The sequence below is a fragment of the Brevibacillus panacihumi genome (genome assembly GCF_003710985.1).
GTDB lineage: Bacteria > Bacillota > Bacilli > Brevibacillales > Brevibacillaceae > Brevibacillus > Brevibacillus panacihumi.
The window spans coordinates 1-57671 of record NZ_RHHT01000010.1 but is presented as its reverse complement, the minus strand read 5'-3'; the positions used below and the strand labels follow the sequence as shown (position 1 = coordinate 57671).

Genomic DNA, 57671 nt, shown 5'->3' with positions numbered 1-57671 from the left:
CGAAGGGACATCTCGGAGATGTTATCTGCTTTCAATTGCACTCGGAAATCCTGATATGTAAGTTTCCCAACCTTATCAGTACCGGAGAGGATGAAATTTACGATCCCGACCGTGACAAGAAAAATCAGTAGGTAGAACCCGGTATTTCGAAAAAAGCGATTCATTCCTTACCTCCTCTCACGAACAGACACTTTTGCCATTTTACCATAATAAGCAGGGTCTTCACAACAAAGCTACTTGCTGTAAACCTCTCGCTTCAACACGCCAATGTACGGCAGATTGCGGTACTTCTCGGCGTAATCCAAGCCATAACCCACTACGAACTCGTCGGGAATATCGTATCCGCTGTAATCCGGCGAGATATCCACCTTGCGCCGCTCCGGCTTGTTCAAGAGGGTCACAACCTTGACAGAAGCCGCTTCCCGATGGCGCAAAAGCTCCACCAGTCGGCTGAGAGTCTGCCCGCTGTCCATAATATCCTCTACCACCAGCACATGCCGGTTCTGCACAGAGGTATCGAGATCCTTCAAGATCTTCACCATGCCGCTGGACTCGGTGCCGCTTCCGTAGCTGGATACGGCCATAAAATCCATTTCGCAGGGAATATCCATGTGGCGGATCAGATCGGCCATAAACACAACCGCACCTTTCAGCACACAGATAACCAAAGGGTTCTTATCCCTGTACGCTTCTGCGAGAGAGGCGCCCAATTCCTGCACCTTCTGCGCAATCTGCTCTTCTGATAGCAAAATCTTCTCGATGTCTTGATTCATTTGAAAACCTCCCGCCATTCTTCTCCAAACTCTACCCGCACGTGTAAAATACGCCTGGTCTGTCCCCGTATCGGCGCTGCGGCGGAACGGCGCACACCTGGTACCCAAATTACCTGATCGCCTGCTGTCAAAAGTGGAAGTCTTTCCCGCCAAGCACGAGGGAACTTGGCGTCGATCAACAACTCTTTCAGTTTTTTCTCCGATCCCAAGCCAAACGTGACGAGACGATCGCCCGGTTTGCGGTTGCGGACGACAAGCTCTCCAGGCAGACAATCCGCGTCGAAAACCGCTTCATTGTCCGAAAGCAATTTCCAGTCTACAGGACCATCCAGGTAAGACGTATGTACGGCAGCCTTTCCTTCCGCGATCCAGGTCACCCCCGGAACAGCGAGCTTATAACAATAAGTATGTATGTATTCGTCCTGTCCATTACACCGAAAATGGATTTGCCCATAAACCCGGCTTGCGACCAGTTTATTCGGCAAATGCAGCTCCGAAGAAGGACGCGTCCCCCTCGACATGTGCAAAACGGTCTCCACATGCTGCGAAGACCATTCGGTTTGCTTTGAGAGATAACTTAATATTAGAGTAATCATTCTCCTTTGTAAAGCAACGTCACAACTTTGAAACTTGTCGTTGTCAATTCCGATCCAGTCATTTTTCTGCCCGATAATCAACGTTTTTAGCTGCTCTCGGGCTAGCCGGTCCAAAAGGGATTCGTCCTGTCGAATGGCCTCGGCCGCTTCAAGGATGTGCTCACGGTAACGACTGTTGACCTCCTGCAAAAGCGGCATTACCCCCAGACGCAGCAAATTGCGCTTGTACTTGCGCGATTGGTTGCTGCTGTCTTCTCTTGGCTGCAAGTCGTGTTCCCGACAATATCGTTCCAGTTCCTCCCTGGTTTTATGCAGCAGCGGCCGTACCAGCTCGATGCCGGCCGCCTCATCCAGAAAGCGCCGTCTGGGCATCCCGGACAAGCCTTGCAGCCTCGTTCCGCGAATCATCCGAAACAGGATCGTCTCCACCTGATCGTCCGCATGGTGCGCCAAAGCCACTTTGCTTGCTCCGTGCTCGATTGCAACCTCGCGATACAAGCTGTAGCGGATCTCCCTGCTCGCCTCCTGCCCGCCCATTCCGGTCTCTTCCATATAGGCGGGAACATCTCTCTCGAACAGGTGAAAGGCGACGCCGAGCCGCTGGCAAAGCGCTTCTGCATACAGGGCGTCCTGACGCGCTTCTTCGCCGCGAAACCCGTGGTTCAGGTGGACAGCATGCAGGCTCCAGCCGTATTGATAGTGTTGATTGAGACTGACCAGGATATGCAAAAGAGCTGTCGAATCATTCCCTCCGGACAAACCGACTACAATCGTTTCATGAGGGGCGAACAATTCCTCCCGCTCAATTTCGCTGTGTACGCTTTCCAGCATGACGTGCTCCCCTCCAGATCGTGAAGACAGAGATGCCCAAGATCAGACCCGAAGCAATTGCGCCGGCCACCATCATGGTCTGGGTCGCGAGTGTGATTCCCCCCATATAATCATTGTTCACAAAAGCAAGCATTGATTTGTAGGCCAACGAGCCTGGGACAAGCGGAATGATTCCGGCTACGCTAAAATTCGTAGAAGGAACTCGCAAAAAGATAGAAAGAATCTGGCTGAGCAACGACACCACCGCGGCTGAGACCAGGGTGGACAACAGCACTTGAGCACCCAACATCGGGAGGATGGAGTAGACCAGCCATCCAATCATCCCTGCCATGCCGCCCGCCAGAATCGTCCGCACCGGGACATTGAATAAAATGCACCAGGCCGTAGAAGAGACCAGGCTTAATGCCAATCCTTTCAGCAACATCTGCATTCACCCCCTAAACCATAGCGTAATCGCTGTAGCCACCGCTACGGATACAGCGGTCAACATGGCTTCTACACCGCGTGAAACGCCGGCAACCAAATCGCCCGCCATCAGATCGCGAAGAGAGTTGGTGATCGCGATACCCGGGAACAGCGGGAGCATGGCACCGATAATCAAGATGCTCATGTGCAGCTGAGGAAACAACGTCACAAATAATAAAGAAATCAGGCCGCCAAAAAGAGCCGCGGAAAACTCGGTAAAAAACTTCATCCGCACAAACTTTTCAAAATATTCCATGCTCAGATTCACGGTCAATCCGGCCAGGGCAGAAGGACCCAGGTCGAGCCAGCTGCCGCCTGCAAGCATGGAAAAGGCGCCGCTGGTCAGAGCGGCAGCCATATGCTGCATCCACTTCGGATAGATCGGTTTCATTTGATCAATCTCCCGAAGCCTGCCATATGCTTCGGACAAGGTAATGCCTCCGCTGACAAAACGGCGGGAGACATCATTGACCAAGGTGATTTTGTTCAGGTTGGTTGTTCGTTTCGGGGTGCGCACCATACGCGTATGATCCTGACCCTGGCATCGGAACGAAAGAATAACACTAGTCGGCGTGGCCGAGCTGTTCACATCATCCATCCCTGCCGCTTCCGCGATCCACGTCATCGTCTCTTCCGTGCGGTACGTCTCTCCCCCGCTTTTCAATATGATGGTCCCTGCCAACAGACATGTATCCATGACCAAATCCGCGGACACTCATCGTCACACCCTTCATAAAAACCAAGCGTAATAAAGTGTGCCTGCCAACAACAGCATCGAAGCGACAAACAGACTGCTGATCCACATCCCGCCAGCCCCGGCAAAAGACTGTTTTTGTGCAGGTACAGCAGGAGCAGATGACGTCGATTCTCGCAGAATGGCAAGCATCTCTGCCCGCATCTGGCGAGCAGTGGCATACTTCCCGTGAAATGCCTTCAGCAAAGGCACTCGATAGGGGTACAAGCCCTCACTTTTTCGTATTATATCACAGAGCAATTGAGTCTGACGCGGTTCTCCCTGGCTTGTTTGCCAAGTCTGCGAATCTACGCTGAGCCTGACCATCATGGCTGCTGTCGAGAATAAATCATAGGGGATTTCGGCCCGCCTGTCGCCCTGATGCCAAAAGGCCCGGTCGTACTCCTCCGTAAACTGGCGTACGGCATTGCCCAGCTTGGTCACACCGCCGAAATCAATCAGTCGAACCTGCTTGTCTGAGTGGGAAACGATGACGTTTTCCGGCTTCAAATCTCCAAACACCCAGCCGTGCGTATGCAAAACATCCAGCCTGGCGAGCAGTTGGACCATCAGTACCGGGACCCATTCTGTTCCCCTTTTCTGAACGTATTGATCCAATTGCTCTCCTTCCAGGTACTCCATTGCATAAAAGGTGCATGCCTTGCCGTTGATCACAAGGTCGTCCACATCACACAAGAGCGGTCCCACTCGGGAATCCCGCCCTTGCTGCACACTTTTCAACGCATGCACTTCCATCAACAGGTCCATGCCCTCAAAACCAACCTTGACCGCCTGCTTCACACCGCCCCGGGAAGTCAAATAGACTGCTCCGTTCGCACCGCGCCCCAACTCCCGCAAAACGTGGTACTCGTTTCTGTTCCACTTCCCTTGAAAGTGACGGGGCAGCTCAGGAGTGGTTGCCTTAGAAGACATGATTACGCAGGTTTCCTTCGCCGTCATCCTCCAAATGGGCATCGCGATAACGGTCCGACAGAGATTGCGGGAGCTGCACATGTTCAAACAGGGCGATTGCTTCTACAATGGCAGGACCAGTCGGGGTGATCCCGCTCATCGCCAAATCGCTTGACAATTGATGGGCCTGCTCTACTTTTTCCGTCCACGGTATACGGACTTCGAGATGCTTGCCTTTCCCAGGAAATGAACAGACCGCCATGCGGCTTTGTCCGCTCCGTGAGCGCAGGCTGATGCTAAAATCGTGAATCGCCTGCTGTACCGCCGACATTTTGGGCTTCATGCTGCCAGAGGTATCGACCAGCATGACGACATTCAGATTGCTTTTCTCCCCGAGCTCGTCCACCATCCCGGCTACCTGTACGCGTTTTGAAGGAGCCAGCTCAGCCATTCCCGAATCCCCGAGGATTTCCTGCAATTCTTTATTTACGACCTGGTGAATGGTGCGGGTCATCGCTTTTCTCGTCAGCATCTGCACCGTTTGCGCCAATTGCTGCGGATAGACGATGTCACACAATCCCCCGCCTGCTTCCGCAATCTCGCGAATTTCCGTCTCTCCCTTTTCACCCAGTTCACTTTTGTCAATGACGCCGATGACGTTCACAGTAATTCCTTGCTCTCTCGCCAATGCTGCAGCCGCCACCGGGCTCATCCCTGAATTGGAGCAACCATCTGTTACCACCAGAATCTGTCGAAGTGTCGCTTCTTTCACAAATAATCTCCCCATTCTGCCTGTTTTAGCAACAGTATCGACTAGCAGGTGGGAAAACATACCTTTCTAGCTCACAATCCTGGGCCGCTCCAGCTTTTGCATGCCGTGGACCTGTATCGCCGACCATTGCGGCACAAAGCGATCAATGCGGGCAACGAGGACCGTCATGTCATCCACAATCTTCCCGGAATGCTGGCGAATCACCTTTTCCAGCAGCAGATCAGCCACTTCCTGCGGATTGTCCGTCTCCAGCTCGGCGATAATCCGCTTCATCCACGCCTGCCTGTTTTCAATATGCCGCGGCGCCTCGTAGATCCCGTCAGACATCATGATCAGCAGGTCTCCCGGCTTCAGCGTGCGGGAGACCACGTCCACCTCGATCTCTTCCAGGATTCCTACCGGCAGATTGTTGGCCGAGATCGTGATCACATCGGGCCCCCTTTTGACAAAGCTGGGGGTGGAGCCGATTTTGACAAAGCGCGTATGGGCGGTCTGCAAATCGACCAAAGCCAGATCGACGGTTGCAAACATTTCATCTGTCGAGCGCAGGGCGAGAACAGAATTGACGGTCTTGATCGAGAGCTTTTCATCAATACCGGAACGCAAAAGCTGCTGGAGCATATCCAGGGCGGACTGGCTTTCGAGGAAAGCGCGTTCACCATTGCCCATGCCGTCGCTGATCGCCAGCGCCATTTTGCCATTGCCCAGATCCATCGTGCGGAAGCTGTCCCCGGATAGCAGCTTGCCGTCCTTGGCTGCTCCCGCGATGCCGATATCGATCTCAAACGTTTTGGCTGAAGCCAGACACATCGTGCAGGAGCCGTCTTTTTGCGCTTCGCAATGCCGTTCCCGGACGATGATATTTTCGCCCAGGATTTCCGTCAGCATCGGCGCCACGATTTTGGCGCACTCATCTCTTCCATAGCAGGAGGGTTGGCTGATCTCGATATCGACCTTGCCTTCCTCCAGACTGTGTATATCCACGCGCCGGACAGAGAGACCCAGTCCCTCCAATGCCTTCGAGACCTGTTTCTCCTGAAAGCTCAGCTCCATGCCCTCGCGCTGAATTTCCTGGGCAAAATCACGCATGACGCGCGATACTCCTGATAGCTGATCGGCTACGAGCTTGCGGCTCTCTTTTACTTGTTTTTTCAATATCTCGAATGATTGCTCTCGGTCGTATTCCTGCTCCATGACGGTCAGCACTTTCTCGGTCTTGACGCATTTTCGCTCCCATTCACGCGGCGGTGTAATGCCCGCCAAGGTCCCGTTTTCATGTACCTTTTCCGCCAGCCAGCGCATTCCTTCATAGGTCGACTGCATGTCTTTTTCCCAGCATTGCTCTTTCTTCCAGCATTTTTGACATGTAAATTCCGTGACCCTGCTGAGGAAGGCGTCCGCCTGCTCCTCGCTTTCCTCTGGGTCTGCTGTCTGGGCAAAGCTATGCGACAATTGCGTAAACAGATCGGAAAACTGCTGGATTTTTCCTGCTGTCACATCGCGTACGCGGCGCATGTATTCCTGGTGAGACTGCTGGTTTTCCACAGTGCCGGGAATGAACCGGGCCACCTTTTTCCAAAGGGCTGCTGGCGTCAGGATAAAAAGAACGATCGCCAGCGAGGTTTCCACCAAAGAGAGGTAGAGGATATCTTGCGCGCCCCCATAGATTGCCAAAATTGCAGTGCCAATCAGCAATCCGGCAGAGACGCCGACTTTTCCACCTTCCTTCAACAAGCCGGCCAATAAGCCCGAGAAAGCCAACAGATTGATTTGCTGCAAAGCTCCAACATTGGCGAGACTCAGGATGAGCCCGGTCACGACACCAACAGCGGCCCCTATGGTTCCGCCACCTACGAATGCAAATAGCAGCAGCAAGTAACGTGACAAAACATGCTCCATCGAGATGCCTTCGACTACCCAATCGACCGTCCCCGTCATAAGGGAAGCAAGCAGGATGACCAGGGAGACGATTTCTTCGTTTTTCAGCGGTTCATAAGGCTTGGCCAAATGGATGATGGACAAAGATTGAATGAAGATCAGCGTCAGGATAAAACCCAGTATGGATTCAACCCCGACCATTACCAGCTCATAGGTATTCACCTGATCGGTCAATACGTTGTAGAGCAGATGGCTGATAAAAACCGTGACCATCACGAAAAGCGGCGTTCGGGAAAAGTCCTTCTGGCGAAACCGCTCGCTTAGCTTGCAAGCCAGCAAGGCAAGAACCACACTCAGCACTGCTTGCAGCCCCACCGGCACGGTCTGGGAAAATGCTCCCGCGATCAAGGCTAGCCCGGTCGCTGCTAGCAAATCGCGTCGCAAATAGAACATCACCATAAAATAAGGGACGACGAATGGCGTCAGCTCTTCGAGAATCAACGCGCGCCCCAGTAAAAATCCCATTAACAAGGGGAGCACGTTCCACTTTTGTGCGGCTTGTGCCACTTTCTCCGTCCATGTATCCGCAGTGGTATGGACTTGTTCTGATACTTGACGAGCCCATGCCTGACTCGTTCCTGTTACGTTTTTGTTTGCGATCATGTTTGCACCACCCCGTCCTTGTTCGTTTTGTGTCTCCATTATACGGAGGCGGTTATGTAAAATTTGTCAAAATACCAAGGTGTATTCCAGAAATCGTGCGACAAAATCATTGACACGTTTGGACATCCGGACACGAAAAAACCCCTATACCGGAGTACAGGGGTTTCAAAAGAAAAAAGCCGACGTTATGGCGGACAACGTCGGCTGACAGGTGATTCGCGCTTCGCGAAACGGGCTTATATTACCTATTCGGCACGTTCTTCAAATGCCCTTCCTGATTTGGAAGAGAAATTGGATAATATACAAAGTGGGAATACTCGTAATATTTTGATTTATTTTCGGCTGCGGCCGCGCTTATCTGCATGCTTCCTGCGGGAAGATTGGCGGTCCTCACTCTCTTTCAAAAATCTGTTCAGCTTGTCTTCAAATGCTTCTCCTCGTTCACGCACGGGACGAGACGGTCTTTCCTGCTCTTTCGCCTTCTTGATCGACAACCCAATTTTTCCGTCTCTCAGATTCAGGACTTTGACAGTCACCACATCTCCTACCTTGAGGAATTGGTGGATGTCCTTGACGAAAGTATCCGCAATTTCGCTGATATGTACCAGGCCAGTCTCTCCTCCTGGAAGTTCTACAAACGCGCCGAACCTGGTGATACCCGTCACTTTCCCTTCGAGTTTGCTCCCGATCTCGACTCCCATGAGCGTGGATGTCCTCCCTCTCCTAGAAGATCCGTCGTCTATTTTATTCGGGAATTACGTAAATGCTCTCCCCTGGTTTTGTAAAGTTAAGGCGCTTTCTTGCCAGCTCTGCCATGTATTCCTGGTCATTCAGCCGACTCGCCTCGTAGGTAAGCTCCTCATTCTGCTGCTTCAATACAGCTGATTCCTGCTGGAGCACCTCCAACTCTGCCTTCTTCTGGGCCAAGACCCCGCTTTGCATGTACATGGTATAGCCAGTCCAGATAAAGCATAAAAGGATCACAAAGAAAAAGAGCCGGATCCTGCGTTTCTGTCCTTTTCGATTCGTTGGAGAGGAAACTGCCTTCTTCACTTTGCTCACCTCTGATCTTTACTCCCGTTTTCTCTTTGATGGAAACCAATTCTTCCAATTTTTCCAAAACCCTTTTGTTTGACCGAGCATTTTTTTCCCCAAATGTTGACCCCATCTGGCAAAAGGCGAAGTGACAAAACGCGTCAACTTCCACACAAACCCCATGATCCAAAGCAATACCGAGTACAAAAATGCCAGCAACATCAGGATCGCTCGGTAAAAAAACAGAATGGGGCGAACCAAAAGCGTATCAATCACAAGTAAAATGGTTCGATATAACCACTGTGAAAATTCTATCACGCGATGCAGGAAATGAATATACTTCTTACTACCTACTACGAAATACAACCACGCGCCTATAATCACTCCGAAAAAGATAGGGAAACGGATAAAACCGTCGTTCACCTTGACTAAAATCAAAAAAACTAGTGCCATACTCCCAAGCCAGAAGAGAAGGTCGCAGATAAATACGATCCAGCCTGGCAGCCTGCTTTTTCCCTTGAAGACATGATACGTATCAAATCCCATTCCCATCAAAGCCCCACACGTCAACATGGCCAATACGGTTTGAAACTGAACTCCGATGCTCACTTGAACAACTTGCCGAAGAACCCTCTCGACCGATCCCCGACCTGTCCTTGCTCCAGATAGGCCATTTCATGTACGAGACCCTCGATCGCCACTTCTCCGGTTTCCAGACTCAGATTTTTCATGTGCAAATTTTGGCCACGTATGGTTAAAAAGCCGCCTTCCGTCTCCAGGAGAAATTCCTCGCTGTCAAAGCTTTCAACGTTTTTTACCCCTGAAATCGCCAAACTGCGACGATTGATCATCACGACTTCATGCCGAGGCCGTTTTATGTGCTCATTCATGCTAACTTCCCCCCCTAAACATCCCCTTCTTGTACCATCGTATGGGAGGGGATGTCCGTTTATGAGAAGTTTTTGCGTCGAAAAGAAGCGAAAGACCCGCGGGATGAACACTCGGGCAAGTGTTGATCCTAACGGGTCTTTTCCTCATGATGCGAGTCAAGCTTATTTGTAGACGGTGTAGTTGCCGTTTACGTAGATGATGTTGTAACCGGTCCGATCCATGACAAAACGAAGCGGAATCACCGGAATATTGTTTTTCAATTGAACAGCGACAGGCAAGGTAATATTCTGACCGTTCACTGTGGCAATATTGGAGCCTACCTTGAACTGCATCGTGGTATTTCCGCTTACGATGCGAGCAGTAGAATTGTTCCAGGTGGTAGACAAACCGAGTCCATCCTTGTAGAAGGAGGCTGGCATCAATGTGTGCCCATTCACGGTATATGGAGCGGCGGTCAAGGCAAAGGTTTTGCCGCCTTTGGTATAGGAAGCGACATTTGCCTTAAAGCTGACTCCATTCAAAGCAACGATATTGATCGGACGTGCGAACAGCAGACCTTGTTCCTCAGAGGTAAAGACCGAGATGCTGTAGACGCCTGTAGTCGCCGGATTTACGATGCTCGCCGCTTCTGTCACGTTCACTTGTACAGCGGTACGTGCAGGAATGTCCTGTGATGGGTAGATAATCAGGTTTTGTCCCCGCACACCGACATAGTTGGCAGCCATTCCGTTTACGGTTACGGTGTTTGGCGCAACGTAGGCAGGTACACGGAATCCTGCAGGCATCACGATTTCGACGAAGTCCCGTCCTTTGGCCAGAGGAACGCCGAGACCTTTGATGCCCACCTGCAATCCGGCAGGTGTCGAAGCTGTAGCTCTTGTCAATGCAATCGTCGCTGTGCTGTTGTCTACTTGCACAGGAGTGACAGCTGAGGAGCCGCCGACGTCAAATTTTTTGGAACGGTAGGTTTTGCCGTCGACTTTTATGGTCATTTCGTACGTCCCTGCTGTACGCGGGTTGATCAGGTAGGCGTCTTGAGAGAATTTGATCTCCAGCGAGTTGCTGCTGGTGAATCCGCTCGGTGTGCGGAAGGATACGCGGTTTCCATTTACCGAGATATTCGACACCTGTTGCCCGTTTACCGTGACGTTGTAGCTGGAGATGACAGGTGGAACCATCTCGATGCTCGGGAATTCTACCTGGATATCGGTATTGGCATACAGCTTGGAGGACAAATCGAGATCAAACGTATAGCTTGTTCGCGCTCCGGCACTTTTGTCGGAAAGCGATACATCGAAATTCGAAGAACTGCTGCTGGATGAGGATTCCTTGATTTCGAATGTTTCGGAACGGTATGTCTTGTTGTCGTATTCGATCTCATAGGTATAGGATTTGCCTGAGGAAGAAGGGTTTACAATCCCCGCAGACGATGAGAAGTCCAGCTTCAGGGTTTTGTCCCCGTCTGCCCCGCTTGGCACTTCAATGCGAATGGTGCTGCTTCCGGATAGCGTGACTTTTTGTGCCCGCTCACCGTTTACCTTGACATCTGAACGGTCGATTTCTTTCGGAAGCATGTCCCTGCTCGGCATGGTGACATAAATATACTTTCCTTTGACCAGCTTGGAGCTCAGATTAAATTTGCCCAAAGAAACTGACGTGGTATCTCCGGCTGTGTTTTTCCCCAGAGAAACGTCAAATCGGCTGCTGCTGCTGCTCTTGCTCGAAGATTTTCCGATGGAGATTTTTTCGGAAACGGATTTTTCATTTGTGGTTTCTACACTGATTTTGTAGTCGCCTTTGCTTCCAGGGTTGGTAATGCCATCGATGGTCAGGATCAGCGACGTGTTTTTGCTGATTTTTTCCCCAAGCTCGATTGTTACTGTACGTCCGCTGACCGATACGTCATCGATGTCAATTTCATCATCGTCATCGTCCTCTAGCGTGACGTCCTTTACTTTCAACTTTTTGTCTACTTCATAGCCGGAAGGAAACTTGACAATAATTTCATCCCCGGATGAAAGAGCCTTCTCAATCGTAAATTCAATCGTATATTCAGTTTCTTCATCGGTATCTGTATCGTCAGCCGATACATCATCGATTTCAAGAGCATAAGCGGCATGGGGCAACACAACAATGGGACTGGCAAGGACCGATGTCGCCAGAAGAACAGACATGCTTTTTTTCAAACTTTTGCGCAAAAAAAACGCCTCCTTTTCCCTGCAATCTCCACTATGATAAAGAAAAGTTCGCGGGAAAGGGTTACAGACTGGTAACGATTGGGGATTATTTCACCCACATTTTGGAGAAGTCTCCCCACCCAAACGCGTCGATCGTAACGCCTTGCAGCGCGGGGTGGAACTGATCCTTGCGCTTGATATGCACGTGGAACAGCAGCCACAGCTCCTCATTTACCTTGTCCTCGATCCTGGCCAGAGCCTGCATCCTTTTTTCCCGATCAGGCAAGCGAAGCACCTGGGACAAGCTCCTTTCCACGAAAGCTCGCTTGTCATCATCCAAAAATCGGTGGACCATCGTACAGTTGTTTTTATAGACCTCGATCAAGCCCATTTCAATATCTCGCTGCAGCACTTCCCCCATCATCGCCATATCAGCCTCCAGGACCATTCGATTGGAGGGAGACAGATATTCTTCTTTTCGCAACACTTCGATGAGGAGCTGAATCCCGATCTTTCGGCATCGCTCCTGCACCCATTTCCCCTCCTGCAGATGCGTGTGCCCCTCACTGACGAAAAATGTGAGTGTTTCTCCGCGATAAGAGCTTTTCTGAAGCCAGGCTGCAGCTTCATCCAAAGATGCCTGGGGAAAAGACATCGTCCTGCTTTTCTCCGGCAGAAAGCTGCCGGCTGGCGAATATTCCCTCACCGGATTTTCCTGATCCGCTTGAAGATCGGCAATATACTCTCTGCGATCCAGTGCCAGGCGCATGGCCTTGCGAAAGGCGTAATCGTGCTGAACGCCAGAACGGTTAAAATTGAAGCCTAGGAAATAACAGCCTACCTCCTGATGCTCTACCCGCTGCTTTCCTGTTCGCCCCTCAGACGAACCCATCTCTTCGGGCAGCAGGTACCTTTTGTCCGGATAAGATGACTCCGGAACGACCCAGATCTCCACTCGATCCAACAATGCCCGCTCCCGGTAATACTCTTCGAAAGCCTCGAGAACCAGTCTTTCACTCGTAAACTCAGTCACGCGAAAGGGACCCGTACCGATGATGGAGCGTTCGGAAAAGGGGACATCGTACGGCAAGATCGACATGGCAATCGAACCGACCAGATGAAGAAAAAAACCGTTGGGTCGGCTCAGATGAAACGTGATTTTCCTTTCATGATGCTGCTCCAGCCAGAGAACATCCTCCATCTGCCATTGATAGGGGGAATCAAGCTTTTGCAGACGTTCCACGGTATAGACGACGTCTTTGCTCGAAAGCTGGCGGCCGTGATGAAAACGAACCCCTTTGCGCAGGTAAAAGGTCCAGGCGGTCATATCCTCATTGCATTCCCAAGCATAGGCGAGCAGGGGGATAAACTGCTGCTTCTGTGCGTCAAATTCAATCAAGCGATGGCAGATTTGCTGGAGGAAATGGCTCTCGGCTGCCACCGCCACATAGATCGGGTCCAGGGAGCTGAAGGCGCGTGTTCTGGGGATGCGCAGCACATCTGCACTGACCTGTGTCGTCTTGTCCTCGTGGAGACCAAACTGATTGTTCCATACATCCTGCAGTACGCGCTTTGCCGCAACAGGCATCCGTGGATGATTGATCAATCCCACTGCTTCCCCTACTTTGCCATCCGTAAGCAATTTCTTGAAATGCTCCGTCAAAAAATCGGTCGTATCGCACAGGATCTCCAATGTGGAAGGATTGCCTCGCCCCACGCCCGCCTTCCAGCGAAGCAAGCCCTCGCTTTCCCATTTGCGCAGGATCAGTTTCACGTTGCGGGGAGTACATGAAAGAAGTCGGGACAACTCCTCTATCTTCATCACCTGTTCATGCCCGCGCTCCCAATCGTTCAGCCCCCACAGCATTTGCATGAAGTGTTCATTGCTTTTCACAAGCCTCACCGTTCCCTTAGCAAAAAGGTGAAATTACTCCTTTGTATTTGCACTTTTTCTTCCTCTTTTATTCCGTAACAATGATAGCAGAGAGAAAGGAGAAATGCATATGGGCTTTCTACAATTGCATCCGAACATTCGCATACGCATTATTACTTCTTTTTTGACCCGTGTCGTCGGGACGATGATTTTTCCCTTTATGGCGATTTACTTTTCCGACAAGCTGGGGCAGGCTTTGGCCGGATTTCTCTTGTTTGCGACGATCTGCGCGCAGATCCTGACAAGTTTTTACGGGGGGTATATCGCGGATCGCTGGGGTCGAAAAAAGGTGCTGGTCTACGGACAACTCATTCAATGCGGTGCCTTCACAATGATGACGCTCGCCAATTCACCGCTTCTGGACTCTGCCTGGCTGACGTTCGCCATGATGCTTTTGCAAAGCGCCAGCAACGGTTTGATCAACCCCGCCGCTGACGCCATGCTGATCGATGTCAGCACCAAAGAAAACCGGACCTTTATGTACAGCATCAGCTACTGGGCTTCCAACCTGTCGATTGCCATCGGTTCGGTATTTGGCGGACTTTACTTTGCGACACATCGCTTTGAACTGCTGCTCGCACTCACACTCGTCGGTTTTGTCACCCTGATCATTACACGCTTTTTCATGCAGGAGTCGTATCAGCCTACCCGGCAGACTTCCCTGCCTGCGGGCAGCAGGCTGCTGGCGGATTTGGTAAAGAGCTACAAAAAGGTGCTCCAGGATCGGCGTTTTCTCCTGTACTCACTCGGGGGACTCTTCATTTTTGCTCTTGAGTTTCAGACATCCAATTACATTGCCGTGCGCCTGTCGCAAGAATTCCAGACGCAGACCCTGCAATTTTTCGACTGGTTCGCCCTGGAAATCACGGGAATTAAAGTGTTTAGCCTGATTCAATTGGAGAACACCTTGCTGGTGGTGTGCCTGTCCTTGCTGGTGACCAAGCTGATCGGCAAAACACGCCCAGCCACTGCGATGTATATTGGAGCACTGCTGTACATCTTCGGCTACGCCGTCACCACGTACAGCAACTCCCTTTGGGTGATCGTCCTCACCATGTTTCTGGCAACTGTAGGAGAGTTGATGCATATTCCGACCCGGCAAACCTACCTGGCCGAGATCGTGCGCGACGATGCCAGAAGCTCGTACATGGCGGTAAATGGCCTCGTGCTCCAAGGGGCGAAGCTGAGTGGAGCCATTGGGATCAGCTTGGGCGCCTTTCTCCCCTCTTACGGCATGGCTTTATTATTCGCGGGATTGGGTGTCATGGGCTTATTGCTCGTCCGTCTCGTGGTTCGCGGGTTGGAGCGGGAGAATAGCATGAAGGAAGCTGCCTGACACGCGGGCAGCTTCCTTCCTTTGTTATTACTGTTCAGCCAAGCTTTCCAGAATGGCGTCTCCCTTTTTTCCTACCTTTACATACGCAAACCTGGCATTTCTTTCGACTTCCAGGCCGGTGCCTTCCGGGACAAAATAACTTTCGATCCCATACTCCACCTGTGACGAGCCAAGCGTCGTTCCATTGATGATCACATCGTCAGGCTGTGCCTGATATTCGCGGTTCCAAGCACCGTCCAACTCGAAATAACCACTGTAACCGTACACACCATCAGCCTGCTTTCGCAACACGACACGAATGTTTTCTCCATGCGGCAGATCTTCGCTATCCAATCTGGAGATCGTGTATCTCAGCTGGACATAATCGCCTTGCAACAGAGAACGCGGATCGACCGGCTGCAGCTCCAGCTTGACGAGCGTGCCTTGCGCCAGAATGGTCTCGCTGCTCCAGACCTGGTAGCCGACAATCACCAATTGAAGCAGGATGACAGGCACGAGCAGCAGACGCTTGACAGCAACAATCGGCGGCTTTTCCGACGTCCCTTCGTATTTTGCACGACGATCCAGCCACCCGCTGACAGCGAAAAATACGAGGCTCAACAGTAAGAGACTGAGCGACTTGTGCAACAGGCTCCAGACAAAGTCGTAGTATTTCATTGCGAGAAACGCAAACCAAAATGCGAGTGTAATCCCAAATTCCCAGCTTCCCCGCTGACGCTGCAACGTCCAGTACAGCAAAAAGGTACTGAGAGCAAAAAAGCCCAGGTTGGAGACCAGAAGGAGCGTCCCGCGATCAGACCATTCCGTCAGCAGCAGCAGGAAGAACAGGGCGTAGCTTAACGATGTGTTTCGCAGTACTGGCGACCCCCGCCACAGGACATACATCCCCATCTGAAACACGAACAGCAGCAGCATGACCCACTCGTGCGGGAATATATCGTACAACTCGATGCCAAGCACGACGAGGAAGGTAAACTGCGTCAGCAGCCTCCCCGCTACGCTCGGAAGGATAAACCACACCACGGCGACGATGATCAGGAAAAGTATCCAGACCCCGTTTTCCAAAAATATCGCCGAGGACGCCCCCATCAGATAGCCCATCATCAGCAGGGTATAGCGAACCGTGGCATTCATCCCTTTATACAGGACAACCGGACCCAAAAAGCCGACCACGGAGAGAAAAAAGGTGAAATAGAGCACCGCAGTCGAATCCGAAAACACCAGAAACATGAATCCCGTGATCGAGACCGAGGCGATCAGGGAAGCCACTGTGGTGACGAGCACCATGAAGGCCTCCTGAAAAAAACGCAGCCACATGCTCTCCTGGCGATTGGAGGATTTGAGCCATTTGATTGCCACAACCGCTCCCCATACAAGCAGCCCGGCTACCAGCAGACTGAGGAGAAAAAACCCTTCCGAGTAATACTCGAACATGTACCAAAAGAAGTTGGCGATGACAAACAGGGCGAGGAGGGCCGATTTGGCCACCAGCAGACCGCGGTTAGGCATCCATTTCAAAAACAGATAAAACAAGGCCGCGCCAACCAGCATGTAAAGAAGCTCCGGGAAGGGGCCGTATACCTCCACAAAAGAGGAGCAAAAAAGCGCAAGAGAGAAGACGGCAAAAGACAAATATTGAATCGCCCTGGATTGCAGGCGCTGGGTATACGTCAACCAGAAAAGAACAAAATCCAAAAGGCCGATGATCCAAAAGATCATGAACCACCAGGCATCCTCCCGGGTGACATGGACGACTGAAGGGTCGAGGAAGAACCAAAGGGCCAGGTGGGCAAGCACAAAACTGATGACATAAAAGGGCTGATAACGCGTCAACAACGAAAAGAGCAGGCTCGGAATCAGCCAAACGACAAACAGCATGTAGCTGTCAGCGTGGGAATTGTAAATTTGCCCCAGCAAGGCGACACTGACGCCGAATGAAAGACAGCCCGCGAGCAACAGCCAGTTGCTGATAAACGAATGCCTTTTCAACAGGTAAGCGACCAGGTAGGAAACCAGGTAAAAGAGAATCAATACTGATACGCTGATCCCGATTTTACCCCAGCGATCCATTGCCGGCCAATTTGAAGCAAAAAAATACAGGAGTGCAGACAGAAGAAGTGAAATCGCGAGCAAATACCCCAGACGTACGACATTACCGTTCATACCGATCACTCCTTTCCTTCTGTAATTCACTCACCCTCATTATATTCTTTTTCTTGCCTAAAAAAGAAGAGGCTGCAAAAACACTGCCTCTTCCTTCTCCACGCCTTATCCCTTGAGGTAGGCATCTTCTTCTTTTTCATCACGCGGCACAGGTACTTCTCCCAATACGCGATACAGAGATGCTGCCTCTTCCTTGCGCGGATTTTCCTTGATATCCTCTACTTGCACGGTCACGATCTTCTGACCGAAGCGAATCGCCAGCTTGTCGCCGATTTTGACATTGCTGGATGCCTTGGCGGGGCGATCATTGATTTCCACCCGCGCTTTGTCGCACACCTCTTTTGCCAGCGTACGCCGTTTGATCAGGCGTGATACTTTCAGATATTTATCGAGCCTCACTGCACTTCTCCCCCTTTTTCGCGGTGCTTGGCTTCCTCCCACCACTTGTCCATCTCTTGCAGGTCCGTCTCATCGAAGGAGCGTCCTGTCTCTTTCAATTTGCTTTCGATATAGGAAAAACGCCGTTTGAATTTCTTGTTGGTCATCGCGAGCGCTTCTTCCGGGTCGAGCTTGAGAAAACGAGCCAGGTTGACGACGGCGAAAAGCAGATCGCCCAGTTCTTCTGCCCGATCCTGCTCGGATGCTTCCCTCAGCTCGCGGTACTCCTCTTCGATCTTGCCGTAAACATCTGCCACATCGTCCCAGTCAAAACCGATCTGAGCGGCTTTCTTCTGCAGCTTGTAGGCGTACATCAATGCCGGCAAGTCGCGCGGAATCCCAGCCAATTGCGATTGGTTGGCCACGTCGATTCCCTTCGCTGCCTTTTCCTGTGCTTTGATCTCCTGCCAGTTGGCCAGTGCCTCTACAGCGTCATCGGCATGCTTTTCGCCAAATACATGCGGATGACGGCGAACCAGCTTTTCATTCAGTCCGGCGACGACATCCTCCACGGTAAAATAGCCGTCCTCAGCAGCCATCTGCGAGTGGAGCATGATCTGCATCAACAAATCGCCCAATTCCTCGCACATCGCATCCGGATCCTCATCGTCTATGGTCTCGAGGACTTCATAGGTTTCTTCGATCAGGTTTTTGCGGATACTTTGATGCGTCTGCTCGCGATCCCACGGGCAGCCTTCCGGACTGCGCAGAATCGCCACAATCTCCTTCAGATAAGAAAACTGCCGGTACCAGATCCGCTCTTCTCTCGCTGGCGGCACGTAGACCAATGACAGGTTGCCGAAGTGATCGAGACGATCCAATTCGTAGAGCGGCACCGTCTCGATCCGCTCCTGCCCGGCTACGCCGACTGCCGTCGCTGCCGTCACCGGATAATCATCAGGCAGGACGTCCATCAGCGTCAGCTTGACATCGGACGCAATCATCGGATCGTATACCTGCGCGATGATCGTATGTAAGCCAGGCGATACTTGATCTGCCTTGAGTGCAGTCCCGTCCAGCAGGGCAAATCCTTCGATCGGATCGATTTTTAGTCGTGCAAATAGGGGATCGAGAAAGCTTTGCCCACCCATGATCTCGATCTGGATGCCCTGAGCATCCCCTTTTTCCAGCAGGAGCTGTACGGTACGCTCTGCGACCAGCGGATGACCGGGAACGGCATAGACGATATCGCCATCCTTTTCCGCGGCCGCTAACAATTGCCGGGCAATCTCCTCATACACCTCAGCAAAAGAATCGTACTTCTCGTAGACATCATCATAAGAGGCGAAAGCGACTCCTTCTGCTGCCAATTGCGCGACGACAGGGTGTTCACGCGTCCGCAGGAAAAGGTTTTTGGCCTCTTTCAGCTTGCGGTAGATACCATAAGGTAGTTGGTCGAGATCGCCTGCCCCCAAGCCCAATACCGTGATCGTGCTTCTCTTTTTATCCACTCGTCACATCTCCTTATATGTTCTCGACATGGTCCTTGCTGGGCGGCAACAGACGGAATCGGGTGAGGAAGGCAGAGATTCGCTTCCCTTTGGGCAAATAGAGAATGTCTCCTCTGGTCAAGCCGCCTGTCTTCAACAGCGCCAACAGATAGACGAGGGCTCCTGCACCGACGGCTACCAGACCAACCATGGTATGGAACAGGCGCTCTGACTTGATTACGCCGCCCAAAAGCGCATAGCCGCCCCATTCCACTACCAGGACGACAATCGCCATCACCAGCACGGACAGGAAGGGTCTAAGCGCTGTTTGGCGCCAACTGATCTTCGCACCTGTATATTTTTTCACGCCAAGTACATTGAGGCCCATCGCCACGAAGTAAGCCAATACCGTAGACAAGGCTGCGCCTGTAATGCCCCAGAAAGGAACGAGCAGCAAGTTGAACACCAGCTTGACCACAACTCCAATCAGCAGATTGCGGGCAGGGCGCATGACTCTGCCCAAGCCCTGCAAAATTCCCGCACTGGCGATGCTTAAAGTAGCGAACGCGATCGTCAGGGACTGCACCGCGATCGCCTGCGTCCCATTGCTGTCCCCGTACAGCATGACATTGACGGGTTCTGCCAGCAAAGCCAGTCCGACCGATGCCGGAAGCCCCAACAAAAAGGTGAGGCGAATGGCAATCTCGGAACGGGTAGCAATTAACTGGTGCTGGCGCTGGGCAGCTGCTTCGCTAATCGCCGGAACCAATGCCAACGATAGAGAGGTCGCAAAAAAGGTGCCAAACTGAATCAGCGGCTGACTGCGGTCAAACGCCCCCTTCATCACCTTCGCCAAATGCTCCTCCATCCCGCTCCACTGCAGCATATTGATGACGGTGATCGAATCGACCAGGGGGATCAGCGGCAGCACCAATGCACCAATACAGATGGGCAGCGCATACCGCAACAGACTTGCCAGCACCTGACGATTGCTCCACGCAGGGTTGTTCGCGGATGGAGCGTCGCCCTCATCCACTGGCGTGTCGGCGTACAGGGCAGGATTGTTCTTCTTGTCCCGCCTCCAATACCACAAGAGGACGAGCACTGCAGCCACTCCCCCGGGAAAGGCAGCGAAGACAGCCCCAGTACCCGCGAGGTAAGCATCCTCATGGATATAGATCGCCCAGTAAGCAGCCAGCAGAATGAAAACAACCCGGATCAATTGCTCCATGACTTGGGAGACGCCCGTCGGCATCATGTTTTGATGTCCCTGAAAATAACCGCGCAGTATCGCTACCATCGGCAGCAGCGGCAGCGACCATGCAACTGCCCGCAGCGGTGTAGTCAGGTGATCGTCACCCATGAAATCCGCAATAAACGGCGCTCCGCCAAATAAAAGCAGGAAGAAAAAGAGCCCAAGTATCAATAAAGCGACGCTCGCGACGCGAAAAGACCTGCGTGCTCCCTGCACATCACCGATCGCCGTGCGTTCCGATACAATCTTGGAGATCGCGATCGGAAAGCCCGCTGTAGCCAGAATCAACAAGGTGGTATACAACGGGTAGACTTGCATATAGACGTACAAACCGATATCGCCGGCAATATTTTGATACGGAATGCGGTATACCGCTCCTAAAAGTTTGGAGACGAGACCGGCAACCCCAAGAATCGCGGCGCCTTTCACAAACAGTAAAGATGTCTTCTCCTGAGCCATAGACGTGAATGTTCTCCTCTCCAACCAGAAACTTCGTTCATTATATCACATGCCTTTGCGTAAGAAAAAAGCGCCAGGCAAGGTCTGCAAACAAAAAAGCAGCCCCGCGCATAAGAGGGCTGCTTCCTTGTGATACAGGCCAAACCTACTGCTCCATCTGCTTCGCCAGGAAGCCTGCTGCTGTCTCGGCCATCTTCATTTCGAGATCGCTCATTTTGGTCGATTCATTCTTGTTCAGAAGAATGACGGACCCGATAGGATCACCGCCTGCGACAATCGGTGCGACAACGAACGAACCGTAAGTCTCGCTAACATCACGACAAATCTCATATGTTCCAGCATTTTTCTCCAACCGCGTTTTGCGTTCCTCCAGGCTCTTCTCTACAATGCTGCCAATCGACTTTTCCAGATATTCCTTTTTGGAAGCCCCAGCTACTGCGATTACGCTGTCTCGGTCTGAAATCAACACAGTATGGTTCAGGCTCTCGTACAGAGAGTCAGCGTATTCTTTTGCAAAATCACCAAGTTCTCCAATGGGCGAATACTTCTTGAGAATGACTTCTCCGTCACGGTCCACGAAAATCTCAAGCGGGTCCCCTTCACGAATGCGCAGTGTACGGCGAATCTCCTTAGGAATCACGACCCTACCGAGGTCGTCAATTCGACGAACGATACCAGTTGCTTTCATGTCTTGTTGCCTCGCTTTCCTAAGAGAAGTGGGTAGTGAATAGGTGCTTGGTGGTTGGATACCTGTATTTTTTCCTGAAATTCTAATTTTACCTATGCGTATGGGCAGCAACTTTTTCCTTTTTTCCAGCCTTTTCTCGGTTACTCTCCCCCGGGCGGTAGCGAGTGAGTATAGTATTTGTTCCCGTTTCAGGAATATGCGAGAAAACGGAAAAACAGGGAGTTGTGATCACCCCCTGTTTTTCTGATTACTTCGTAGCTGGTTGTTTTGGCTCAGGAATATGGTAAGCGACGACCAGCTTGTCCAGCTCGCTGTTGCTAAATGTATCGTATGCTCTCTCGAGGGCAACTCCGCGGAGCTGTTCCTTCATCTCGTCAAAGGTTTTTTCCTTGCGGTTTTCCACTTTCACGATGTGGTAGCCGTAATTCGTTTTTACAGGAGGCCCTACTTCTCCGATCGGTTGTTTCAAGGCAGCCTCTTTGAATTCTGGCACCCATTGCGTCACCATCGTATCGGCATACAGACCGCCGTTCTCTTTACTGCCTGGGTCATCGGTGAATTCTGTCGCCAGCTTGGCAAAGTCTTCGCCCTTTTTCAGACGAGCTTCCAGGTCTTGTGCCAGCTTAAGCGCCTCTTCTTGTGAACGGGTCTCGGTGGAGATCAGGATGTGGCGTACGGAAGCAACGGTCCGGTTTGCCGGATCCAGCGCATCATATTCTTTCTTCAGCTCAGGATCTCCGATCTCTTTCTTCAGAACATTGATCGAATTATTGATAATGGTCATTTGGTCGACGATCATCTCTTTCGATACAGCTTGCCCTTCCATGAACTTGTCAAATTTGGCCTCGTCTTTTCCAAAGAACGCCAGATACTGCCCTTTGATTTTTTCAAAGGTTTGTTCTGCCATATCCTTGGATTCCTTTTTGACGGCGTCATCTGCGCGGTCAGACAGGATCTTGGTCGCGGTATATTCACGAGCAAACGCTTTGAGCTCGTCTTTGCCTGCGACCTCTATCATGCCGCCTTGCTGCGGGTTCATGAAATTGATGACACGCAAGAACGTCTCGAACTCCTTGCCTGTCATCTTGCCGCCCTGATACTCCACAATGGTCGCATCGGGTTCAACGGTAAACGGCATATCGAGCTTCGGGAATTGGGCAAGCGGATCGTTAGGATCCTCTGCCTTCTGTTCGTTTTGTCCGGCACCCGTCTGATTGGACGGCGTATTGCCGGCGCCTTGCTCGCTTTCTTTTGCATTCCCGCATCCGGTCAACAACGCAAAAGTCAATGCAACTGTAGATAAAATCGCCAAAGAACGGTTCATTTTCATCGTTTGGATCTCCTTTTCCGGCAAGCTCGCAGTCTTAGGAGACTGGGCTTTCCTTACCAGTGTCTTTGCGCACCTGGTGAAATTGCCGCAGCAGTTTTTCAACCAACTGAACGCCCTCATCCTCTTGCAACCCTTTTACTTTAACAGTAATCACAATCTGTTGTCCACCGAACAGACCTACCCGTCTGCCCCAACCGCTGGTCATCGCGAACAAAGCTCCGCCGTCGATGTTCTCATTTTGGCTTGGATGCAGATACAATTTGATCTCATCCGGATTTTTTTGACTGATCTCTGTGATGTGATGCTGCAAGGCATAGACGCGCAATCGGGATATCGTCAACAGATTCTCCACTGGCTTCGGTATGGTGCCAAATCGATCCAGCAGCTCTTCGGAAAGATCCTCCACATCTTCCAGAGAAGATACAGCGACGAATTTTTTGTACATCTCGATTTTTTGGCGGCTGTCCGTGATATACAGCGAAGGAAGATACGCATCCAGCTGCAGATTGATCTCGACTGGCGTAACGATTTCTTGTTTGGCTTCGCCTTTCAGCTCATCAATGGCTTCCTTCAGCATCTGGCTGTACAGGTCAAAACCGACGGAGTTGATAAAGCCGTGCTGCTCCGCCCCGAGCAAGTTACCAGCTCCACGGATGGACAAGTCGCGCATGGCGATCTTGAAGCCCGAGCCCAGCTCGGTAAACTCTTTGATGGCTTGCAGGCGCTTCTCTGCTACCTCCGTCAGGACCTTGTCACGCTGATAGGTGAAATACGCATAAGCGATCCGGTTGGAACGGCCAACCCGTCCACGCAGCTGATACAGCTGGGACAAGCCCATTTTGTCAGCATTGTAGATGATCAGCGTATTGACGTTGGGGATGTCCACGCCGGTCTCGATGATGGTCGTACTCACCAGCACATCGTAATTTCCTTCGAGAAAATCGAGGATGACTGCCTCCAGCTCACTCTCGTTCATCTGGCCGTGCGCGACGGCAATTCGCGCATCAGGGACAAGCATCGAGATCTGCTCGGCCATCTGCTCGATGCCCTGCACCTGGTTGTAGAGAAAGAACACCTGTCCGTCGCGTGCTAATTCCCGTTCGATCGCCTCGCGCACGAGGGCCGGGCTGTAGTCCATGACGTAGGTTTGCACCGGAAAACGGTTTTCCGGCGGCGTCTCGATGACTGACAGATCCCGCACGCCCAGCATGGACATATGCAAGGTCCGAGGAATAGGGGTAGCCGTCAAGGTGATGACGTCTACATTGGTTTTCATCTGCTTCAGCTTTTCCTTGTGGCTGACGCCAAAGCGCTGCTCTTCATCCACAATCAACAGACCCAGATCGCGGAACGTCAGGTCTTTGGACAGAAGCCGATGTGTCCCGATGACGACATCTACGGTGCCTTCCTTCAGCCCCTTCAGTGTTGCGTTTTGTTCCTTGCGCGAGCGGAAGCGGCTCAGCACCTCGACGCGAATCGGGTAGTCGGCAAAACGCTCACGGAAGGTTTCATAATGCTGCTGGGCCAGAATGGTCGTCGGCACCAACACAGCGACCTGCTTGCCGTCCATGACAGATTTGAAAGCCGCGCGAATCGCGACCTCTGTCTTTCCGTAGCCAACGTCCCCACATACAAGACGATCCATCGGCCGCCTGCGTTCCATGTCGGCCTTGACCTCGCTGATCGCGCGCAGCTGGTCCGGCGTCTCTTGATACGGAAACATCGCTTCGAACTCGCGCTGCTCCAGCGTATCTGGAGAAAAGGCATGGCCCACTGCCGCTTCCCGGGAAGCGTACAGCTTGATCAGATCTTCCGCAATGTCCTTGACAGAGGATTGGACCTTATTTTTGACGCGCTTCCAGTCATTTCCGCCCAGACTGTAAATTTTCGGCTGAGCTTCTTCGCTCGCCACGTATTTCTGCACGTGGTCGATCTGGTCGATCGGCACGAAAAGGCTGTCTCCTGCCGCGTATTGAATATGCAGGTAATCTTTATGAATTCCGAGTATTTCCTTGGTTTCGATCCCGAGATACTTCCCGATCCCGTGATTCACGTGGACGACGTAATCGCCGGGCTTCAGCTCCAGGTAATTTTTGATGCGCTCGGCATTGCTCATCGTCTGCTGGACTTTGCGGGCCTTGCGCTGTTTTGCCGTAAAGACCTCGCCCTCTGTAATGACGACCAGCTTGTTTAGCGGCAGCTCAAAACCGGATTGCAGGTTGCCCAAAATAATGGTCGGGCGGCCGGGTGGAACCGTTTCCACGGAATCAAGCAGCAGATCGGCTTCCATCTCATAATCGTGCAAAACGCGTTCCAGCCGCTTCGCCCGCTCTGCATCAGCCGCAACGAAGATAATCTGATCCTGCGACTTCTTCCAACGGGCCAGCTCTGTTTTCAGCACGTTCATTTGACCATGGAAATTTTGCATGCTGCGGCAGGTCAAATTCACGATATTTTGCGGCTGTGTTTTCGGCGATTGTCTCAAGAAGAGGGACAGGTGGATCATCTGGCGCTTTTTGGATGAGAGCAATTCATCATACGAACGGGACAGCGTCAGGTTGGCCATGTAATCACCTTGCATGATTCGCCCTGTCAGCCATTCCCCTTCTTCCTTTTGCAGCTGTGCCGCCGTATCGATTACGCGGGTAGGTTCGTCCATGATCAGCAAGGTATTGGCTGGCATGTACGAAAGCAGTGTGTCCTCCGTTGGGTAGATGACGGAGATGTACGCGAACAGGTGGGGAAAACGCTGTCCCTGAGCCATCCGTTCGACATCCGAACCGATTCGTTCGACGACCTTTTCCTTGGCAGCGCCATCCTTGAGCTTGGCGACCGTCTCACCCAGCTTTTGCTCCAATCGGACGGCTGATTCCTGCAAAAGAGGCGTCGACACGATCATTTCTTTTGCAGGCCCCAGCAGATAGCTTTGCACAGAGGTCAACGATCGTTGTGTCGCCATGTCAAACATGCGGATGGAATCGATCTCGACATCGAACAATTCGATCCGCACCGGCCACTCGGAGTCGATCGGGTACAGGTCAATAATCCCCCCGCGAACGCTCATTTCCCCTTTGCGCTCCACCATGTCCACCCGCTCATAGCCAAGCTCAATACAGCGCAGCAGGAACGATTCGATGTCCAGTTCCTCGCCCACTTTCAGCTCGATCTGAGCTTGTTTCCATACATGCGGCGGCACTACCAGGCGGCGCAAACCGGCAAAAGGCGCAACCAAAAAACCCGTAAAGCCTTGGGCCAAACGGTTGAATACGTGAATGCGCTGCGCAAGCATCTCGGGGCTGGCGATCGCCAATTCAGAACCGATCAGCTCATTGCCGGGATACAGCAGCACTTGATCAGCAGGGACTAGCTCGATCAAATCTTCATATACTTTTTGCGCCTGATACATATTGTGCGTGACGACGCAAACTGGTCGATCGCTCATTTGCTTTAGAGCGACCATAAAGGCCTGTCTAGCTGAGCCAGCCAAACCGGAAACCAACTGCTCGCTCAAGCCTTGTTCCAATCCAGCCACAATCGTCCCGACATTGACGTCCTGTTTTATCGGGTTAATGATGACTTGCATTCACTAATCCCCTCTCTAGTTCTTCTGTCGTAAAGCATATTTCAATCTCCCTAATCATCACAAGAGATGGGGATCTGGATCAACCATGCGAAAAGAAGCCTTAGCTCCCCAAGCTAAGGCCTTGTCAATACAAGCCTTATACGTAATCCCAACGTTGTCCCACAATTATTGAAGCGGATTTCCGACCAGTGAAAGCTCCGGGTTCCAATTCAAGGCTTCACGGCAAAAATCGCACGTGATGCGGACAATCGTATCGCCACTTTCTTCTCTCGATATTATAAGAGCCCGGTCTTCATCGGTCAAGGAATCAAACCCGAGCTGCGCTTCCGTCACCTGCGATTCAGCAAATTCAGCAATCTTCATACCGCAACAGCGACATGTGTAGCGTATGCTCATGTATATGCCACCCCCACACCATTTATCGATAGTATGGTCGTGAGAGTGGAAAATCATACTAGGACCGTCGGCTACTTCAATGCATTGAAGTGGTTCATCACTTTGAGAAAAGGCTCCCGGACCCACATGTTGGCCGCATCAGCCGCACGGCTTACCGCTTCGTCTATTTCCTTGCGTTCTCCCGATGGGAATGCCTGCAGCACGTAATCGCTGACGCTTCGGCCTGGTTCGGGTCTGCCGATGCCTACTTTGATCCGCTTAAATTCTTGTGTTCCCAGATGCTGAATCATTGATTTTATGCCATTGTGTCCGCCGGCGCTTCCTTTTTCCCGCAAACGAAGCTGTCCCGTAGGCAGATCGAGATCGTCAAAAATGACAACCAGATCATCCGGGGTCAATTTGTAGAAGCGCAGGATCTCGGCAACCGATTCGCCGGACAAGTTCATATAGGTCTGGGGCTTGACCAAGAGAACCTTCTCTCCCTGCGCGCGTCCCTCCCCGATGAGGGCCCGAAACTTATGGGAAGAGACGGGAATCCCCCAGTTCTCGCTAATTTTATCTATGGCCATAAAACCGGCATTATGTCTTGTATCCTCATATTTTTTCCCGGGGTTCCCGAGGCCGATCACTACTTTCACGCCGATTCCCTCCCTTTTCTTTTCCCATTGTACCTGAAACCGTTTGATTCGCAAGCCTTGAGCCTTGCTCATCCGGGGGGAGGAGCACAAAAAGGCCCCGGTGACAGCAACACCGGGGCCTGCCTGCTACACTTTTTTCGATTCCTCCGTCGAACCTGCAGCTTCGGCTGTCTCGGCCGCTTCCTGCTCGGCTTCCAGGGATTCCTCCGAAGCTGCTTTGACTGGCAGAATGCTGATCAGCACTTCCATCGAGTCCAGACCCACATCTACACCTGCCGGAATTTGCAGATCCTGAACCAGCACTACATCACCAATATTCAGCCCATCTACATTTACCGTGAACGATTCGGGGATATTTCCCGGCAGACAACTGATCTCTACACTGTGGCGAACCAGCGTCGCTACACCAAGCTCAGGATCACCTGTCATCAGAACAGGAACCGTCGTGTGGATTTTTTCATTCATATTGATTGCTTTGAAGTCAGCATGCAAGATATTCCCGGCCAAGGGATGACGCTGCAATTCGTACACCATCACATCGTGCTCCTGACCGTCTACCACCAACCGAAAAGGCTTGTTGGTTGCTTGAGTGCGCAGGGCAGCATCCAGCGCCCTTCCTTCGATCTGGATGGCCAGATTGCTGACATTCGTGCCGTACACAACAGCAGGCACCCAGCCCTTGCGTCGCAGCTCCCTGACGTAGTTGCCCGACTCCCGTTCACGTACCTGAGCCTTTATCGCTTCCACAAAAAAACCTCCTCTGGCTGCTAGGTAAAGTTTCCTTTCCTAGCTTGTCCATCGGAGGTTATTTCATTCCCCTCTGCCCAGGAGGAGGTTTTGGCGATTTTAGTCGAACAGCTTGCTGACCGAAAGCTCTTCGTGGACGCGAATAATCGCTTCCCCAATGATTGGAGCTACGGACAGAACCGTAATTTTATCTGTCAGCTTATCGTCACTGAGCGGAATCGAGTTGGTCACGATCAGTTCTTTGATCTTGGAGTTGGTAATGCGCTCGATTGCAGGTCCTGAGAGTACAGGATGCGTACAGCATGCGTATACATCACGAGCTCCTGCTTCCACCAGCGCATTGGCAGCCAGTGTAATCGTACCAGCTGTATCAATAATATCATCAATGATGATAGCCGTTTTGCCTTCGATGTTCCCTACGATATTCATGACTTCTGCCACGTTTGGTTCCGGACGGCGCTTGTCGATAATGGCAATTGGCGCTTCCAGACGTTCTGCCAGTTTACGTGCACGGGTAACACCGCCGTGATCCGGAGATACCACGACGATATCCTTGAGACCCTTTTCGGCAAAGTGCTTCGCCAAAATCGGCACTCCCAACAGATGATCAACCGGGATGTCGAAGAAGCCCTGAATTTGGGTCGCATGCAGGTCCATTGTGATCACGCGTTGCGCTCCTGCTGTCTCAATCAGATTGGCAACCAATTTCGCCGTGATCGGATCGCGTGCGCGGGCTTTGCGATCTTGACGGGCATAGCCGTAGTACGGAATGACGACGTTGATGCTTTTGGCGGAAGCGCGTTTCAATGCATCCACCATGACCAAAAGCTCCATCAAATGCTCGTTAACGGGAGCAGATGTCGGCTGAATGACAAATACGTCACAACCGCGAACACTTTCATTCAATTTAATTTGGCACTCTCCATCACTAAATTGAACAGCTTGCGCATTTCCAAGCGGCACACCGATGTGTTCAGCAATTTCCTTTGCCAGTTTCGGGTTTGCGTTGCACGTAAATACCTTCAGTTTTGGGTCGCGGTAGTTAGCCATGATCTTCTCAAGAACCTCCCGTTATGATTGCTTTTTGCCCTTGCGAGGCATTCTGTTGGCATAATCCAATTTGTTGACTTGTCTTTCCCGGGCGATAGCCAAAGCATTGTCCGGCACATCCTGGTTGATGGTAGAACCTGCTGCCACATAGGCGTTTTGTCCCACCGTGACAGGCGCGACCAGATTGGAATTGCACCCAATGAACGCGTTATCCTGCACCACCGTCTTGTGTTTGACAGCGCCGTCATAATTGACCGTAATCGTCCCACAGCCGATGTTGACGCCTTTTCCGATCTCGGCGTCTCCGACATAGCTGAGGTGGGGAATTTTGCTGCCTTCCCCGATTTTCGCATTTTTCAGTTCCACGAAATCACCGATCTTCACGCCAGGACCAATCTCTGAGCCTGGACGCACATAGGCGAACGGCCCTACTGTGCTGTTCACTGCCACACTTGCCTCTGCCATAACGGCATACGAAATGCTCACCTGGTCGGCCACCTGGACATCCGTCAAATCAGCTTGAGGTCCAATGACACAATCCGATCCGATGGTTGTCCGTCCGCGCAGAAAGGAGCCCGGTTGGATAATGGTATCTGCACCAATCGTGACATCCGCCTCAATATAGGTAGAGGCAGGATCGATGATGGTTACGCCGTTGCGCATATGCCCCAGCGCAATTCGGCGGCGAAGATAGGCTTCCGCATCCGCCAATTGTACGCGGTCATTGATCCCCATTGTTTCATCCGGATCTTCAGCTGCAAACCCAACTACTTTTTCATGCTGATTCCGCAAAATACTGACACAATCTGTTAGATAGTATTCACCTTGAGCGTTCTCGTTTTTCACTTCTTTCAAGGCGTTCCATAATTTGCGGTTGTCAAAACAGTATATGCCTGTATTAATCTCCGTGATCGCCCGTTCCTGCAGGCTCGCGTCCTTGTGTTCCACAATTCGCAATACTTCACCTGCCGAATCGCGCACAATTCTTCCGTATCCCGTCGGATCATTCAGAACGGCTGTGAGCACAGTCGCTGCCGCCTGCTGTTCCTCGTGATAGGCACGCAACGCTGTCAGCGTCTGTGCCGACAAGAGCGGAACGTCCCCGTATAAGAGAAAGGTGGTGCCTTCTTTATCTAGTAAAAACGGCTCTGCCTGTTGGACGGCATGCGCCGTTCCCAACTGCTTCTCCTGCAGTGCATACGTAATCCCGTCGCCCAGTTCGGCGCGGACAGCATCAGCACCATGGCCTACGACGACTACGATATCCTCGACCTGCATGGCAACCAGCGTATCCACGACATGCTGAACCATCGGCTTGCCGCATACCGGATGCAATACCTTGTGCAGTTTCGATTTCATCCGCGTCCCCTGACCGGCAGCCAGGACCACGGCATGTATCTTAGACATGTCAACCCTCCATCGTAGAAGTTCCACAATGACTATATCTTAATCATATGTGGATTTCAAGACACTCGATGCAGGATATCCCCGATTGTCTGAATATACCTTTGGGATTGACATACAACCGACAAGATTTAATCTTCTGGAAAAACTGTGATATATTGAGAAGAGAATTTGTTTTCGCTAAAAGGAGGCAAGAAATGAGTACGCAGATTTACTTGCTGACTGGCTTTTTAGGCAGTGGAAAAACAACACTCCTGCAAAACATGCTGGGCTCTTTGCGCGAGAAGGATGGCGAGGTCGTCATTCTGATGAACGAAATGGGAGAGGAAGATATAGACGGAGAACAGCTCCAAGGCTTCGGCTTTCCTGTGAAAAAAATGCTCGATGGCTGCATCTGCTGCTCCATCCGCGGCGAACTCACAGAAGGCTTGAAGGAAATCCTCAGCTCCTTTCAACCAGATAAAATTCTCATAGAAACAACCGGTGTCGCTGACCCGATCGATGTCGTCGACGGTCTGACCCATCCAGAGCTGTACGAAAGGATTCAATTAAAAGGGATCGTCAGTGTAGTGGATGCCTCCCGCTTTTTGGACCTGAACTCTCGTTTTCAATCGACTGCCTCTCTGGTCAAGACCATTCGCAATCAGGTTCGGTATGCCGACCTTTTGCTGGTGAACAAGACAGATTTGACTGCACCCAATATCCTCGTGAAGGTGAAGGACAAACTTCGGGAGTTGAATTCCCAGGCTCCGTTGCTAGAAACGATACGAAGCGAAGTCGATCTCGAAGTCATCTTTTCCGTCAAACGAATCTCTGCGCCAAGCCGGGAAGAGCAGACACCGACCATTGCCGTCCAAAAAAGCATAGGGCGCCTCTCTCCGATGGACAAGATCAAGCAATCGCTCGGACTGAAAACCAGCTCTCCCTCCCTATACAACAGTATTGAAACCTTCGCCTATCACTTCACAGGGAAAGTAGACGGCGAAAAATTCGAGGATTTTCTCTACGATCTTCCGAAAAACGTATATCGGGCAAAAGGCTATGTCCTTTTCCACGGCAAAGAGGAACTGATCTCGTTTCAGCATACGGACAACCAGGTGCTGATGTTCCCTTTTGAAAACTTCGGGCCCAAGATGGTAGCCGTCTTTATCGGAGAAGGCATGGATCAGGAAAAAATCATCCGCGATCTGGAGAAGTGTTATGCCGGATAAGACAGTGAAGCACCCTGCCTAGTGACAGGGTGCTTGTTTGTTCTCTTACGCACCAGCTTCGATTGTGCTCTCTTCTTCTTGTCCAACGCGATCGTATTCATTCAGTACAGCAGCTTGAATCTTTTCGCGTGTGGTCGACGAAATGGGATGGGCAATATCGCGGAATTCACCATCAGGTGTACGCTTGCTTGGCATCGCCACGAACATGCCATTGTTACCATCGATGACACGGATATCATGAACCACAAATTCATGGTCAATTGTAATGGACGCAATCGCTTTCATCCTACCATCCGTATTCACGCGGCGAAGTCTAACGTCTGTAACTTCCATCGAGTTCACTCCCTTTATCTATAAAAAACGTTTAGGAGTATTTCCACCCTTTGGGTAAATATTCCTGCTAACTTTATTTAAATTTTTCAAAAAAATATATAATAATAGGCAGGTCTGCAAATCTTTGCAATAAAACAGCCCAATGCACATGGCGCATCGGGCCGTTTTTATGATCTTTTCGACCTATTTCTCCGCCAGATAGGCGACAAATTCGATTTCTACCTTTACATCACGCGGCAGGCGCGCTACTTCTACAGTAGAACGAGCTGGCTTGTGGTCGCCAAAATGCTTGCCGTAGATTTCGTTCATTGGGGCAAAATCGTTCATGTCCTTGATGAACACCGTCGTCTTTACGATGTTGTTCAAGCTGCCACCAGCCTCAGCCAGTACCGCCTTGATGTTGGCAAGAACCTGTTCCGTCTGGGCTGTGATGTCTCCTTCTACCAGCGTTCCGTCTGCACGCAGAGGAATTTGTCCGGAAGCATACAGGAATGGACCTACCTGTGCAGCCTGGCTGTACGGGCCAATTGCTGAAGGCGCTTTATCCGTCGATAAAAAAGAGATTGCCATGAATCAAAAACTCCCTTCTGTAGTAGGTTCCCTATCAAAAAAACTGCCCAACTCGATCTCGATCTGTTTGCCCTTCACATCCACATCCTGCAGCTTGGCAAGCGAGACGTAGTCGTCCACCAGACGCTCCGAAACATCTGCGGTCGTCTCCACCAATACCCCGCAGCCAACTACGGTCGCCCGAAATTCCTGCAGCAAATCGATCATTCCGCGCAGCGTACCGCCGGCTTTCATGAAGTCGTCCACAATCAGGACACGCGACTGTTCAGCCAGTCCGCGCCGAGCCAGCGACATCGTCTGGATGCGTTTGCTCGAACCGGAAACGTAGTTGATGCTGACCACAGAGCCTTCTGTCACTTTGTTGTCTCGCCGTACGATGACGACTGGCACGTTGAGGTATGTCGCTGTCGCATAAGCGAGCGGGATGCCCTTGGTCTCGACGGTCATCACGACATCCACGTTTTTGTCTGCATACGCAGTCGCAAACAGCTTGCCGATCTGCGCCATCGTAGAAGGATTTCCGAGAATATCGGACATGTACAGATAGCCGCCCGGCAATAGACGCTCCGGATTGGCCAATTGATCGATCAATACGCGCATGAAGTGAAGCGCTTCCTCCGTCTTCATCTGAGGAATGTACTTCACTCCGCCAGCCGCTCCCGCCACCGTCTTCAACAAGCCAACACCCTGGACTTCAAACGCTTCCTTGATGATCGACAGGTCTTCGCTGATGGATGATTTCGCCGCACCGTACTGTTCGGCAAAAAGAGTGAGCGGAATCAGCGTATGAGGATGGGCAAGCAAGTGCTGCGTCATATCCACCAGACGTGCACTTCTACGCAACTTCTTCATGGCTCTTCCTCCAAAACCGAATATTATGGTGCTAATGTATCATTTATATACGTGTTCATGCAAGCATTTCCCCATCTTGTGTCCCTAACATTCGGACGACGAATACATCCTTCACAAATCCGCGAAGAGCATTGTAGATCCGATGCACCTTCGCCTCCTTTTGTACAAGCGCAAACACAGTAGGGCCGCTTCCCGACATCAGCACGCCATCAGCCCCGGAGGCAATCATCAAATCCTTGATCTGCCGTACCTGCGGCTGCATGTCCAGCGTTACCGTTTCGAGCACATTTCCAAGAGACTTGCACATCAGCGAAAAGTTCTGCTCCGAGATGGCTCGCAGCATCTGCCCAGTCGGAGGATGCGTTTCAATCTCAGCGGCTCGCAGCTGACCGTATACATCGGCTGTAGAGACTCCTACAGGTGGCTTTGCGAGAATCACCCAGCAGGCCGCTGGGGCCCCGAGATGCTCGATCTTTTCTCCCCGCCCTGTGGCCAGCGCTGTGCCGCCATAGATGCAAAAAGGGACATCAGAACCAATCTGCGCTCCCAGCTCAGCCAACTCGTCTTGTGTCAACTGCAAACCCCAGAGCTGATTCAGCCCGCGCAGTGTGGCGGCAGCGTCGCTGCTTCCGCCTGCCAGGCCGGCTGCTACAGGGATTTGTTTGTCGATATATACATGAACGCCTTGGCTCACCTGGTAACGCTCTTTCAACAGCGTTGCCGCCTTGTACGCGTGGTTGCGAATATCATCAGGTACGAAGCTGGCAGAGCAGTCCAGCGTAATCAGGCCATCCTCGCGCAGAGTCAAGTCTACACGATCTGCCAAGTCTACGGTGGTCATCACCATCTCCACTTCGTGATAACCATCCGGCCGCTTGGCGAGTACGTCGAGTGTTAAGTTGATTTTGGCCGGCGCTTTGACCGAGATACGCACGTTGTTCACCTCTGCCTACGTTCTATGATTCCTAGTTTTTGACCATATCGCAACGTATAAACCCCTTCTGTCATGCGTTACGATACAGCACGAATCAACTACCGCAAAAACGCGGTTGCTAACCTCTGAACTAACCTCGAATTACAGGTTTTCTTATTGTAGCATAGGGATTCTCTTCCTTGCCACTTGCAGCCTCAAAAGAATGCAGCCATAAGAAAAAGCCGGGGAATCCCCGGCCCTGTCAACGAGCTGATGTGTTGTTTTTATTGGCCAATGCTTCCTCGGCAATCTGAACCGCACGTTTCACCAGGTTACCTGCGTCGCGTGTCGTGATGGCGCCCCAGCCTTCTGCTTTTACCGTATCGTAAAATCCCAGCTCTTTGGCTAACTCCATCTTGAACTCTTCAGACATGATGCCTCGTCTGCGACCCATAACCAACCTCCCTTTCGTTGACACTGGTAGTATGTACGCTACGAGCAAAAATAAAACAGTAGAACCCGAGGGTTCTACTGTTGTACAAATGTGATGCGAATGTGCTCGTTATCCCGGCACACCGTCAACTCTACTGTTTCTGTCAAGATGTCGGCATAGCTGTAAGAAACCCGCTCGAAAAGCTGATCATCATCCAGCTTTACTACAAACACAGATGGGTACGTTTCTTCGAGGATGCCACTTCGTTCGACGGTTTTGCGGCGGCCGCCATTTGCCTTCAGCATGATGCGTTCACCGATGTGTCCGTCTAAACTACGCTTAATGTCAAGCAACGCATTTCTTGCCATTGTTCCATCCACCTCGCTTGGTTCCATTATAACAGCATACGCTTATTTTGTCAAAGAAATAAAAAATTATAGCAATCCAGCCGAGATTTTGTCAACGGCCTTTTTTTCACTATTTACGTAGATATTTGTCATTAGGGTATTCACAACTGCCAGAAGATACATAAAAGCCCCCATTTTGGCGTTTATGGTCCAAAACAGGGGCTTTTTCCAATTTATTTCGCAATCAAACCGCGGCGAATGCTTTCGTTCGCCAGACGGGCAAACTCCTCCATGCTCAGCGTCTCACCTCGACGCGTCGGCTCGATCCCAATATCTGTAAGCATCTGTACTACTTCTTCTTTTTGCGTTTTAGGAAACAGACCGTTCATGAGGTTGTTCAAAAGCGTCTTTCTGCGCAGGGCGAACGAGCCTTTGACCACCCGAAAAAACACGTCCACATCATCCACCTCGACAGGCGGTTTCTCTCGCACCTGTAAGCGAATGACAGCAGAATCTACGTTTGGTCTCGGTATAAACACACTAGCAGGAACAATCATCGCCACTTGTGTCCGGGCATAGAATTGGGCCGCTACACTCAGCGAACCGTATTCCTTGGAGCCCGGTTTGGCTGCGATACGCTCTGCTACTTCCTTTTGAATCATGACGACGATATTTTCCAAGGGCAGGCGTTCTTCCAACAGCTTCATCAGGATGGGCGTCGTCACGTAATAAGGGAGATTTGCCACCACGCTAATCTTGTCGAAGCCTGATAGCTTTTCGGCGAGCAAAGCATGCAAGTCCAGATCAAGGACGTCTCCGTGAACTACTTCAATATTTTCATAGGGTGACAGCGTGTCGGACAAAATCGGCAGCAATCGCTGGTCGATCTCGATCGCCATTACTTTGCCGGCAGCTCGTCCCAATTGTTCCGTCAATGCGCCGATCCCTGGTCCAATCTCGATGGCTGCTTTCTCCTTGGTCAGATCCGCTGCTTCTATAATATTGTGCAGGATATTGGTGTCGATCAGGAAATTTTGGCCCAGGCTCTTTTTAAAGGAGAAACCGTACTTTTCTAGGACCTCCTTGGTGCGTGTAGGCGTCGCGATGTCCTTCCCGGTTGTCTGCGTCATCCCTGCTCCTCCTCTTTGTCGATGGCTTCGATAGCTGCCTCAAAATCTTCACGGCTGATCTGGAAGGCATTCAGCCGTTGCAGCATCTGCTTGGCATTGGCGTATCCAATCCCCAACCGCTCCCCCAGCTTGACCCGGCGCTCCTTGGAATCCGGCCCCGAAGTCAGTCCGCAGGCCAGCAAATCATCAGAGGTAAGCTCTCCTGCCGTTTCCGCCATCTCGGTGTGTACATCGGACAAGGCTTTGATGATCACCTCTGGTGAGGCATTCTCCACGCCGATATCCCCTTTTCTCGTACCGTCTTCCCGTGTGATGAAAGCATGCTTGCATCCCGGTACAGCCCGGCTGATAATCTTGCGTATGCGTTCACCCGGGTAGTCGGGATCTGTAAAAATAATGACGCCGCGCTTCTTTTGCGCCAGGCGGATTTTCTCAATGGTCCTGTCGTTTATGGCTGAGCCGCCCGTCTCAATCGTATCGGCGTTGACAGCCCGCTTGATGGCTGCCGTATCGTCTCTGCCCTCCACTACGATGAGTTCCTTGATTTTCATCGACTTACTCCTACTTTCCTGCAAAATCACCAGCATGTCTTATCTTGAAAAATTGGCGTCGCAACCCCCAAAAAACTGAAACGTTTTTCCCTTGGCTGCGTCTTATTATCAAATAGCTTACCACGATTTTTGTTTCCTCACCAAACGATCGATCTCTTCCCTAAAAAAACAGAAGACAGGAGCTGATCGCTCCTGCCTTACGGTTTATGTGGTCCAATGATATAGACCGTTCGGTTCCGCTTGCGCCCAAACTGGACTGCCTCTGAATTGGTGTTCACAAACACGTCAATTTTATTGCCGCGTACGGCTCCACCTACGTCTTCAGCTCGACGGTATCCAACCCCGTCGATATACACCCACCATCCCAAAGGAATCACCTTTGGATCGACCGCAATGGTGTGACCCGGTTTTGCCATTACACCCGTCGCCGTGCGGCCATAGCCAGGCGAATTCACAGGCTTTCCACCCCCAGCGGGAGAATAGGCTGTCAGGGTAACTCCGTTCAGTACTTTCTTCGGCCGAAATGCTTTTCCACCACGGGAGACCATTCCCGCTGATGCGACCAAGGCAGGCTGCGATTCATCATCCAGACGATTTGGAGCTTCTGGAACTGCTGTGCCGACCGCCACGACCTTGTCTTTTTTTACTGTAAGTACATCTCGTTTCACCAGTTCACGGGAGACTTCTTTGCCGTCTTCCATGACCAGCTTGTAGTGTGCAATTGCCTTACCTTCTTGACCATCCTGAATGACTTTCGTGTTCCCCTTTGTCAAGGAGGCGTCATTCTTGCGGATCTCTTGAAAGGTGACGCGTTCTTCCTCTTGTACCATCTCGATCGCAACACGCTTCACTTGAATCGCGGACCCTTTGCTAAGAGAGGTATTCAACGCCGGTTCTACCCGGTCCAACTCACCTAGCGCAATGTTGCCGTCCTTCAACACACCAGCAACAGAGCGACTACGTGACTGTATCATTTTTGTCTGCCCGTCTACCTGGACAGGAATCGTCCAGCTTGTATCTAAAGTAATATTCATTCCGCTCGTAAGTTTTGTCTTAGGTGTTGGTTGAAGGGAATCCCTTTCCGTTACCGTAATGTTTCGTTCGGCTAGAAATTGCTCGACGGTATCTGCTTTTGAACCTACCGTCTGACTCTCTCCGTCTAACGTAAAAGTGACCATTTTTGGCTGGGTAGCCTGGGCAGAGAAATAGCCAATCATGGGAACGAGTATAAGGGCCAGAATGCCGAAGAGGACGAGTCCCCTGTTCTTATACCTGTCCCACATCCTGCTTAATTCCATTTCCCACACTCCTTTTTTACTCGAAAAGCCCGAGGGCCTTTCTCCGTCTAGCCAGGTAAGGGTCGATGTAATTGCACTAATATTCTGGAAGTGGCCGATACTGAAGAAGGTCGGTTTTGATTGTATGTTACTTTTTCGGCTTTGTCAAATTTCCCCTTCCTGGCTGCAGCGATGCTGGTAACAGACTAGCAAAAACAGTCTGGCGAATGGAAGCTGTTTTCTGTCGAGTCTCTATGTCGATGGAAGCTGAATCGTTCGACACATTGTACATGGTATGCCAAGCAAAAAAAGAGTAGAACGGCGAATTCTTGACGCTTTTCATAGAAAAAACCGGGAAAATCACGATTTGATGCGTGATTGCCCGGTTTTTTTTGGCGCAAATCTTTTTTTAGGATTCGAGACGGAACAGCCTTCTGGCATTGTCAGAAGTAATCTTCGCCATCTCCTCATAGGAAAGCCCGTGCAGGCTGGCCATTTCCTCGCAAACATAGCGAACATAGCCGCTCTCATTTCGCTTTCCGCGGAACGGGTGGGGGGTCAAATAGGGGCAGTCCGTCTCGATCAGCAGGCGATCGAGCGGTACTTTGGCTGCCACCTCTTTGGGCTGCTTGGCGTTTTTGAACGTCAACGGACCGCCAAACGAGATGTAAAAATTCATATTCAACGCGAGCTTCGCAGTCTCCCAGCTTCCGGAAAAGCAGTGCATGATGCCGCCTACCTCGCTTGCCTTCTCTTCTTTGAGAATGGAGATGACATCTTGATGAGCGTCGCGATTGTGAATGATAATCGGCTTATCCAGCTTGCGGGCGAGGCGGATCTGCTTGCGGAACACCTCTGCCTGCACATCGCGAGGGGACGTATCCCAGTGGTAATCCAGACCCATTTCTCCAAGCCCAACGACTTTGGGATGGCGGCTCAGCTCCTCGATCCACTCCAGATGCTCATCGGTCATGTCCTTGGCGTCCTGGGGATGCCAGCCGATTACCGCGTAGATAAAATCATAGTTGTCCGCAAGCTCGAGGCAGGTCGGGATCGTCTCGGCATTGAAGCCGATATTGACAATGGTATCCACACCGTTCTCTTTGGCACGGGCAATCACTGCTTCCCGGTCTTCGTCAAATTCTTTCGCATTCAGATGCGCATGTGTTTCAAATAACAAAGCAAGATCCTTCCTTTCCAGACCGCTTACTTGACGATGGCACCGTTCGGCATGCTTGGATCTACGGTTGCCAGCGTCAATTGGTCTCCCTCAGATGCTGCCAGAATCATTCCCTGCGACATTTCACCACGCAGCTTCACTGGCTTTAGATTGGCTACCAGGATCACTTTTTTGCCCACCATCTCTTCCGGGCTGTAGTACTTGGCGATGCCAGAGACGACCTGACGTTTTTCATAGCCGAGATCAAGCTGGAGCACCAGCAATTTGTCAGCGTTCGGATGTTTGGCACATTCTACGACTTGGGCCACTCGCAATTCTACCTTGGCGAAGTCATCGATGCCGATTTCCTCTCTGGCATCTGCCGGTTTCTCTGCAGTTGCAGCCGCTTTCTCTGGATTGTTTGTTTCGCTCACGCTTTTCCCTCCTGCCAATGCTTCCTGCTTCTTCTTGTTTTCCTCTGCCTGACGGCGTGCTTCTGCCGTAGATTCATCGATAAAGGCCAGTTCTGCCGCTACATCCAGACGCGGGAAGAGCAGTTCTTTGCGGCTGACAGTGCTGCCTGCCGGCAAGCCGCCCCATACACCTGCAGACTCCCAGCTGGTCGCTTCCGCATTTCCCAAGATCCCGAGCTGATCCCAAATTTTTGCCGGGGCTTTCGTCATGAATGGCTGGATGAGAATGGAACTGATCCGAATGCTCTCCGCCAGATTGTACATGACGGTAGCCAGACGGCCTTTGGTTTCTTCGGACTTCGCCAGGTTCCATGGCATGGTTTCATCGATGTACTTGTTAGTGCGTCCTACCAGCTCCCAGATGTGAGCGAGCGCATTGCTAAAGCGCATTTCCTCGACGTGGCCTTCCACCAGCGCTTTGGTTTTGACTGCCAGGCTGATCAGGTCGTCATCCGGTTCTCCCGCATCCTGCGGAGCCGGAACGATTCCGTCGTAGTATTTTTCGATCATCGTCGCCGTGCGGCTCAAGAGGTTGCCGATGTCGTTGGCGAGATCGTAATTCAGACGTTGTACAAAGGATTCCGGTGTAAAGACGCCGTCTTGGCCAAAATTGATTTCGCGCAGCAGGAAGTATCGCACGCTATCGGAGCCGTAACGCTCGATCAACAGCTTCGGATCGATCACATTCCCTTTGGACTTGGACATTTTTCCATCCGGCATCAAGAGCCAGCCATGTCCAAACACTTGCTTCGGCAACGGAATATCCAGAGCCATCAGCAGGATCGGCCAGTAAATGGTGTGGAAACGCAGGATGTCCTTGCCGACCATGTGCACGTCCGCTGGCCAGTAGCGGCGATACTTGCTGTCATCGTCCGTCAGATAGCCCAGTGCGGAAATATAGTTGGTCAACGCGTCGATCCAGACGTAGATCACATGCTTCGGATCGCTCGGAACCTTGATGCCCCAGTCAAATGTGCTGCGGGAGACGGAGAGATCCTGCAGACCAGGCTTCAGGAAGTTGTTGATCATTTCATTGCGGCGGCTCTCCGGCTGAATGAACTCCGGATGCTCTTCGATGTACTTGAGCAGGCGATCCTGGTATTTCGACATGCGGAAGAAGTAGTTTTGCTCTTTTACTTTCTTCACTTCACGTCCGCAGTCCGGACAGATGTAGCCCTTGTCCGTCTTGCACTGGGTCTCGGTCCAGAACGCCTCATCCGGCACACAGTAATAGCCCTCGTACTCGCCCAGATAAATATCATCCTGATCGAGCAGCCGCTGGAAGATCTTTTCCACCACTTCCTTGTGGCGTGGCTGGGTGGTGCGAATAAAGTCGTCGTAGGAAATATCCAGTCTATCCCACAGGTCGCGAATCCAGTCTACAATCGGATCGATAAACTCCAGCGGCTGTTTGCCGTCCTCGGCTGCACGCTCCTGCAGCTTTTGCCCGTGCTCATCTGTCCCTGTCAGATAGTAGACATCGTATCCGCGCAGTCGTTTGTAGCGGGCTAACGCATCACAGGCGATGGTAGTATACGCATTCCCGATGTGCAGCTTGTTGCTCGGATAGTAGATCGGTGTCGTAATGTAATACGTTGGTTTCATAGCGACAAAACCCCTCCAAAAAGACATGTAAATATAGAAAAGCCCGCCCCAGATTGGGACGAGCTTGATCTCGCGGTACCACCCAAATACTCCGTTCCCTCACGGCGAACGGACTTGAGGAGTCAATCGTTGACTCCGCCCATAACGCGGGCATGCGTCGCAAACTACTGCAGCCAGAAAAAAGCATCTGCTCGTTCATCTGCGAAACTCAGGGGCCATCTTCAGCCTGCTCGCTTATGCCGGTTTGCAGCTACCCCGGCTCTCTGCAATAAGGAGTGTCGGCTTACTCTTCCCTTCATCGTCTGCTCTCGATATTATCATCTATTTTACACGAGCGGCCCGTTTTGTAAACATCTCCTCGCCTATCTTTTAAGCGATAGCGTGATTCGACAAAACCGGGGAACATGCCTAAAAAACAGAGGAAATGTCGAATGTATACATATTATTCGACAAAATACGACTTTCTCTACAATTTCTTTTCCCAGTAATTTTTATCCATAAAATTTTCCAGATAGCTTTTTATCCATCAATAAATGCTGATATATCAATATTTACAATTTCAAAAAACACTTTTCTCTTCAAAAAAATAACAAAATCATGTTGACACGTTTGGGAATCGCTGGTATGATAAACGCAACTGAAAATGTCGAATATTGACGATTAATAGTGGTATTCACAAAATAGCAAAACATCGCTAGCTTTTGGGAGGAGATCAACCAATGATGAAATCAACTGGTATTGTACGTAAAGTGGACGAGCTCGGCCGCGTGGTGATTCCAATCGAATTGCGCCGTACGCTGGGAATCGCAGAAAAAGACGCTTTGGAGATCTACGTGGATGGCGAGCGCATTATCTTGAAAAAATATGAGCCAGCATGTATTTTCTGTGGTAACGCAGATAAAGTATCTCATTTTAAAGGTAAAATTGTTTGCCAGGATTGCCTGACTGAATTGCCTGTAGCAAAACGCTAAAACTCTTATACGTAAATCCAACGAGCCTTTTACCAGCTATCGTCTGATCTGTCCTGGTTTGAGGCTTTTTTTGTTGTGGTTCAACAGCTGTAGTGGCGGGGAGGAAAAAGGGGAAACGCTCCAGCTTGGTCACTCGACCAACTTTCCCTCGTCCTCCGTCTCCCTAACTGAACATTTTTTGAAATCAAAAAAGCTGGCTGCCGTGCCAGCTTTTCCTGATCCACCCGTCCTGCTATTCCTGATGGTATTCGTTGTAGACATCGCGCTTGGAGACGCCGCGGTCTTGCGCAACCTGCTTGATTGCGTCCTTTTTGCTGATGCCCTCTGCGATGTAGTGATCGACATGAGCCATCACGTCCAACTCCTGCCACCACGAACCTTCCTCGGCGTTTTCAGCCACTCCGGTGTAGCCTTCGACAATCAGGCAGAATTCTCCACGCGCTTCTCCTTTTGCCAGCCACTCGATCAGTTCATCCAGGGTCCCCCGGGCAAACTCCTCATATCGTTTCGTCAGCTCGCGCGCCAGGACGGCACGGCGATTGCCCCATGCCTCTCGTATGGCAGCCAGCGTTTTGCTGATGCGATGGGGAGCCTCGTAGAAAATCAGGGTCTCCGGATAACGCTTGAGACGCTCCAGCTCTTCCCTTCGCTCCTTGTTCTCCCGTCCGAGGAAACCGCAAAAGACAAAGCGATCGGTCGGCAAGCCAGAGGCGATCAGAGCCGTCAAGCCAGCATTCGCACCCGGTACGGGAATGACGGGATAACCGGCCGCAGCTGCGTCCCGTACCAAATCCGCTCCCGGATCAGATATAGCGGGCAGCCCCGCATCGCTGACCAGGGCAATTCTCTTGCCCTCCGCCAACCATTGCAGCAAGCCATGCCCGCTTGCTTCCTTATTATGCTCATGATAACTGACTGTTCTTTTCTCAATCTGAAAATGGTTCAACAGCTTGCGGGTCTGTCGTGTATCCTCACAGGCAATCACATCGACCATTCGCAGCGTTTCCAGACAGCGTACCGTCATATCATCAAGATTGCCAATCGGTGTCGCCACCAGGTAGAGCGCCCCCGTCAATTCCTCTGTAAAGCTGCTTTGGACGTTCATTCGCAAGGCACGCCTCCTATCAACTCTTCTTTTTGTCTGCGCGTAAGCCGCTTGATCGCTTCCTCCCGCTTCAAGCCCCAGGAGCGATCCTCTCCTTCTTCCCAGTACAACAGCTCTACCGGACCTCTTCCTCTGGTATACTTCGCTCCCTTGCCCTCGTTGTGGGCGCGAAGGCGGCGTGCCAGCTCCGTGGTGTATCCCGTATAGAGGCTCCCATCCCGGCAGACGAGAATATAGACAAAATGGCTTTTATGCGAGGGAATCGCGTCTTCCGAAATAGATCTCCTGCAGTTCTTCACAGTATTCCTCTCCCTTTTCATAGACAATCAGGGGAGGTTGAATCCGCAGCTCCGGTTTGCCGCCACGCATCCCCTCGATCAGCACCATATTGGGTTCGGCGTCCCTGCGCGGATAGACGAGCCTCATGCGCTTTGGTTCCATTCCATACTTCCGCATGTACGAGATGATGTCCACCAGCCTTGTCGAACGGTGCACCATCGCCAGCTTGCCTCCGTTTTTCAACAATTGGCTGCCGACCCGTATGACATCCTCCAGATTGAGCAAAATCTCGTGACGTGCAATGGCAAAATGCTCACGGATGTTTTGTTCTCCGCTCATAGCGGGCATGTACGGGGGATTGCAGGTAATCAGATCAAACTTGCCATGGCCGAACCGCTCTACGGCTTCCTTTACATCCCCATGATGCATCGTAACGCGATCATCCAGACCATTGAGTGTAACATTGCGGGAAGCCATGCTAAACAATCTTTCCTGGATTTCAATGCCGTCAAAAGTGGCTTCCGGCGTCCGCGTGGTCATGATCAGCGGGATTGCTCCATTGCCGGTGCACATGTCCAGCACTCTCCCGCGTTTGGGAACAGAGGCGAAACGGGCCAGCAGGACGGCATCCATGGAAAAGCAAAATACCTCATGGCTTTGAATGATTTTCATTTCGTGTGTGAGCAAATCGTCAATACGCTCCGCTTCAAAAAGCGGCACATGAGAGACTGGTTCCATCAGCTGCGCCAAACTCCTTTTTCTTGTCTTCATCTGTGAAGTGAAAAAGCGACCTGATCCATGAGACAGGTCGCTTTTTTCATTCAGTGCAAATCATGCACCTTTATTTTTGCGGACCGCCGCTCAAAAAAGATAGACAGAACAGGCAATCTCCTTCTTTTCGCAAGCTGCCGAAGTGTACATTGCAAATATGAAACCCTTCTCCGTACAGACGAGCCAGGTTGTCATATCCTTCCCCGACTACTTTCTTCTTGGCTTTCTCCTGTGCAGCAGGGTTGGTTCCCTTCTGTTTTGGTGAGGAGCCGGTCTTCTTCTTGTCTAGCCGGTTACGAAGGTGCTGGTTTTCAACGAGTAATTGGGCATTTTCCTCCATCAAAACGACGATGACATCTTTCAGTTCGCCAATCTCTTGATACAGGTCGCCAATTCTTTCTTCAATGCTCGCCATTTTGACGAAAATTTCCCGTTTGTCCACTAGCTCACCTCTCCCCTACCCCACATTATTCAAAAGTGGGGAGCCCTATCGCAATCTCATCAAGTCCAAACTCGGTAATTCGTTTATCTACCGCCAGCTCCACCTGAACAGACTGATCCAGTACGTTCACAGAGACGACCCGTCCGTTCCCCATAGGGGTGGTTACAACTTTGCCGACATCGGGCATTTCTTCGCGGGTGCTTTCATAGTTGTCATTTTCGTATTTTAAACAGCACATCAATCGTCCGCAAAGACCGGAGATTTTCGCTGGATTCAACGAAAGATTTTGATCCTTGGCCATCTTGATCGACACTGGCTCAAAGTCGCCCAAAAACGTCGAGCAGCAGAGCAAGCGTCCACAAGGGCCGATTCCGCCCAACATCTTCGCTTCGTCCCGTACCCCGATCTGGCGAAGCTCGATGCGCGTGCGAAAGACGGAAGCCAGATCCTTTACCAGCTCACGAAAATCAACGCGTCCGTCAGCGGTAAAATAGAAGATGATCTTGTTGCGGTCAAAGGTATACTCCACATCGACCAGCTTCATATCCAGCTTGTGATCCTTGATTTTCGCCTGGCATACGGCAAATGCGTTCATTGCCGCCTGTTTATTTTCATCCACCTGCTTGGCATCCCGCTCGTCCGCCATGCGGATGACTTTTTTCAATGGCAACACGACGTCTTCATCGGCTACCTGCTTCTTGCCAATCACAACTTTCCCGTATTCGACCCCTCTCGCCGTCTCGACGATTACGGTGCAATCCTTCTCGATCGGCAGTCGGTCAGGGTCGAAGTAATATATCTTGCCCGCTTTTTTAAAGCGGACACCAACAACCTCATACAAGGATTATCCCTCCTGGAGTTGAAGAACCAACCGCTCAAGGGCCAACTGTGCGTTGGCGTTTCGCTCTATCCGATACTTCGTTTCCATGACCAAATCAATCCCACGCAAGAGCTCAGCTTTTGTCCATGCCAGTGCTTGTCCTTGCAGCACATCCTGTTGGTCGCTGTTAATGAGATGGGCATGCCTGCCTACTTGCACATACAGGATATCGCGCAGCCAAAGGATGAGCAAATCCAAAAAGAGGGGTAGTTCCTCCTTTATTTTGTCGCTCTTATGCAACATATCATGAATCGAAAAGAGCGGTGACGAGTTGCGTTGTCGGCACTCATGCACCAATTGTATCACTAGATTTCTCAGCTGTGCAAACGATTCTGATTGGCTAAGTATCAGGGCCTCTTCCACATTTGTCGTAATGTGGGAAGCGACCTTCGCGATGCCCGGCAAAACCCCGGCATCGCTCAGCTTTTGGGCGATTGCGTCAGGGGATAGAGGGGAAAAGGGAACGATTTGGCAACGGGATAAGATCGTGGGAAGAATCGCGTGGCTGTGCTCCGTCAAGAGCAGGGCCAATACGCCAACGGGCGGTTCCTCCAAGAATTTCAGCAGGCTGTTGGCTGCCTGCGCGGTCATTTTGTCGATATGTTCGATGATATATACCTTGTGCCGCGACTCCACGGCACGCATCGCCATTTCCTTTTGCAGGGCACGGATCTGGTCGATCTTGATCGAAGCGCCATCCGGTGTCACGTAGAGCACATCGGGATGATTGCCAGATTCAATGCGTCTGCATGTAAGACAGGCCCCGCAGGCGTCCGCCTCTTTTTCTGGACAAAAAAGAGACTTCGCCAGATGCAGGGCCATCTGCTTCTTGCCTGCGCCCTTGGGACCCGCGAACAGATAGGCGTGGGCCAGACGATGGTTGAGCAAGCTATGGTGCAGCAGCTCGGAGGCACGCGGCTGCTGGGAAAATAGTGTCCACGTCATGATCGGTCTACCACCCGTCAAAAGTACAGATTGATCAGCATGCCGCGAATCTCGCCAATTCGCGCCAAGAGATCGATCATGGGAGCCTGGTCGCTGAGGAGCTCATCGGTCAGCCGCAACAGCTCGGCGTCCACTTCCTTGACGATTTTGTACAATCTGCTGCGTCCGCGTCGGTTCATCCCCCGCCTGTCGTCCAACGCAATGCCATATTGAACGGCTTCTTCCATAAACTGCTTGACGAGATTCTTATAGGCGTAGAAATCGCGAATCGAGCGGGAGCGCGCCAAAATCTGGCCCTGCTTATCAATCGTTGACAACAATTGGGTCAGGCGTTCCTGCGACATGCGCTCGTCCTCGCCTTGAACCAGCTTGCCAAAATTCAGCTGTTCCGATTGGGGACTTCTGCGTGAGTCTGTAGCTCTTGGCATTTCCACCTTTGGCCGAAGACCATCGCTGATTTTCATCGTGCCACCTCCGTTACTCCTTTAAAACGAATGGAACTCCCCCACATCCAGTACGAAGACGGCTGCACCGCCAACCTGCACTTCCAAGGGATAGGGCATAAAGGAGTCGACTGCATTGCTGAGGGGCGAGACCGGGGTTACCATTTGTTTGCGTGACTTGCAGTTATGTGAAATGATGTCGATTACTTCCGGCACACTTTCGTCAGACGTACCGATTAAAAAAGTCGTATTGCCTGCGCGCAAGAAACCCCCGGTACTGGCAAGCTTGGTCGCACGAAACCCTTTTTTGACCAGTTGTTGAGACAGACGACCGCTATCTTTGTCCTGTACGACCGCAATTACCATCTTCATCGGCCATCACCCTTTCTACCATCAAGATTATGGTTACTATCGTTGCTTCATTGTATGTCAAACCTCTAGGCTGGTTACGAACTCCTTCTATAGGTAGTATAGCATGTCTATAACAAAGCGGTACTGTCAGCTTACAATCTCGCAAGCAAAGCTTCCATCGCCGCTTGGTATACCTGATCCGGATTTTGCTCGGCATCAATGATGATAAAGCGCTTGGGATCGCGAGCGATCGCCAACCGATAGCCTTCCTGGACCAGCTCGTGGAAGCGCAGCCCCTCCAAATCGAGGCGATTCACTTCCCTGCCGCGAGTGGCATTGATCCGTTCCAGCCCCACCTTAGGGGAGACATCGAAGTACAAGGTCCATTCCGGCATGCAACCCTCGACGGCAAACTGGTTGATCATGAAGACTTCCTCGATGCCAAGTCCGCGTGCATGCCCTTGATAAGCAAGGCTGCTGTCGATAAAACGGTCGCAAAGCACCAGCTTGCCAGCTTCCAAGGCGGGCAGGACTTTTTCTACCAAATGCTGACGTCTGGCCGCCGCATACAACAGGGCTTCCGTCCGTTTGTCCATCTGGGTATGCGCCGGATTCAAAATGATCTCCCGAATCTTTTCTGCGATGTCAATCCCGCCCGGCTCGCGGGTCAAAAGCACATCCATACCGCGCCTGCGCAGTTCTTCATACATGCGGGCGATGACAGTCGATTTTCCTGCCCCATCACCGCCCTCTACGGTAATGAATCTGCCTTTTCTTCCTGTTGTCACATTCATGCTCCTTCCGAACCTGTTGTCGGCCTACTTTTCATCCCGCAGGACCCGAATCATCTGCAGACTGTCGTCCTGCACCCCGTGAAAACGGGTTTGACCAGCCCGCAACTCCATAAGCATCGCCATACTCTGCTCGTCCATCCGCTCACCTGGGACCAGAATGGGGATCCCTGGCGGGTAGGGAATCACCATCTCTGCCACGACACGCCCCAGCGATTGGTCCAGCGGGATGGAGATTTGCGGCAAATCCACCGCTTCATGCATCGGGAGTGCCTGCTCCCTTATATAATGAGAAGACACGATTCCGGCCTGCACGACCCGCTCTGTATCCATCTCTTCCTGTACCTCCAGCGACTCCAGCAATCGAGCCAAGGCGTCAAGGTCTTTTCCTGTCGTACCCGAAGACGCTGCCAACAGCACATGGGCGTCATCTGCCAGCTCTGGAAAAATGCCGTGCTGCTCCATCAGCCGCTGCAGGGAAAAGCCGTCGATCTGTTCCGTACGCAGATGCAAAAAAAGCTTCAGCGGGTCCAAGGTCGAATAGACGCTGTTGGCACTCAATTGCGGCCAGTGCAGCCATGATAAATGACGGGTCCTCTCACGCAGCTTGTCCAGCAGCGGAAAAAGCCGCTCCCACTCCCTTGCCGCTTCCAGGGCAAGGTGGCGCCTCGCCAGATCCAGTGAAGCCATCAGCAGATAGGAAGGGCTGGATGACTGGATCATGCCCAAAATCCGGTATAAGCGCTCCCGGTCTATCCGCTCGCCTTGCAAGTGAAGCATCGATGACATGGTGAGTGCAGTCGCCATCTTATGGGTCGATTGTACAGCAGCGTCTGCCCCTGCCTGCATGGCTGATTGCGGGAAGGCGGGGTGAAAGCCGTAATGCGCCCCATGCGCCTCGTCCACAAATAAAGGAATGTTATGTCGATGTACGGTCGCCGCCATTTTCGCCAGATCAATCCCCATCCCGTAGTACGTGGGGTTGGTGAGAAAAACAGCCTTGACGTCCGGATGTGCCAGCAGCGCCCGCTCGACATCCTCGCGGCGCACCCCTGCGGCAACACCTGTCGCCAGATCGACAGCCGGTACCAAAAAGACCGGAATCGCCCGCGCCATGATGATGCCATGAAATACGGATTTGTGGCAGTTGCGCTGAACGAGGATTTTCTCCCCTGGTCGGCAGGCCGTCATGATCAGAGCCAGGTTTCCTACCGTGCTGCCTCCGACGAGAAAACGGGTCTCCTGTGCGCCAAATGCTTCGGCAGCCAGTTCCTGCGCCTTGGCGATGACGCCTTGTGGCTGATGCAGGTCATCCATTCCTGAAATTTCCGTCAGATCCAGCTCCAAAACGGACGCAAAGCGTTCGCGTCCACTATGATCGAAGCTGTGACCCATTTTATGCCCAGGCACATGAAACGAGTGCGGTCGATGTCTCGCATGCCGCTCTAGCTGCTCGTACAACGGAGCCTTGCTTTGCCGCTCCCGATATTCAGCTTCTTTTGCCATCACGCACTCTTCACGCCCTTTACTATTTCCATGGTTTCCCCATCATTTTAACATGAATTGCCGAAAACGGAAAAAGACATCGGAGGGAATCCGACGCCTTTTTTGCCTTCACGCATCTTTTAACCAGATTCTTCTCATCTGGTGAATGAAGAACGGATACTTTTCATCCTGTACATCAGTGTTGACCATTTCTTGCTCGCATTGCTGACAAATAAACTGCTCGCAAATGGCAATTCCGTCCTTTTGTTCCTCGTCACAGACGATACAGCGTTGAGCAACTTTTTCCATAGTGGTAACGCCTGCCCTTTTCCTCAATCTACCAAACATTATACCCCATTATAATCAGCATCATTCCCAAACGTTCGTCTTTTCGCCGATTGCTCGGTAGAAGCTTAAATATGCCCGTGCTTCCTGCAGTGGAAAACAGCCCGCCGCATCCAGTACAATGGGCTGTCTCATGATGCTGGCAAGCGAAGGCAGGGGCAGCTCGCCGATCACAGGGTCGTGCTGTGCAAGTAGCAGCAAATCCGCTTGTACCAACGCTTCTTCCCTATTGCGCCGAATCGACCAGGTCGGGAAAATGTCGTTCGGAAATGGCTCGTCCTGCTTTATGTACAAGATTACCTCATAATCCTTCAGCCAGCCTACAGGCATCTGTTTCCAAAGAGACAAGGGACCCCAGAGAACGATCCGCCGGATATTCGCTTTTTCCAGGATAGCGGCCGTCTCACGCATCAACCAGGCGCAAAGCTGCGCATGATCCTCCCGTGCCGGAAACCACCATTCCTGACCGACCCGCCTGTCTAATCCTAATGCCCGGGCCACAGAGCGCAGGGAAATCCCCTCTGCATCACAGGTATCGCCCAATTCGAGAAAAAAGCGTTCTTTCCATGCCAGGTAGCGCGGCAGCTGTCGAATGGCTTCATCCACTTCCCGCCTGGCGCAAACATAGGACATCCGTCCATGAGTTGCCAGATGGCGGCTCAATCGGCGCAGCCACTTCCCGTCCGGCTCTCCGCCGAGCAGCGCTCGTTCCTGATCCGCTACCAAGGCCATGCGCACCACTTCCCAGCGCTCGTTTTTCCGTACCTCTTCCGCCAATTGGTCCGCCCAGCCATACGGAATGCCCGCTCCGTATATCAGAAGCAGACCAGGAGTCTCGCTCAGACGAGCTATGTCATTTGCACCATGCAGCTCGGCAGGTGTGGTCACCAGCAAGCCGTCCACTTCACGTCGGCGAAGAGATGAGCCCCCCTGCTTGGCAGCCTGAAGATCGATGCCGCACATCGCCAGTTCCGGCCCCACCAAAGGCGAAAGCTCCGCCGATGCGGACAGCAGGAGTCGTTGAGGATGGGACACGACGCTTCACTCCTTTTTCCATCTATCCTGATAGTCTGCCCTCAAAGTAAAAAAACCGCTGGCCGCGCCCAACGGTTTCGGATATGGTTTTTCCCGGACATTCTTCCTCGCGCATGAAGTCTGTGCGATAATACGAGGGAATACCTGACAATAGTATCGCATCGCTCTGGGGGAAGTGAACGTTTGTGAAAGCATCCATGCATCAAACCATCTATAGCTATAAGCTGCTCTACCGCTTTCGCTGGCGGAGTGCGGGCTATCTGACGCAGCTTTTGCTGATCGGCTTGTCTCTCATCGGCATCTCGCTGCTTCTGGATACTCCCGTCGTCCACCTGATTGTAAACTTGGCCATCTTGCCAATCATCCCCGTCTGCCATCTTCTCGTATTCCGGCTTTATGCCAAACTGCGGCTGCAAAAGCCTCATACGACTGCAGACATGCTGGTCTCTCCCTGGTGGGGAACCGGCTATCGGCTGCCCGTTCCAATCCGTCTCTACCGTACCACCGAAGGAACAGTATTGGCCGGCAGTCTGCTTTTCGCCGGTGCTGCTTACGTCTGGCTGCCTGTCGAATACGGTCTTGCACTGCTTGCCGGCACGTTCATACTTGCCTTGCCCCGTCTCCTCGCGTTGCTGGCTTCCCTGCGTCAGCCAAAGTCGTGCAGCGTCAAGTACGAGGAGCGAGGGGTTGCCTTTTTATTGACTGACGGGTAACTGCTCCCATCCGCATTACATCACCCAGAGCTTGATCACAATCAACGCCGCCAAGCCGGGCAAACGCAGGAATCCGACGAGTATCGCGGTAATCGGGTTGATCGGAATATGAAAGCTTGCCATCTCCCCGATCAGATTGGCGAAAAACAACAGGATCGCGCCGATGACCACCTGCATGGCTGCAAATCCAATCCACCGTACGGGACGCGCCACCGATTTGCTGGCGGCAATCAGCAGCATGATGCCGACGATGACCAGTCCAATAATCCATTCCACCGACATGACCAACCCCTCCTACGCTTCTTGACGGTCCCTCTCCCGCTTGGCTTGTGACAAAAGGTACATATAGCGTTTTTCCGTCAATTGCAGATAGTAGATCGCTTCATCCACCCTTCCGTCCGGTTCGCATATCTCCATTAAATAACGAGCGTGCTGCCAATCCCGGCGCGCGTGATGAACAGAAGCATCCAGCCCCTCCCGGCCCCACTCGACGATGACCCTCGACTTTTTTCCCCAACGACTCACTTGTTTACTCCTCCCTTATTGAAAGTAGTACAACACGCCTGTCATGTTGTTGATCGCGTGCAGGATGACAGCGCCCCAGATGGATTGATAGCGGTGCCGGACAAAGCCCAGACCGACCCCTATCACGAATAACGGAGCCAACAACGCCACGTCCATGTGCAAAAGGGCAAACCACAGACTGCTCAGAAGAATCCCGGCGAACGCTCCGATCCGCTTGACCAAATACGTTTGGACGACTCCGCGAAACAGCAGCTCCTCCGCAATCGGCACCAGAATGCCAATCACCAGCACAGACGCCCATGCTGCCAGGATGTTGGTGTCTTTGGCCTGGGCGATCTCCCGGGCGATCTGCTGCTCCCGCTCGGAGGATAAGGAAAGACCAAACCAGTCTGCTACCGGTTCCGTCACCAGAACATCCATGGCTTGCGAGATCAAGAGAAGCAACACCAGCAAGGTGAAAATCATTTTCCACAGCTTGACGGGCTTCTTGATGCCGATTTCCCCCCAGCGTCCACGAAACCAGAGCGGAATCAAAAACAGAAGAAATAGTTGATACAGGGCGGATTCAAATACGCCACCAACTGTTCCCCCTGCAAAATACGTCCCCTCCATAAAGATTCCATACAGGATCAGTGTTGCGGCTTGATACACATGCATCCAGGCGACGATGTGGAGAACATCGCGGCCGTCCAGCTCGTGATCCCCCCACAACCAGCGCCTGACTTTTCGTTCTCTCCACCAGCTGATCACATACCGTACGGAAACCACGATACTGAGTACGGTTACAGCCAGAATCACCAGTGACAGCCAGATCGCAGGCTGCTCCTCCGTAGTCGCCACCCACCGTCCGTCCTCCCCTTTGATGAATCGGATCAAAGAAAGTTCGGCGGCAAACATGATCCAGTACCCCGCAAACAGCAGGATCGCCCACCGCTCGGATTTGTGCCGGTACTGGGACAGCCCCGTTCCTGTCAGCATTTTCTCACGCTCCTATCTCATCTCTATGTCTCGTCCCACCAAAAAAGTCCCTCTTGTTTGCAGGTGAACAAAAGACCCCTGTCCTTTCAGATGATCGTAAGGATTTCTTAAGAAATACGTAAGTCCACCTTAAGAACGTGTTGATACAATCATGGGCAGTACAGAGACAAGGAGAAAAAAATGCCCATGAAAAGAAAGAAAATCGCGATTCTGTTCGGAGGCTGTTCTTCTGAGTATGAGGTATCGCTGAAATCTGCATCTGCTGTGATTGAACATCTCCGCGATGAGCTGTATGAGCCGATCCTGATCGGCATCACAAGGCAGGGGGAATGGCTCCGCTATCGCGGCAATCCGGATAAAATTCTCGCTGACACCTGGTTCCTGGACGAGAATTGTACACCTGCTGTCGTCTCGCCAAGTCGAGATGTGCACGGAATCATCGAGCTGTATGAAGACTGTATCGAAAAGATTTGGATCGATGCAGCACTTCCGATCCTGCACGGCAAAAACGGAGAGGACGGCACCGTACAGGGGCTGCTGGAGCTTGCCGGAATTCCCATCATCGGTTGCGATACACGCAGTTCCGCCCTCTGCATGGACAAGGAACTGGCCCACACCATCGTCCGATCAGCCGGTATCCTCACTCCTTCTTCCGTGGTTATACGAAAAGATACGGACTTGGACGAGGTAGAAAAACGGACCGGGCATCTGGCCTATCCGCTGTTTGTAAAGCCGGCAAGAGCAGGCTCCTCCGTCGGAATTACCCAAGTGTCGCAAAAGGCTGACCTTCTGGACGCGGTAAAACTGGCTTTTGAACATGACGACAAAATCATCGTGGAGGAAACCGTCTTAGGCTTCGAGGTTGGATGCGCCATTATGGGAAATGAAGAGCTGATCATCGGGGAAGTAGATGAAATCGAGCTGTCCCGCGGATTTTTTGACTATACGGAGAAGTACACGCTGAAAACCGCCCACATCCATATGCCTGCCCGTATCGATCCAGATACAGCACATCGGATTAAGCAAACAGCCGCCGCGATCTACCGGGCTTTGGGCTGCAGCGGTTTTGCCAGAGTGGATCTCTTTGTTACGCCTGATCGCAAATTGGTTTTCAATGAGGTCAATACAATACCGGGCTTTACTCCGCATAGCCGCTTTCCCAATATGCTCAAAGGGGCAGGGTGGTCCTTTGCGGACATGCTTGACCATATTATCGAATTGGCGGTGAGAAAATGAGAGTCGTCTTTCTGAATTCGAAATCCATTCATGAAGGCAATCTGGTGCTGGTGAATCGACATCATCCCCTGCGCCAAGTGATAGATCCCGACAAGCTCGTTCCGGTGGACGAGAAGCATACTGCTATTCTTTTGCATAGCGAAGCCCAAACCATGCTGTCCCGGCTACTGACCCTTTTGGACGCCAAGGAAGGGATTGTGCCCGTCAGCGGCTATCGTTCCTTGCAGGAGCAAGAAACCATTTTCCAGGACTCGCTGAAAGAAAACGGTGAAGAGTTCACCTTGAAATACGTCGCGCTCCCGAATTGCAGCGAACATCAGACCGGTCTAGCCATCGATCTGGCGGAAAACAAGGCTGATATTGACTTTATCCGGCCCGATTTCCCTTATTCGGGGATCTGCCAGGAATTTCGCATGGAAGCGGCCAAATTTGGCTTCATCGAACGCTATCAGGCCGGCAAGGAAGCGGTGACAGGGATTGCCTGGGAGCCGTGGCATTTTCGCTATATCGGCTATCCGCATTCCGCCATCATGCAGCAAAACCAGTTTTCACTCGAAGAATACATCACTTACCTGAAGGATTTCCCCGAGCACGGGCAGCATTTGCTCTTTGAAGATGAGGGACAGACAGCGGAGATTTTCTATATACGGGCACAGGAGTCTTCCGTCACGACTGTTTCACTGCCAGACGAGTTGCCTTATCAGCTCTCGGGCAACAACGCGGATGGCTGGGTCTGCACCCTTTGGAGGAAGTAGCATGAACCTGGAAAAACAGTACGGCGGGATTGATTCCTTCCGGGTCATCGCCGCATTGCTCGTCGTAGCCATTCATACATCACCGCTATTATCTATCAATGAAACAGCCGATTTTGTGTTCACCCGTATCATCGATCGCGTCGGCGTCCCGTTCTTCTTCATGGCCACAGGCTTTTTCCTGCTTCCGCCTTTTCTTAGAAAAGAGGGACGTCCGCAAAGCGTCATCCGTTTGTTGGCAAAATGCGGGAAGTATTACGGAATTGCCACCCTGATCTACCTCCCGATTCTGTTCTACAAAGGCTATTTTCAGGAAGAAGCGTCGTTTCCGGCAGTCGTAAAGGATATCTTTTTCGACGGGACCTTTTATCATTTGTGGTACTTCCCGGCGGTCGCTATGGGGGCTTGCCTGCTGATTCTGCTTTTGCAGCAGTTTTCGAGTAAAATGGTATTTTTCTTGGCTTTCGGCCTCTATGGTATCGGACTGTTTGGGGACAGTTATTATGGCTTCGTGGAAAACGTACCTTGGATCAAGACGGGGTATGAGTGGCTGTTCGCGTTTTCTGATTATACGAGGAACGGCATCTTCTTTGCCCCCGTCTACCTGCTGCTGGGCGGGATCATCGCGGAACAAAAGCGGCCATTATCGAAAAAGGCTTGTGTCACCGGACTTCTCCTAACCTTCTCACTCCTCTTGGCGGAAGGGCTCTGGCTGCATCAGCTCTCGGTACAGCGCCATGACAGCATGTACATCATGCTGATTCCGGTGATGTTCTTCCTGTTTCACTGGCTGTTGTTATGGGGCGGTCGAAGCAACGCTGCATGGCGGTCTGCCTCGATGTGGATCTACATTATCCATCCGCTGTGCATCATCCTGGTCAGGGGATTGGCGAAAGTCACCAATCTCAGCTGGCTGCTCGTGGAAAACAGCCTGGTGCATTATGGAATGGTCGTCCTTGCCTCCGTGATTGGCTCCCTGCTGATCGTCCAGCTTACAGCGCGAAAAAAGGCTAAGCCCTTCCCAAAAGGAAGGGCGTGGGCAGAGATCAACCTGGACAATCTGCGTCATAATGCAACGGTTTTGCAGAACATTTTGCCGTCCACATGCAAGTTTATGGCTGTTGTCAAAGCCAATGCCTACGGTCACGGAGATGTGCAAGTCGCCAAGGAGCTGAATCGTGCGGGGATTTTCTCCTTCGCTGTCGCCACCCTGGCTGAAGGGGTAACATTGCGCCAGCATGGAATCAAAGGCGACATTTTGATTTTGGGCTATACGCATCCTAAGGACATCCCTTCCCTGAAACGGTACCGACTGATTCAAACGGTAGTGGATTACAGCTATGCCGCCATGTTGGAAGACATCGGCGAAAAAATCCGGGTTCATGTAAAGGTGGATACCGGGATGCACCGTCTGGGCGAAAGCTACAGCCATATCGACAATCTCAAGGCGATCTTTGGCTGCAAACATCTGCTTATCGAAGGGATCTACACACACCTGAGCGCAGCAGATTCTTTGCGCTCATCGGACGTGGCTTATACCCGCCAGCAAATCGGTCGTTTTTACGATGCGATCAATCAGATCAGCCATAGCGGTTACGCTATTCCCAGGATTCACATTCAAAGCAGCTACGGCGTCTTGAATTATCCCGAGCTTGACTGTGATTACGTCCGCGTCGGCATCGCCTTGTACGGCGCATACAGCCATCCGCTGGATCAGACCAAGATGTCCGTAGACCTGCGGCCAGTCATGGCGGTCAAGGCAAGGGTCTCGGCTGTTAAAGAGATTCCTGCTGGAGATGCCGTCAGTTATGGCAGGGATTATATCGCTTCCCGGCCGATGAAAATCGCGGTTGTCGCGATCGGGTATGCTGACGGTCTTCCCCGCAATGCCCTCGGCAGCCAAGGCCAGGTGCTGATCTATGGTCACCGCGCACCCATTGTCGGGAAAATCTGTATGGATCAGATGATGATCGATATAACCGATATTCCGGGCGTTGCACAAGGCGACACGGTTACGATTTGGGGACAGGACGGCGCAGAACAGATCACGGCTGAACAAATAGCGGCAAACTCCAATACCATCACCAATGAACTCGTAAGCCGAATCGGCAGCAGGCTCGAACGCGTCTATATCCGTCACAAGCAAGCAAAGTGAAAAGGCAGGATCGTCCTGCCTCAGGCTGTCGAGAAAGTC

Annotated in this window: 59 protein-coding genes and 1 other annotated feature (1 of these 60 running past the window's edge); of the genes, 7 read left to right on the top strand and 52 right to left on the bottom strand. The window is 51.8% G+C overall.

Translation table 11 applies throughout. From position 1 onward, the window contains the following. The 14 genes from ftsH to EDM58_RS06495 form a co-directional block, all read right to left on the bottom strand. Positions 1 to 164 carry the start of an ATP-dependent zinc metalloprotease FtsH gene (gene ftsH / locus EDM58_RS06560; RefSeq protein WP_122912627.1) on the bottom strand. The gene continues 1807 nt to the left of window position 1, outside the view, so the window shows 164 of its 1971 coding nt (coding positions 1-164); the start codon lies at positions 162 to 164; its stop codon lies beyond the left edge, outside the window. A 69-nt stretch (positions 165 to 233) separates the two neighbouring features. Then, positions 234 to 773: a hypoxanthine phosphoribosyltransferase gene (gene hpt, locus EDM58_RS06555; protein WP_122912626.1), complete on the bottom strand. Its 540-nt coding sequence runs from the start codon at positions 771 to 773 to the stop codon at positions 234 to 236. Continuing rightward, positions 770 to 2200 (bottom strand): tRNA lysidine(34) synthetase TilS, encoded by a 1431-nt coding sequence (tilS, locus tag EDM58_RS06550; protein WP_122912625.1) that lies wholly within the window; start codon positions 2198 to 2200, stop codon positions 770 to 772. The genes hpt and tilS overlap by 4 nt, the downstream gene beginning before the upstream one ends. Continuing rightward, a complete protein-coding gene (locus tag EDM58_RS06545) occupies positions 2172 to 2624 on the bottom strand; it encodes a threonine/serine exporter family protein (protein WP_122912624.1) in 453 nt (150 codons plus the stop codon). Before EDM58_RS06545 ends, tilS begins: the two co-directional genes overlap by 29 nt. Positions 2625 to 2630: 6 nt before the next feature. Continuing rightward, positions 2631 to 3380, bottom strand: coding sequence for a threonine/serine exporter family protein (locus EDM58_RS06540; protein ID WP_023558886.1), 750 nt, complete (start codon positions 3378 to 3380; stop codon positions 2631 to 2633). Positions 3381 to 3395: 15 nt separating this feature from the next. Then, positions 3396 to 4331, bottom strand: a complete 936-nt coding sequence (locus EDM58_RS06535; RefSeq protein WP_122912623.1) for a protein kinase domain-containing protein — start codon at positions 4329 to 4331, stop codon at positions 3396 to 3398. Next, entirely contained in the window at positions 4321 to 5082 is a 762-nt protein-coding gene (locus tag EDM58_RS06530) for a VWA domain-containing protein (protein WP_122912622.1), read from the bottom strand. The genes EDM58_RS06535 and EDM58_RS06530 overlap by 11 nt, the downstream gene beginning before the upstream one ends. A 66-nt stretch (positions 5083 to 5148) precedes the next feature. After that, positions 5149 to 7623 (bottom strand): stage II sporulation protein E, encoded by a 2475-nt coding sequence (gene spoIIE, locus EDM58_RS06525; protein WP_122912621.1) that lies wholly within the window; start codon positions 7621 to 7623, stop codon positions 5149 to 5151. 332 nt (positions 7624 to 7955) lie between these two features. Beyond that, on the bottom strand, positions 7956 to 8324 hold the full coding sequence (locus EDM58_RS06520; protein ID WP_122912620.1) for a S1 RNA-binding domain-containing protein: 369 nt from the start codon (positions 8322 to 8324) through the stop codon (positions 7956 to 7958). A gap of 43 nt (positions 8325 to 8367) precedes the next feature. Next, entirely contained in the window at positions 8368 to 8685 is a 318-nt protein-coding gene (locus tag EDM58_RS06515) for an FtsB family cell division protein (protein ID WP_023558891.1), read from the bottom strand. Positions 8686 to 8694: 9 nt separating this feature from the next. Next, entirely contained in the window at positions 8695 to 9267 is a 573-nt protein-coding gene (gene yabQ / locus EDM58_RS06510; RefSeq protein WP_122912619.1) for a spore cortex biosynthesis protein YabQ, read from the bottom strand. Next, a complete protein-coding gene (gene yabP / locus EDM58_RS06505; protein WP_023558893.1) occupies positions 9264 to 9548 on the bottom strand; it encodes a sporulation protein YabP in 285 nt (94 codons plus the stop codon). Before yabP ends, yabQ begins: the two co-directional genes overlap by 4 nt. Before the next feature lie 162 nt (positions 9549 to 9710). Then, positions 9711 to 11747: a copper amine oxidase N-terminal domain-containing protein gene (locus EDM58_RS06500; protein ID WP_122912618.1), complete on the bottom strand. Its 2037-nt coding sequence runs from the start codon at positions 11745 to 11747 to the stop codon at positions 9711 to 9713. Positions 11748 to 11832: 85 nt separating this feature from the next. Next, positions 11833 to 13620 (bottom strand): SgrR family transcriptional regulator, encoded by a 1788-nt coding sequence (locus EDM58_RS06495; RefSeq protein WP_122912617.1) that lies wholly within the window; start codon positions 13618 to 13620, stop codon positions 11833 to 11835. Between the two features lie 109 nt (positions 13621 to 13729). On the opposite strand from EDM58_RS06495, the gene EDM58_RS06490 reads away from it, so the two are divergent. After that, positions 13730 to 14995 (top strand): MDR family MFS transporter, encoded by a 1266-nt coding sequence (locus tag EDM58_RS06490; RefSeq protein WP_122912616.1) that lies wholly within the window; start codon positions 13730 to 13732, stop codon positions 14993 to 14995. 27 nt (positions 14996 to 15022) lie between these two features. On the opposite strand, the gene EDM58_RS06485 is transcribed toward EDM58_RS06490, so the two are convergent. The 12 genes from EDM58_RS06485 to glmU all read right to left on the bottom strand — a co-directional run bounded on the left by EDM58_RS06485 (position 15023) and on the right by glmU (position 30579). After that, positions 15023 to 17158: a GDYXXLXY domain-containing protein gene (locus tag EDM58_RS06485; RefSeq protein WP_122912615.1), complete on the bottom strand. Its 2136-nt coding sequence runs from the start codon at positions 17156 to 17158 to the stop codon at positions 15023 to 15025. A gap of 105 nt (positions 17159 to 17263) precedes the next feature. Next, positions 17264 to 17557 (bottom strand): RNA-binding S4 domain-containing protein, encoded by a 294-nt coding sequence (locus EDM58_RS06480; protein ID WP_122912614.1) that lies wholly within the window; start codon positions 17555 to 17557, stop codon positions 17264 to 17266. Further along, positions 17554 to 19047, bottom strand: a complete 1494-nt coding sequence (yabN, locus tag EDM58_RS06475) for a bifunctional methyltransferase/pyrophosphohydrolase YabN (protein ID WP_122912613.1) — start codon at positions 19045 to 19047, stop codon at positions 17554 to 17556. Before yabN ends, EDM58_RS06480 begins: the two co-directional genes overlap by 4 nt. A gap of 13 nt (positions 19048 to 19060) precedes the next feature. Further along, a complete protein-coding gene (locus tag EDM58_RS06470; protein ID WP_122912612.1) occupies positions 19061 to 20740 on the bottom strand; it encodes a putative polysaccharide biosynthesis protein in 1680 nt (559 codons plus the stop codon). A gap of 145 nt (positions 20741 to 20885) precedes the next feature. Further along, positions 20886 to 21428 (bottom strand): stage V sporulation protein T, encoded by a 543-nt coding sequence (gene spoVT, locus EDM58_RS06465; protein WP_023558900.1) that lies wholly within the window; start codon positions 21426 to 21428, stop codon positions 20886 to 20888. 247 nt (positions 21429 to 21675) lie between these two features. Next, on the bottom strand, positions 21676 to 22752 hold the full coding sequence (locus EDM58_RS06460) for a peptidylprolyl isomerase (protein ID WP_122912638.1): 1077 nt from the start codon (positions 22750 to 22752) through the stop codon (positions 21676 to 21678). Positions 22753 to 22792: 40 nt separating this feature from the next. Beyond that, positions 22793 to 26341, bottom strand: a complete 3549-nt coding sequence (gene mfd / locus EDM58_RS06455) for a transcription-repair coupling factor (RefSeq protein ID WP_122912611.1) — start codon at positions 26339 to 26341, stop codon at positions 22793 to 22795. Positions 26342 to 26506: 165 nt separating this feature from the next. Beyond that, positions 26507 to 26737: an anti-sigma-F factor Fin gene (locus EDM58_RS06450; protein ID WP_122912610.1), complete on the bottom strand. Its 231-nt coding sequence runs from the start codon at positions 26735 to 26737 to the stop codon at positions 26507 to 26509. Between the two features lie 71 nt (positions 26738 to 26808). Next, a complete protein-coding gene (gene pth / locus EDM58_RS06445; RefSeq protein WP_122912609.1) occupies positions 26809 to 27375 on the bottom strand; it encodes an aminoacyl-tRNA hydrolase in 567 nt (188 codons plus the stop codon). Between the two features lie 126 nt (positions 27376 to 27501). Further along, on the bottom strand, positions 27502 to 28122 hold the full coding sequence (locus EDM58_RS06440; RefSeq protein ID WP_122912608.1) for a 50S ribosomal protein L25: 621 nt from the start codon (positions 28120 to 28122) through the stop codon (positions 27502 to 27504). A 99-nt stretch (positions 28123 to 28221) separates the two neighbouring features. Further along, positions 28222 to 29172 (bottom strand): ribose-phosphate diphosphokinase, encoded by a 951-nt coding sequence (locus EDM58_RS06435; protein ID WP_122912607.1) that lies wholly within the window; start codon positions 29170 to 29172, stop codon positions 28222 to 28224. Between the two features lie 21 nt (positions 29173 to 29193). Then, a complete protein-coding gene (gene glmU, locus EDM58_RS06430) occupies positions 29194 to 30579 on the bottom strand; it encodes a bifunctional UDP-N-acetylglucosamine diphosphorylase/glucosamine-1-phosphate N-acetyltransferase GlmU (RefSeq protein ID WP_122912606.1) in 1386 nt (461 codons plus the stop codon). A 194-nt stretch (positions 30580 to 30773) separates the two neighbouring features. Between glmU and EDM58_RS06425 the strand changes: the two genes are divergently transcribed. Next, positions 30774 to 31787 (top strand): CobW family GTP-binding protein, encoded by a 1014-nt coding sequence (locus EDM58_RS06425; RefSeq protein WP_122912605.1) that lies wholly within the window; start codon positions 30774 to 30776, stop codon positions 31785 to 31787. 45 nt (positions 31788 to 31832) lie between these two features. Here the strand turns inward: EDM58_RS06425 and spoVG are convergent, their stop codons facing one another. The 11 genes from spoVG to metG all read right to left on the bottom strand — a co-directional run bounded on the left by spoVG (position 31833) and on the right by metG (position 41430). Then, complete coding sequence (spoVG, locus tag EDM58_RS06420) at positions 31833 to 32120, bottom strand: septation regulator SpoVG (RefSeq protein WP_023558909.1); 288 nt, start codon at positions 32118 to 32120, stop codon at positions 31833 to 31835. Positions 32121 to 32303: 183 nt separating this feature from the next. After that, entirely contained in the window at positions 32304 to 32690 is a 387-nt protein-coding gene (locus EDM58_RS06415) for a RidA family protein (RefSeq protein WP_122912604.1), read from the bottom strand. Positions 32691 to 32693: 3 nt separating this feature from the next. Next, a complete protein-coding gene (gene purR, locus EDM58_RS06410; RefSeq protein ID WP_023558911.1) occupies positions 32694 to 33542 on the bottom strand; it encodes a pur operon repressor in 849 nt (282 codons plus the stop codon). Between the two features lie 55 nt (positions 33543 to 33597). Next, positions 33598 to 34476 carry a 4-(cytidine 5'-diphospho)-2-C-methyl-D-erythritol kinase gene (ispE, locus tag EDM58_RS06405; protein WP_023558912.1) on the bottom strand — a complete coding sequence of 293 codons (879 nt, stop codon included), beginning with the start codon at positions 34474 to 34476 and terminating at the stop codon, positions 33598 to 33600. Positions 34477 to 34717: 241 nt separating this feature from the next. Then, positions 34718 to 34909 carry a small, acid-soluble spore protein, alpha/beta type gene (locus EDM58_RS06400; protein WP_023558913.1) on the bottom strand — a complete coding sequence of 64 codons (192 nt, stop codon included), beginning with the start codon at positions 34907 to 34909 and terminating at the stop codon, positions 34718 to 34720. Positions 34910 to 34983: 74 nt separating this feature from the next. Then, entirely contained in the window at positions 34984 to 35256 is a 273-nt protein-coding gene (veg, locus tag EDM58_RS06395; RefSeq protein WP_023558914.1) for a biofilm formation stimulator Veg, read from the bottom strand. A gap of 212 nt (positions 35257 to 35468) precedes the next feature. Continuing rightward, entirely contained in the window at positions 35469 to 36365 is an 897-nt protein-coding gene (gene rsmA, locus EDM58_RS06390; RefSeq protein ID WP_122912603.1) for a 16S rRNA (adenine(1518)-N(6)/adenine(1519)-N(6))-dimethyltransferase RsmA, read from the bottom strand. Then, complete coding sequence (rnmV, locus tag EDM58_RS06385; protein ID WP_023558916.1) at positions 36362 to 36916, bottom strand: ribonuclease M5; 555 nt, start codon at positions 36914 to 36916, stop codon at positions 36362 to 36364. The genes rsmA and rnmV overlap by 4 nt, the downstream gene beginning before the upstream one ends. Before the next feature lie 197 nt (positions 36917 to 37113). Next, the gene (locus EDM58_RS06380; RefSeq protein WP_122912602.1) at positions 37114 to 38214 is read right to left on the bottom strand and encodes a resuscitation-promoting factor; all 1101 of its coding nucleotides are present in this window, start codon (positions 38212 to 38214) and stop codon (positions 37114 to 37116) included. Positions 38215 to 38602: 388 nt separating this feature from the next. Beyond that, positions 38603 to 39373, bottom strand: coding sequence for a TatD family hydrolase (locus tag EDM58_RS06375; protein WP_122912601.1), 771 nt, complete (start codon positions 39371 to 39373; stop codon positions 38603 to 38605). 26 nt (positions 39374 to 39399) lie between these two features. After that, positions 39400 to 41430: a methionine--tRNA ligase gene (gene metG / locus EDM58_RS06370; protein WP_122912600.1), complete on the bottom strand. Its 2031-nt coding sequence runs from the start codon at positions 41428 to 41430 to the stop codon at positions 39400 to 39402. 51 nt (positions 41431 to 41481) lie between these two features. Further along, positions 41482 to 41738: a binding site (T-box leader), on the bottom strand. Positions 41739 to 42149: 411 nt separating this feature from the next. Here metG and EDM58_RS06365 point away from each other — a divergent pair. Further along, entirely contained in the window at positions 42150 to 42401 is a 252-nt protein-coding gene (locus EDM58_RS06365; RefSeq protein WP_122912599.1) for an AbrB/MazE/SpoVT family DNA-binding domain-containing protein, read from the top strand. Positions 42402 to 42633: 232 nt separating this feature from the next. On the opposite strand, the gene rsmI is transcribed toward EDM58_RS06365, so the two are convergent. From rsmI to EDM58_RS06305, 12 genes are all read right to left on the bottom strand, one after another. After that, a complete protein-coding gene (rsmI, locus tag EDM58_RS06360; RefSeq protein ID WP_122912598.1) occupies positions 42634 to 43506 on the bottom strand; it encodes a 16S rRNA (cytidine(1402)-2'-O)-methyltransferase in 873 nt (290 codons plus the stop codon). Further along, positions 43503 to 43805 carry a GIY-YIG nuclease family protein gene (locus tag EDM58_RS06355; protein WP_246000555.1) on the bottom strand — a complete coding sequence of 101 codons (303 nt, stop codon included), beginning with the start codon at positions 43803 to 43805 and terminating at the stop codon, positions 43503 to 43505. The genes rsmI and EDM58_RS06355 overlap by 4 nt, the downstream gene beginning before the upstream one ends. Then, positions 43756 to 44523: a tRNA1(Val) (adenine(37)-N6)-methyltransferase gene (locus tag EDM58_RS06350; protein ID WP_122912596.1), complete on the bottom strand. Its 768-nt coding sequence runs from the start codon at positions 44521 to 44523 to the stop codon at positions 43756 to 43758. The genes EDM58_RS06355 and EDM58_RS06350 overlap by 50 nt, the downstream gene beginning before the upstream one ends. Positions 44524 to 44626: 103 nt before the next feature. After that, positions 44627 to 44998, bottom strand: a complete 372-nt coding sequence (yabA, locus tag EDM58_RS06345) for a DNA replication initiation control protein YabA (RefSeq protein ID WP_023558927.1) — start codon at positions 44996 to 44998, stop codon at positions 44627 to 44629. Positions 44999 to 45023: 25 nt separating this feature from the next. Beyond that, positions 45024 to 45839, bottom strand: a complete 816-nt coding sequence (locus tag EDM58_RS06340) for a PSP1 domain-containing protein (RefSeq protein ID WP_122912595.1) — start codon at positions 45837 to 45839, stop codon at positions 45024 to 45026. 3 nt (positions 45840 to 45842) lie between these two features. Continuing rightward, positions 45843 to 46823: a DNA polymerase III subunit delta' gene (gene holB / locus EDM58_RS06335; protein WP_122912594.1), complete on the bottom strand. Its 981-nt coding sequence runs from the start codon at positions 46821 to 46823 to the stop codon at positions 45843 to 45845. Between the two features lie 17 nt (positions 46824 to 46840). Next, positions 46841 to 47287, bottom strand: coding sequence for a YaaR family protein (locus EDM58_RS06330; RefSeq protein WP_122912593.1), 447 nt, complete (start codon positions 47285 to 47287; stop codon positions 46841 to 46843). A gap of 21 nt (positions 47288 to 47308) precedes the next feature. Next, positions 47309 to 47638 carry a cyclic-di-AMP receptor gene (locus tag EDM58_RS06325; protein WP_023558931.1) on the bottom strand — a complete coding sequence of 110 codons (330 nt, stop codon included), beginning with the start codon at positions 47636 to 47638 and terminating at the stop codon, positions 47309 to 47311. Positions 47639 to 47769: 131 nt separating this feature from the next. Then, positions 47770 to 48411 carry a dTMP kinase gene (gene tmk, locus EDM58_RS06320; protein WP_122912592.1) on the bottom strand — a complete coding sequence of 214 codons (642 nt, stop codon included), beginning with the start codon at positions 48409 to 48411 and terminating at the stop codon, positions 47770 to 47772. A 24-nt stretch (positions 48412 to 48435) separates the two neighbouring features. Beyond that, the gene (locus tag EDM58_RS06315) at positions 48436 to 49914 is read right to left on the bottom strand and encodes an aminotransferase class I/II-fold pyridoxal phosphate-dependent enzyme (RefSeq protein ID WP_425455602.1); all 1479 of its coding nucleotides are present in this window, start codon (positions 49912 to 49914) and stop codon (positions 48436 to 48438) included. 108 nt (positions 49915 to 50022) lie between these two features. After that, positions 50023 to 50202: a sigma factor G inhibitor Gin gene (locus tag EDM58_RS06310; RefSeq protein ID WP_031306188.1), complete on the bottom strand. Its 180-nt coding sequence runs from the start codon at positions 50200 to 50202 to the stop codon at positions 50023 to 50025. Positions 50203 to 50262: 60 nt separating this feature from the next. After that, complete coding sequence (locus EDM58_RS06305) at positions 50263 to 51273, bottom strand: hypothetical protein (RefSeq protein WP_246000554.1); 1011 nt, start codon at positions 51271 to 51273, stop codon at positions 50263 to 50265. 185 nt (positions 51274 to 51458) lie between these two features. Here EDM58_RS06305 and EDM58_RS06300 point away from each other — a divergent pair, with 185 nt between their 5' ends. After that, positions 51459 to 51986 carry a hypothetical protein gene (locus EDM58_RS06300; protein WP_246000553.1) on the top strand — a complete coding sequence of 176 codons (528 nt, stop codon included), beginning with the start codon at positions 51459 to 51461 and terminating at the stop codon, positions 51984 to 51986. 15 nt (positions 51987 to 52001) lie between these two features. Here the strand turns inward: EDM58_RS06300 and EDM58_RS06295 are convergent, their stop codons facing one another. From EDM58_RS06295 to EDM58_RS06285, 3 genes are read right to left on the bottom strand one after another with little or no spacing between them, the layout of a single operon-like run. Continuing rightward, positions 52002 to 52268 (bottom strand): pro-sigmaK processing inhibitor BofA family protein, encoded by a 267-nt coding sequence (locus EDM58_RS06295; RefSeq protein WP_122912590.1) that lies wholly within the window; start codon positions 52266 to 52268, stop codon positions 52002 to 52004. A 12-nt stretch (positions 52269 to 52280) separates the two neighbouring features. Further along, complete coding sequence (locus EDM58_RS06290) at positions 52281 to 52511, bottom strand: DUF2508 family protein (protein WP_122912589.1); 231 nt, start codon at positions 52509 to 52511, stop codon at positions 52281 to 52283. A gap of 15 nt (positions 52512 to 52526) precedes the next feature. Further along, a complete protein-coding gene (locus tag EDM58_RS06285) occupies positions 52527 to 53489 on the bottom strand; it encodes a CPBP family intramembrane glutamic endopeptidase (protein ID WP_122912588.1) in 963 nt (320 codons plus the stop codon). Between the two features lie 186 nt (positions 53490 to 53675). Between EDM58_RS06285 and vanG the strand changes: the two genes are divergently transcribed. The 3 genes from vanG to vanT are packed head-to-tail and all read left to right on the top strand — an operon-like array spanning position 53676 to position 57632. Further along, positions 53676 to 54725: a D-alanine--D-serine ligase VanG gene (gene vanG, locus EDM58_RS06280; RefSeq protein WP_122912587.1), complete on the top strand. Its 1050-nt coding sequence runs from the start codon at positions 53676 to 53678 to the stop codon at positions 54723 to 54725. Continuing rightward, the gene (locus EDM58_RS06275) at positions 54722 to 55480 is read left to right on the top strand and encodes a M15 family metallopeptidase (RefSeq protein ID WP_122912586.1); all 759 of its coding nucleotides are present in this window, start codon (positions 54722 to 54724) and stop codon (positions 55478 to 55480) included. The genes vanG and EDM58_RS06275 overlap by 4 nt, the downstream gene beginning before the upstream one ends. A gap of 1 nt (position 55481) precedes the next feature. Next, positions 55482 to 57632 (top strand): serine racemase VanT catalytic subunit, encoded by a 2151-nt coding sequence (gene vanT, locus EDM58_RS06270; protein WP_122912585.1) that lies wholly within the window; start codon positions 55482 to 55484, stop codon positions 57630 to 57632. The last annotated feature ends 39 nt before the right edge of the window (positions 57633 to 57671 follow it).

What these genes read in the sequence shown, in the direction of transcription:
- rsmI (WP_122912598.1), bottom strand. Translation starts at nt 43,506, where the DNA reads ATGAACGTCCAAAGCAGCTTTACAGAGGAATTGACGGGGGCGCTCTAC.
- EDM58_RS06425 (WP_122912605.1), top strand. Translation starts at nt 30,774, where the DNA reads ATGAGTACGCAGATTTACTTGCTGACTGGCTTTTTAGGCAGTGGAAAA.
- EDM58_RS06330 (WP_122912593.1), bottom strand. Translation starts at nt 47,287, where the DNA reads ATGAAAATCAGCGATGGTCTTCGGCCAAAGGTGGAAATGCCAAGAGCT.
- EDM58_RS06450 (WP_122912610.1), bottom strand. Translation starts at nt 26,737, where the DNA reads ATGAGCATACGCTACACATGTCGCTGTTGCGGTATGAAGATTGCTGAA.
- EDM58_RS06535 (WP_122912623.1), bottom strand. Translation starts at nt 4,331, where the DNA reads ATGTCTTCTAAGGCAACCACTCCTGAGCTGCCCCGTCACTTTCAAGGG.
- veg (WP_023558914.1), bottom strand. Translation starts at nt 35,256, where the DNA reads ATGGCAAGAAATGCGTTGCTTGACATTAAGCGTAGTTTAGACGGACAC.
- EDM58_RS06295 (WP_122912590.1), bottom strand. Translation starts at nt 52,268, where the DNA reads ATGTCGGTGGAATGGATTATTGGACTGGTCATCGTCGGCATCATGCTG.
- EDM58_RS06365 (WP_122912599.1), top strand. Translation starts at nt 42,150, where the DNA reads ATGATGAAATCAACTGGTATTGTACGTAAAGTGGACGAGCTCGGCCGC.
- EDM58_RS06545 (WP_122912624.1), bottom strand. Translation starts at nt 2,624, where the DNA reads ATGTTGCTGAAAGGATTGGCATTAAGCCTGGTCTCTTCTACGGCCTGG.
- mfd (WP_122912611.1), bottom strand. Translation starts at nt 26,341, where the DNA reads ATGCAAGTCATCATTAACCCGATAAAACAGGACGTCAATGTCGGGACG.
- tilS (WP_122912625.1), bottom strand. Translation starts at nt 2,200, where the DNA reads ATGCTGGAAAGCGTACACAGCGAAATTGAGCGGGAGGAATTGTTCGCC.
- EDM58_RS06380 (WP_122912602.1), bottom strand. Translation starts at nt 38,214, where the DNA reads ATGGAATTAAGCAGGATGTGGGACAGGTATAAGAACAGGGGACTCGTC.
- holB (WP_122912594.1), bottom strand. Translation starts at nt 46,823, where the DNA reads ATGACGTGGACACTATTTTCCCAGCAGCCGCGTGCCTCCGAGCTGCTG.
- yabP (WP_023558893.1), bottom strand. Translation starts at nt 9,548, where the DNA reads ATGAATGAGCACATAAAACGGCCTCGGCATGAAGTCGTGATGATCAAT.
- tmk (WP_122912592.1), bottom strand. Translation starts at nt 48,411, where the DNA reads ATGAATGTGACAACAGGAAGAAAAGGCAGATTCATTACCGTAGAGGGC.
- glmU (WP_122912606.1), bottom strand. Translation starts at nt 30,579, where the DNA reads ATGTCTAAGATACATGCCGTGGTCCTGGCTGCCGGTCAGGGGACGCGG.
- EDM58_RS06415 (WP_122912604.1), bottom strand. Translation starts at nt 32,690, where the DNA reads ATGGCAATCTCTTTTTTATCGACGGATAAAGCGCCTTCAGCAATTGGC.
- EDM58_RS06350 (WP_122912596.1), bottom strand. Translation starts at nt 44,523, where the DNA reads ATGGAACCAGTCTCTCATGTGCCGCTTTTTGAAGCGGAGCGTATTGAC.
- EDM58_RS06400 (WP_023558913.1), bottom strand. Translation starts at nt 34,909, where the DNA reads ATGGGTCGCAGACGAGGCATCATGTCTGAAGAGTTCAAGATGGAGTTA.
- EDM58_RS06520 (WP_122912620.1), bottom strand. Translation starts at nt 8,324, where the DNA reads ATGGGAGTCGAGATCGGGAGCAAACTCGAAGGGAAAGTGACGGGTATC.
- spoVT (WP_023558900.1), bottom strand. Translation starts at nt 21,428, where the DNA reads ATGAAAGCAACTGGTATCGTTCGTCGAATTGACGACCTCGGTAGGGTC.
- rnmV (WP_023558916.1), bottom strand. Translation starts at nt 36,916, where the DNA reads ATGAAAATCAAGGAACTCATCGTAGTGGAGGGCAGAGACGATACGGCA.
- EDM58_RS06490 (WP_122912616.1), top strand. Translation starts at nt 13,730, where the DNA reads ATGGGCTTTCTACAATTGCATCCGAACATTCGCATACGCATTATTACT.
- spoVG (WP_023558909.1), bottom strand. Translation starts at nt 32,120, where the DNA reads ATGGAAGTTACAGACGTTAGACTTCGCCGCGTGAATACGGATGGTAGG.
- EDM58_RS06315 (WP_425455602.1), bottom strand. Translation starts at nt 49,914, where the DNA reads ATGGCAAAAGAAGCTGAATATCGGGAGCGGCAAAGCAAGGCTCCGTTG.
- EDM58_RS06285 (WP_122912588.1), bottom strand. Translation starts at nt 53,489, where the DNA reads ATGCTGACAGGAACGGGGCTGTCCCAGTACCGGCACAAATCCGAGCGG.
- vanG (WP_122912587.1), top strand. Translation starts at nt 53,676, where the DNA reads ATGAAAAGAAAGAAAATCGCGATTCTGTTCGGAGGCTGTTCTTCTGAG.
- EDM58_RS06485 (WP_122912615.1), bottom strand. Translation starts at nt 17,158, where the DNA reads ATGAACGGTAATGTCGTACGTCTGGGGTATTTGCTCGCGATTTCACTT.
- vanT (WP_122912585.1), top strand. Translation starts at nt 55,482, where the DNA reads ATGAACCTGGAAAAACAGTACGGCGGGATTGATTCCTTCCGGGTCATC.
- EDM58_RS06310 (WP_031306188.1), bottom strand. Translation starts at nt 50,202, where the DNA reads ATGGAAAAAGTTGCTCAACGCTGTATCGTCTGTGACGAGGAACAAAAG.
- metG (WP_122912600.1), bottom strand. Translation starts at nt 41,430, where the DNA reads ATGAAACCAACGTATTACATTACGACACCGATCTACTATCCGAGCAAC.
- EDM58_RS06460 (WP_122912638.1), bottom strand. Translation starts at nt 22,752, where the DNA reads ATGAACCGTTCTTTGGCGATTTTATCTACAGTTGCATTGACTTTTGCG.
- purR (WP_023558911.1), bottom strand. Translation starts at nt 33,542, where the DNA reads ATGAAGAAGTTGCGTAGAAGTGCACGTCTGGTGGATATGACGCAGCAC.
- EDM58_RS06275 (WP_122912586.1), top strand. Translation starts at nt 54,722, where the DNA reads ATGAGAGTCGTCTTTCTGAATTCGAAATCCATTCATGAAGGCAATCTG.
- rsmA (WP_122912603.1), bottom strand. Translation starts at nt 36,365, where the DNA reads ATGACGCAGACAACCGGGAAGGACATCGCGACGCCTACACGCACCAAG.
- EDM58_RS06470 (WP_122912612.1), bottom strand. Translation starts at nt 20,740, where the DNA reads ATGGCTCAGGAGAAGACATCTTTACTGTTTGTGAAAGGCGCCGCGATT.
- hpt (WP_122912626.1), bottom strand. Translation starts at nt 773, where the DNA reads ATGAATCAAGACATCGAGAAGATTTTGCTATCAGAAGAGCAGATTGCG.
- EDM58_RS06325 (WP_023558931.1), bottom strand. Translation starts at nt 47,638, where the DNA reads ATGAAGATGGTAATTGCGGTCGTACAGGACAAAGATAGCGGTCGTCTG.
- EDM58_RS06435 (WP_122912607.1), bottom strand. Translation starts at nt 29,172, where the DNA reads ATGGCTAACTACCGCGACCCAAAACTGAAGGTATTTACGTGCAACGCA.
- spoIIE (WP_122912621.1), bottom strand. Translation starts at nt 7,623, where the DNA reads ATGATCGCAAACAAAAACGTAACAGGAACGAGTCAGGCATGGGCTCGT.